45 protein-coding genes (2 of these 45 only partly in view) are annotated in these 57,671 nt (G+C 64.1%); 30 read left to right on the top strand and 15 right to left on the bottom strand.

Annotation, left to right across the window (positions count from 1 at the left end):
- Window positions 1-126, bottom strand: the 5' portion of a protein-coding gene (locus tag GWG65_RS02540; RefSeq protein ID WP_275193736.1) for a winged helix-turn-helix domain-containing tetratricopeptide repeat protein. The gene continues 1,425 nt to the left of window position 1, outside the view; only the first 126 of its 1,551 coding nucleotides appear in the window; it begins with the start codon at window positions 124-126; its stop codon lies beyond the left edge, outside the window.
- Window positions 127-258: 132 nt separating this feature from the next.
- On the opposite strand from GWG65_RS02540, the gene mddA reads away from it, so the two are divergent.
- Both mddA and GWG65_RS02550 read left to right on the top strand, forming a co-directional pair.
- Window positions 259-1,047 carry a methanethiol S-methyltransferase gene (mddA, locus tag GWG65_RS02545; protein ID WP_275193738.1) on the top strand — a complete coding sequence of 263 codons (789 nt, stop codon included), beginning with the start codon at window positions 259-261 and terminating at the stop codon, window positions 1,045-1,047.
- Between the two features lie 221 nt (window positions 1,048-1,268).
- On the top strand, window positions 1,269-1,691 hold the full coding sequence (locus GWG65_RS02550) for a GFA family protein (protein ID WP_275193740.1): 423 nt from the start codon (window positions 1,269-1,271) through the stop codon (window positions 1,689-1,691).
- Window positions 1,692-2,085: 394 nt separating this feature from the next.
- Here the strand turns inward: GWG65_RS02550 and GWG65_RS02555 are convergent, their stop codons facing one another.
- Window positions 2,086-3,657, bottom strand: coding sequence for a winged helix-turn-helix domain-containing protein (locus GWG65_RS02555; protein WP_275193742.1), 1,572 nt, complete (start codon window positions 3,655-3,657; stop codon window positions 2,086-2,088).
- Window positions 3,658-4,204: 547 nt separating this feature from the next.
- Between GWG65_RS02555 and GWG65_RS02560 the strand changes: the two genes are divergently transcribed.
- Together GWG65_RS02560 and GWG65_RS02565 are read left to right on the top strand one after the other, a co-directional pair.
- Complete coding sequence (locus GWG65_RS02560; RefSeq protein ID WP_275193743.1) at window positions 4,205-5,566, top strand: adenylosuccinate lyase family protein; 1,362 nt, start codon at window positions 4,205-4,207, stop codon at window positions 5,564-5,566.
- Between the two features lie 112 nt (window positions 5,567-5,678).
- On the top strand, window positions 5,679-6,935 hold the full coding sequence (locus GWG65_RS02565; protein ID WP_275193745.1) for an aminopeptidase: 1,257 nt from the start codon (window positions 5,679-5,681) through the stop codon (window positions 6,933-6,935).
- Window positions 6,936-7,010: 75 nt separating this feature from the next.
- On the opposite strand, the gene GWG65_RS02570 is transcribed toward GWG65_RS02565, so the two are convergent.
- Window positions 7,011-7,559, bottom strand: coding sequence for a hypothetical protein (locus GWG65_RS02570; protein WP_275193746.1), 549 nt, complete (start codon window positions 7,557-7,559; stop codon window positions 7,011-7,013).
- A 240-nt stretch (window positions 7,560-7,799) separates the two neighbouring features.
- Between GWG65_RS02570 and GWG65_RS02575 the strand changes: the two genes are divergently transcribed.
- The gene (locus tag GWG65_RS02575) at window positions 7,800-8,255 is read left to right on the top strand and encodes a cupin domain-containing protein (RefSeq protein WP_275193747.1); all 456 of its coding nucleotides are present in this window, start codon (window positions 7,800-7,802) and stop codon (window positions 8,253-8,255) included.
- Window positions 8,256-8,601: 346 nt separating this feature from the next.
- Here the strand turns inward: GWG65_RS02575 and GWG65_RS02580 are convergent, their stop codons facing one another.
- The 4 genes from GWG65_RS02580 to GWG65_RS02595 form a co-directional block, all read right to left on the bottom strand.
- Window positions 8,602-9,153 (bottom strand): hypothetical protein, encoded by a 552-nt coding sequence (locus GWG65_RS02580; protein ID WP_275193748.1) that lies wholly within the window; start codon window positions 9,151-9,153, stop codon window positions 8,602-8,604.
- A gap of 66 nt (window positions 9,154-9,219) precedes the next feature.
- Window positions 9,220-10,032 (bottom strand): MBL fold metallo-hydrolase, encoded by an 813-nt coding sequence (locus tag GWG65_RS02585; protein ID WP_275193749.1) that lies wholly within the window; start codon window positions 10,030-10,032, stop codon window positions 9,220-9,222.
- 93 nt (window positions 10,033-10,125) lie between these two features.
- Window positions 10,126-11,652, bottom strand: a complete 1,527-nt coding sequence (locus GWG65_RS02590; protein ID WP_275193751.1) for a permease — start codon at window positions 11,650-11,652, stop codon at window positions 10,126-10,128.
- On the bottom strand, window positions 11,649-12,398 hold the full coding sequence (locus GWG65_RS02595) for an ABC transporter ATP-binding protein (protein ID WP_275193753.1): 750 nt from the start codon (window positions 12,396-12,398) through the stop codon (window positions 11,649-11,651). The genes GWG65_RS02590 and GWG65_RS02595 overlap by 4 nt, the downstream gene beginning before the upstream one ends.
- A gap of 265 nt (window positions 12,399-12,663) precedes the next feature.
- Between GWG65_RS02595 and GWG65_RS02600 the strand changes: the two genes are divergently transcribed.
- From GWG65_RS02600 to GWG65_RS02625, 6 genes are all read left to right on the top strand, one after another.
- Window positions 12,664-13,539: a branched-chain amino acid ABC transporter permease gene (locus GWG65_RS02600; RefSeq protein WP_275193754.1), complete on the top strand. Its 876-nt coding sequence runs from the start codon at window positions 12,664-12,666 to the stop codon at window positions 13,537-13,539.
- A 5-nt stretch (window positions 13,540-13,544) separates the two neighbouring features.
- Complete coding sequence (locus GWG65_RS02605; protein ID WP_275193755.1) at window positions 13,545-14,696, top strand: branched-chain amino acid ABC transporter permease; 1,152 nt, start codon at window positions 13,545-13,547, stop codon at window positions 14,694-14,696.
- Entirely contained in the window at window positions 14,693-15,451 is a 759-nt protein-coding gene (locus GWG65_RS02610; RefSeq protein WP_275193756.1) for an ABC transporter ATP-binding protein, read from the top strand. The genes GWG65_RS02605 and GWG65_RS02610 overlap by 4 nt, the downstream gene beginning before the upstream one ends.
- A 4-nt stretch (window positions 15,452-15,455) precedes the next feature.
- Window positions 15,456-16,244 carry an ABC transporter ATP-binding protein gene (locus GWG65_RS02615; RefSeq protein WP_275193757.1) on the top strand — a complete coding sequence of 263 codons (789 nt, stop codon included), beginning with the start codon at window positions 15,456-15,458 and terminating at the stop codon, window positions 16,242-16,244.
- 95 nt (window positions 16,245-16,339) lie between these two features.
- Window positions 16,340-18,178, top strand: coding sequence for an AMP-dependent synthetase/ligase (locus GWG65_RS02620; protein ID WP_275193758.1), 1,839 nt, complete (start codon window positions 16,340-16,342; stop codon window positions 18,176-18,178).
- Window positions 18,179-18,257: 79 nt separating this feature from the next.
- A complete protein-coding gene (locus tag GWG65_RS02625; protein WP_275193759.1) occupies window positions 18,258-19,457 on the top strand; it encodes an ABC transporter substrate-binding protein in 1,200 nt (399 codons plus the stop codon).
- A 198-nt stretch (window positions 19,458-19,655) separates the two neighbouring features.
- On the opposite strand, the gene GWG65_RS02630 is transcribed toward GWG65_RS02625, so the two are convergent.
- Complete coding sequence (locus tag GWG65_RS02630) at window positions 19,656-20,780, bottom strand: hypothetical protein (protein ID WP_342760625.1); 1,125 nt, start codon at window positions 20,778-20,780, stop codon at window positions 19,656-19,658.
- Window positions 20,781-20,862: 82 nt separating this feature from the next.
- Window positions 20,863-21,624, bottom strand: coding sequence for a transglutaminase-like cysteine peptidase (locus tag GWG65_RS02635; RefSeq protein ID WP_275193761.1), 762 nt, complete (start codon window positions 21,622-21,624; stop codon window positions 20,863-20,865).
- A 742-nt stretch (window positions 21,625-22,366) separates the two neighbouring features.
- Between GWG65_RS02635 and GWG65_RS02640 the strand changes: the two genes are divergently transcribed.
- Window positions 22,367-32,572: an Ig-like domain-containing protein gene (locus GWG65_RS02640; RefSeq protein WP_275193762.1), complete on the top strand. Its 10,206-nt coding sequence runs from the start codon at window positions 22,367-22,369 to the stop codon at window positions 32,570-32,572.
- On the opposite strand, the gene GWG65_RS02645 is transcribed toward GWG65_RS02640, so the two are convergent.
- Entirely contained in the window at window positions 32,569-32,718 is a 150-nt protein-coding gene (locus tag GWG65_RS02645; protein ID WP_275193763.1) for a hypothetical protein, read from the bottom strand. The genes GWG65_RS02640 and GWG65_RS02645 overlap by 4 nt on opposite strands.
- Here GWG65_RS02645 and GWG65_RS02650 point away from each other — a divergent pair.
- Window positions 32,717-34,948 carry an adenylate/guanylate cyclase domain-containing protein gene (locus tag GWG65_RS02650; RefSeq protein WP_275193764.1) on the top strand — a complete coding sequence of 744 codons (2,232 nt, stop codon included), beginning with the start codon at window positions 32,717-32,719 and terminating at the stop codon, window positions 34,946-34,948. The two genes, GWG65_RS02645 and GWG65_RS02650, sit on opposite strands and share 2 nt — an antisense overlap.
- 212 nt (window positions 34,949-35,160) lie before the next feature.
- Here GWG65_RS02650 and GWG65_RS02655 read toward each other — a convergent pair whose 3' ends face one another.
- The gene (locus GWG65_RS02655) at window positions 35,161-36,756 is read right to left on the bottom strand and encodes an ABC transporter substrate-binding protein (RefSeq protein WP_275193766.1); all 1,596 of its coding nucleotides are present in this window, start codon (window positions 36,754-36,756) and stop codon (window positions 35,161-35,163) included.
- Window positions 36,757-36,969: 213 nt separating this feature from the next.
- Between GWG65_RS02655 and GWG65_RS02660 the strand changes: the two genes are divergently transcribed.
- From GWG65_RS02660 to GWG65_RS02715, 12 genes are all read left to right on the top strand, one after another.
- The gene (locus GWG65_RS02660) at window positions 36,970-38,628 is read left to right on the top strand and encodes an ABC transporter substrate-binding protein (RefSeq protein ID WP_275193767.1); all 1,659 of its coding nucleotides are present in this window, start codon (window positions 36,970-36,972) and stop codon (window positions 38,626-38,628) included.
- A gap of 243 nt (window positions 38,629-38,871) precedes the next feature.
- Complete coding sequence (locus GWG65_RS02665) at window positions 38,872-39,825, top strand: ABC transporter permease (protein WP_275193769.1); 954 nt, start codon at window positions 38,872-38,874, stop codon at window positions 39,823-39,825.
- Between the two features lie 210 nt (window positions 39,826-40,035).
- Window positions 40,036-40,938: an ABC transporter permease gene (locus GWG65_RS02670; RefSeq protein WP_275193770.1), complete on the top strand. Its 903-nt coding sequence runs from the start codon at window positions 40,036-40,038 to the stop codon at window positions 40,936-40,938.
- A 376-nt stretch (window positions 40,939-41,314) separates the two neighbouring features.
- Window positions 41,315-42,376, top strand: a complete 1,062-nt coding sequence (locus GWG65_RS02675; RefSeq protein WP_275193771.1) for an ABC transporter ATP-binding protein — start codon at window positions 41,315-41,317, stop codon at window positions 42,374-42,376.
- Window positions 42,373-42,570 carry a hypothetical protein gene (locus tag GWG65_RS02680; RefSeq protein ID WP_148738878.1) on the top strand — a complete coding sequence of 66 codons (198 nt, stop codon included), beginning with the start codon at window positions 42,373-42,375 and terminating at the stop codon, window positions 42,568-42,570. The genes GWG65_RS02675 and GWG65_RS02680 overlap by 4 nt, the downstream gene beginning before the upstream one ends.
- On the top strand, window positions 42,567-43,982 hold the full coding sequence (locus tag GWG65_RS02685) for an amidase (RefSeq protein WP_275193774.1): 1,416 nt from the start codon (window positions 42,567-42,569) through the stop codon (window positions 43,980-43,982). Before GWG65_RS02680 ends, GWG65_RS02685 begins: the two co-directional genes overlap by 4 nt.
- Window positions 43,979-44,953, top strand: coding sequence for an ABC transporter ATP-binding protein (locus GWG65_RS02690; RefSeq protein WP_275193775.1), 975 nt, complete (start codon window positions 43,979-43,981; stop codon window positions 44,951-44,953). Before GWG65_RS02685 ends, GWG65_RS02690 begins: the two co-directional genes overlap by 4 nt.
- A 73-nt stretch (window positions 44,954-45,026) precedes the next feature.
- Complete coding sequence (locus GWG65_RS02695; protein WP_275193776.1) at window positions 45,027-45,296, top strand: GlsB/YeaQ/YmgE family stress response membrane protein; 270 nt, start codon at window positions 45,027-45,029, stop codon at window positions 45,294-45,296.
- 261 nt (window positions 45,297-45,557) lie between these two features.
- The gene (locus GWG65_RS02700; RefSeq protein ID WP_275193777.1) at window positions 45,558-47,306 is read left to right on the top strand and encodes a type I secretion system permease/ATPase; all 1,749 of its coding nucleotides are present in this window, start codon (window positions 45,558-45,560) and stop codon (window positions 47,304-47,306) included.
- Entirely contained in the window at window positions 47,303-48,637 is a 1,335-nt protein-coding gene (locus GWG65_RS02705) for an HlyD family type I secretion periplasmic adaptor subunit (RefSeq protein WP_275193778.1), read from the top strand. Before GWG65_RS02700 ends, GWG65_RS02705 begins: the two co-directional genes overlap by 4 nt.
- A gap of 231 nt (window positions 48,638-48,868) precedes the next feature.
- Window positions 48,869-50,347 (top strand): AMP nucleosidase, encoded by a 1,479-nt coding sequence (locus tag GWG65_RS02710; protein ID WP_275193779.1) that lies wholly within the window; start codon window positions 48,869-48,871, stop codon window positions 50,345-50,347.
- An 82-nt stretch (window positions 50,348-50,429) separates the two neighbouring features.
- Window positions 50,430-50,705, top strand: coding sequence for a DUF1488 family protein (locus GWG65_RS02715; RefSeq protein ID WP_275193780.1), 276 nt, complete (start codon window positions 50,430-50,432; stop codon window positions 50,703-50,705).
- Window positions 50,706-50,877: 172 nt separating this feature from the next.
- Here the strand turns inward: GWG65_RS02715 and GWG65_RS02720 are convergent, their stop codons facing one another.
- Window positions 50,878-51,360: a CinA family protein gene (locus GWG65_RS02720; protein WP_275193781.1), complete on the bottom strand. Its 483-nt coding sequence runs from the start codon at window positions 51,358-51,360 to the stop codon at window positions 50,878-50,880.
- Between the two features lie 165 nt (window positions 51,361-51,525).
- Here GWG65_RS02720 and GWG65_RS02725 point away from each other — a divergent pair, with 165 nt between their 5' ends.
- From GWG65_RS02725 to GWG65_RS02735, 3 genes are read left to right on the top strand one after another with little or no spacing between them, the layout of a single operon-like run.
- A complete protein-coding gene (locus GWG65_RS02725) occupies window positions 51,526-52,584 on the top strand; it encodes an amidohydrolase family protein (RefSeq protein ID WP_275193782.1) in 1,059 nt (352 codons plus the stop codon).
- Window positions 52,585-52,609: 25 nt separating this feature from the next.
- Entirely contained in the window at window positions 52,610-53,719 is a 1,110-nt protein-coding gene (locus GWG65_RS02730; RefSeq protein WP_275193783.1) for an amidohydrolase family protein, read from the top strand.
- Complete coding sequence (locus GWG65_RS02735; protein WP_275193784.1) at window positions 53,719-54,132, top strand: Rieske (2Fe-2S) protein; 414 nt, start codon at window positions 53,719-53,721, stop codon at window positions 54,130-54,132. The genes GWG65_RS02730 and GWG65_RS02735 overlap by 1 nt, the downstream gene beginning before the upstream one ends.
- Before the next feature lie 359 nt (window positions 54,133-54,491).
- On the opposite strand, the gene GWG65_RS02740 is transcribed toward GWG65_RS02735, so the two are convergent.
- Window positions 54,492-55,391: a transcriptional regulator GcvA gene (locus GWG65_RS02740; protein ID WP_275193786.1), complete on the bottom strand. Its 900-nt coding sequence runs from the start codon at window positions 55,389-55,391 to the stop codon at window positions 54,492-54,494.
- A 110-nt stretch (window positions 55,392-55,501) separates the two neighbouring features.
- Between GWG65_RS02740 and GWG65_RS02745 the strand changes: the two genes are divergently transcribed.
- On the top strand, window positions 55,502-55,705 hold the full coding sequence (locus tag GWG65_RS02745) for a DUF1127 domain-containing protein (protein ID WP_275193787.1): 204 nt from the start codon (window positions 55,502-55,504) through the stop codon (window positions 55,703-55,705).
- Window positions 55,706-55,774: 69 nt separating this feature from the next.
- Window positions 55,775-56,389, top strand: coding sequence for a GNAT family N-acetyltransferase (locus GWG65_RS02750; RefSeq protein ID WP_275193789.1), 615 nt, complete (start codon window positions 55,775-55,777; stop codon window positions 56,387-56,389).
- A 139-nt stretch (window positions 56,390-56,528) separates the two neighbouring features.
- Here the strand turns inward: GWG65_RS02750 and GWG65_RS02755 are convergent, their stop codons facing one another.
- Both GWG65_RS02755 and GWG65_RS02760 read right to left on the bottom strand, forming a co-directional pair.
- On the bottom strand, window positions 56,529-57,359 hold the full coding sequence (locus GWG65_RS02755) for an enoyl-CoA hydratase (RefSeq protein ID WP_275193790.1): 831 nt from the start codon (window positions 57,357-57,359) through the stop codon (window positions 56,529-56,531).
- 239 nt (window positions 57,360-57,598) lie between these two features.
- Window positions 57,599-57,671: the end of an SDR family NAD(P)-dependent oxidoreductase gene (locus tag GWG65_RS02760; RefSeq protein WP_275193791.1), read on the bottom strand. The gene runs 629 nt beyond the window's last position; the window shows 73 of its 702 coding nt (coding positions 630-702); the start codon falls outside the window, past its right edge; the stop codon is at window positions 57,599-57,601.

A 57,671-nucleotide genomic window follows, 5' to 3' on the forward strand; every position in this document is an offset into this window, starting at 1 on the left:
GGTGCGCTGCGCGACCAGATAGAGCAGCAGATCGAACACTTGGGGCTGCAACGGCACGGCCGACCCGCCGCAGGTGAGCTCCCGCAGGTCGCCGTCGAGCACGTTGTTTTCAAAGCAAAATCGCACGTTTCTGTCGTCTCAAGCAAAAATCAAAGTCGTCTCAGGCGAAAATCAACCATCCGCGAAAGTCTTGGGACGTCCGAAGCGGCATGGTGCGCGACCAATGAAGTGCCGGCGTTTTGGCACACGGAGCATTCTATGACCGAAATTGATCATCAGCTTCATTCAATCGGCCCGGGGCTTGCGAGCTCACGCATTTTCAAGTTCATCGCCTTTCTGTACGGAATTGCGGCATATCTCGTATTTTTCGTCACCATTCTCTACGCCATCGGCTTCGTCATGGGGCTGGTGGTGCCGAAGACCATCGACACCGGAACCGACACGCCGACGGCCGAAGCCGTCATCATCAATCTCCTCCTGATGTCGCTATTCGCCATTCAGCACAGCGTGATGGCACGGCAGCAATTCAAGGCATGGTGGACGCAGTTCGTGCCCAAGCCGGTGGAGCGCAGCACCTATGTGCTGCTGGCGAGCCTGTCGCTGCTCCTCCTGTTCTGGCAGTGGCGTCCGCTGCCCACGGTGATATGGAACGTCGCGGACCCCGATCTCGCTGTGACGATCGTCACGCTGTCGCTCGCGGGCTGGGTGCTGGTGTTCACCTCGACCTTCATCATCAACCACTTCGAGCTGTTCGGATTGCATCAGGTGACCAATCACCTCGTCGGTAAGGAGCCGACGCCGCCGCGCTTCAAGACGCCGCTGCTCTACAAATTCGTCCGCCATCCGATCTATCTCGGCTTCATCATCGCGTTCTGGGCGGCGCCGGTCATGACCGCAGGCCATCTGCTGTTCGCCGCCGTGACCACGATTTACATCTTCGTGGGCATCGCGCTGGAGGAACGCGACCTCGTCGATCTCTTCGGCGACGAGTACCGGCAGTACAAACAACGCGTTTCGATGCTTATTCCCTGGCGCCGGTCAGTATAACCTTGGGATATTTCCGCGCGCGTCCGCCGAACGGAGGACGCGCGACGGCGCCGACGCGCGTAGCGCAGCGGGTAACAGAACTCTCCACGACTCCCGCTCTCACCGTCTCGGGATGATTCCCCACCCCGACGCTCTGCCCGCGTTCACGTTCGCCGAAAATCTCGGCGGACAGCAGCGGGGGAGAGAAACGACTTTCACTCTTCATCAACGGAGACGACCAAATGAAACATGTCGGAAACTGCTTCTGCGGCGCGGTCACGGTCGAGGTCACCGGCGCGCCGGAGGCGATGGGCTATTGCCATTGCGGTTCCTGCCGCTCGTGGTCGGGCGGACCGGTAAACGCCTTCAGCCTGTGGAAGCCGGAAGCCGTGCGCATCACCGAAGGCGCCCAGAATGTCGAGACCTTTGCCAAGACGCCGCTCAGCCAGCGCAAGTTCTGCAACAAGTGCGGCGGCCATCTCATGACCGACCATCCACCGCTCGGCCTGATCGACGTCTTCACTGCCACCATCCCCATGCTCGCATTCACGCCGGGCGTCCACGTCAACTACGCCGAGACGGTACTGCCGATGCGCGATGGCCTGCCCAAGCTGAAGGATTTTCCGGCAGAGTTCGGCGGCAGCGGCGAGATGATACAGGAGTAAGGTGCTGTTACCCTCCACTGGAGGGGGAGGATCGATCGCGCGCAGCGCGAGCGGGGTGGGGTGATCTCTCCAAGCTGGCAGTGCTCGATGTGGAGAGACCGTCACCCCACCCCGTCTCTCATCCTCGCTACGCTCAGATGCGAGCCGACCCTCCCCCTCCAGGGCAGGGCAATCGCATATGAAAAAGAAGTCGGTGTGCGGTTTGCTGTGGCCGATCCTTCGAGACGCCCGCTTTGGCGGGCTCCTCAGGATGAGGTCTTGTTTCGCGGCGAAATCTTAGACCCTCATGGTGAGGAGCCCGCCAAAGCGGGCGTCTCGAACCATGCAGGCCGAGCACTCTCATGGCCTCCCAAGTGCCATATGCGAGAGCCCTGCCCTCCAGGGTAGGGTGAACTCAGGCGCCACCTACCCTCATCCCCGCCCGCCGAAATCCCTCGAGATAGTGCTCCCGATCCTCTTCCCGCAGCATCGGCAGCTCGCTTGTGATCCAGGCGAGTGAGACGCCTGGCTGGGCGCGGTGCAGTCCGTCCAGCGCGGCAGCGGCGAGTGCGGGATCGCCGAGCATGCCGGCGGCGGCCGTCAGCACGCGGTGTGCGCCGACGAAATCGCCGCGCTGACGCATCGACTCGCGCGCCATCTGCACGGCTCCCTCATAGTTGCGGCCGATGAACTGGGCGTAGGCGGCGACGCCGCAATAGATCGCCGCCATTGGATCGCGCGGGCTCAGCCGCAGCGCGCGGCGCGCGGCGGCATCGCCGTCCTGCCACCGGCCCGTGTAGCACAGCGTCACGCCGTGAAAGGCGTGCGCCATCGCGAAATTCGGATTGAGCGCGAGCACCAGTTCGAACTCCGCCAGCGCATCGTCGAAGCGGCGGCGGAACAGATAGCTATAGGCGAGGCCGTGATGAGCCCAGGCGTCCTCGCGATCGGCTTCCACGGCCGCAAGCGCCGCGGCTTCCGCGACCGGCACGCTTGCGCCCATGTCGGCCCAGCCCATATGCGCGCCGAAAATATGGCTGGTCGCGAGCAGACCCAGCGCCTTGCCATAGGCCGGGTCGACAGCGATCGCCTGTTCGAGCAGCGCCTGCGCTGCTGCATTGTCCTCGCGCGTGATGCGCCAGTAATGCGACAGTGCGCGCATCACGAGGTCCCAGGCATCCAGGCTGCCCGGCGGCTTCTGCTGCGCGCGAAAGCTTTCGGCGGCATAGAGCTGCGGCTCGATCGCGGCGACAATTGCCTCGGTGATCTCGTCCTGCACGGCGAAGACGTCGGCGAGGTCGCGGTCGTAGCGCTCCGCCCAGAGATGGCTGCCGGTCGAAACATCGTTGAGCTGCGCCGAGATACGCAGCCGGTCTCCGCTCCGCCGCACGCTGCCCTCGACCACGTAGCGCACGCCGAGCTCGCGCGCGATCTCGTGGATGTGCACGGCGCGGCCCTTGTAGACGAAGGAGGAGTTGCGGGCGACGACGAAGAACCAGCGCAGCTTCGACAGCGCGGTGATGATGTCCTCGCTGATCCCGTCGGAGAAATAGTCCTGCTCGCGGTCGCCGCTCATGTTGGTGAAAGGCAGCACGGCGATCGCGGGCCGGTCAGGCAGCGCGAGCGTGGCCCGCGGCGTCGTCGTCCCACGGCCCGGTTCCGGCGCGGCCGCGACGCACTTGGTCTCGACGTCGCCGACGAACCGAAAGCCCTTGCGGGCGATAGTGCGGATCAGCGCCTGGCTGGCGCCGTTGTCGCCGACCGCCTTGCGCGCCGCATTGATCCGGCTGGTCAGGGTGGATTCGGAGACGCTGCGTCCGTGCCATATCTTGTCTATCAGCTCATCCTTGCTGACGACACGGTCGCGGTTTTCCATGAGGTGGACGACGAGGTCGAAAACCTGCGGCTCCACGGCAACGGGAACCTGCTCGCGGCTCAGCTCGCGCAAGTTGGTGTCGAGAAGGTGATCCCGGAACAGGAACTGCACGTCGAAACTCAGGCCTCATGACAATATCAGGCAATTACCAAAGGAAATGATTTCGACCTAATTCTGTGAGTCCACCCAGGCGCGGCTTGGTTCACCGCAATCGCAAGATGGCTGCCATGCCATTTGCGGGCGGGAATACAACCGGTGCGAGAATATGGCGGCTTGAATCAGATTATCGCTGCATCCGCGTGTTTTTCGTGGACGCGGTCGAACATGAGAGTGCCGCCGTTGGATTCTGAAGCGGATGTTGTGGTCAGTAAAACCCAACACCGTCATCCTGAGGCGCCGGAGCGTAGCGGAGGCCTCGAAGGATAGAGACGGCCCGGCTGCATCCCGGCCGTTCATCCTTCGAGACTTCGCGTGCGCCGCTTCGCACCGCACGCCTCACAGCTCGGATGACTGGCGGCGGCTTGCAGCGTAGGAGTATCGAACGGTCTTTCGTTAGGACGACATCGAAAGTGCTGCGAACGGCGAATGTCCATTGCCGAACAGCGCGGCCTGCGTAAGCTACCCTCCACGCAAAACTCCAACCACGAAGAAACGCCCCATGCCCGCCTTTCCCGCCTCGACCACCGTGCTCGACTCCATCCTGTTCCGCGACGCCTTCGGCACACCGCAGATGCGGGAGGTGTTTTCCGATATCGCGCTGGTGTCGCGCTATGCGGAGGTCGAGGTGGCGCTGGCGAAGGCGCAGGGCAAATGCGGCGTGATCCCGCGGGAAGCCGCCGACCAGATCGCTGCGCGGACGAATGTCGCCGCGCTCGATTTCGATCTGTTGCGGCAGGAGACCGACATCGTCGGCTATCCGATCCTGCCGCTGTTGCATCAGTTGGTGAAGCAATGCGGCGATGCCGGCCGCTACGTGCATTGGGGCGCAACCACGCAGGACATCATGGACACCGCCGTGGTGCTGCAACTGCGCGCAGGGCTCGAGATCATCGAACGGGACATTGCCGCGCTGCGCGGCATCCTCGCAGACCTGTCAAAGCGCCACCGCGACACGCCGATGGCGGGCCGCACCCATCTCCAGCAGGCCTTGCCGGTGACCTTTGGCTATAAGACCGCGATCTGGCTTGCGATGTTCGACCGCCACGCCGAGCGCTTGGCGCAATTGAAGCCGCGCGTCCTGGTCGGCCAGTTCGCCGGCGCGGCGGGCACGCTGGCTTCGCTGGGCGACAAGGGTTTTGAGGTGCAGGAGGCGCTCTGCGCCGAGTTGAAGCTCGGCGTTCCCGCTTCGACCTGGCACGTCGCCCGCGACGGCTTTGCCGAGGCCGTGAACTTCCTCGCCCTCGTCTCCGGCTCCCTCGGCAAGATTGCGCTCGACGTCATGATCATGGCCTCGACCGAGTTCGCCGAGGTCTACGAGCCCTTCGTCAAGGGGCGCGGCGCCTCCTCGACCATGCCGCAGAAGCGCAACCCGATCTCCTCGGAACTGATGCTCGCGGCGTCCAAGGCGGTGCGCCAGCACGCCGGCCTGATGCTGGACGCCATGGTGCAGGATTTCGAGCGCGCCACCGGTCCCTGGCACGCCGAATGGATGGCGATTCCCGAAAGTTTCGTGCTGACCGCCGGCGCCCTGCATCAGGCGAAGTTCGCGCTCGCGGGGCTCGTCGTGGACGAAGCCAAGATGAACGAAAATCTCTCCCTCAGCCGCGGCCTGATCGTCGCGGAGGCGGTGATGATGGGGCTCGCGCCGCAGCTCGGCCGTCAGGAAGCGCATGACGTGGTTTATGACGCCTGCCGCCAGGCCAATGAAACCAGTTCGAGCCTTGCAGAGGCGCTGTCCGCCGATCCGCGGATATCGAGCCGCATCGATCGCGCCACCATCGAGGCGCTCACCTCACCGAAAAATTACCTCGGCCTTGCTCCGGCCATGGTTGACCGCGTGCTGAAATCGGCAACGCGTTGAAAACCAAAATGTGTGAAACTGCGTATCTTCTACGCATCTCAAGATGCTCGCACTATTGCGCCGCGAGATGCTAGACTTAGATGAAACAGAGACTTTCGGCAGAGGACCCGGCATGACCGATCAACGCATCACCTCGACCCCCATCGATCCTGTGAAACTCGACCGGCTGGCCGAGGTGGCGGTGAAGGTGGGCCTGGGCTTGCGGCCGGGACAGGACCTTCTCCTGACGGCGCCTGCCATCGCGCTGCCGCTGGTACGACGGATCGCCGTGCACGCCTATAAGGCCGGCGTCGGCATCGTGACGCCGATCTTGTCGGACGAAGAGATGACGCTGGCACGCTACCGTCACGGCCATGACAACAGTTTCGATCGCGCCGCCGGCTGGCTCTACGAGGGCATGGCGAAAGCCTTCGCCGACAACACCGCGCGGCTCGCTATCGTCGGCGACAATCCGATGCTGCTGTCGGGTGAGGACCCCTCGAAGGTGGCGCGCGCCAGCAAGGCCAATTCCATGGCCTATCAGCCGGCACTGGAGAAAATCGTCAATTTCGACACCAACTGGAACATCATTGCCTATCCGAGCCCGTCCTGGGCCAAGCAGGTGTTCCCCAACGATTCCGAGGAGGTCGCGATCGGAAAGCTCGCCGATGCCATCTTTGCGGCGTCCCGCGTCGATCGCGAGGACGCGATGGCCAACTGGGCGAGCCACAATGCGGTGCTGCGCGAGCGCACCAACTGGCTCAACGGTCAGCGTTTCCGCGCGCTGCAATACGCCGGTCCCGGCGTCGATCTCACCATCGGGCTTGCCGACGGCCATGAGTGGGAGGGCGGCGCGTCGCTCTCCAAGAACGGCATCAGCTGCAACGCCAACATTCCGACCGAGGAAGTGTTCACGACGCCGCATTGCCGTCGGGTCTACGGCCATGTCGTGAGCTCGAAGCCGCTGTCCTACCAGGGCACGCTGATCGACAACATCGCGGTGCGTTTCGAGGACGGCAGGATCGTCGACGCCAAGGCCTCGCGTGGTGCGGAAGTTCTGAACAAGGTGCTCGACACCGACGAGGGCGCGCGCCGGCTCGGCGAGGTGGCGCTGGTGCCGCATTCCTCGCCGATCTCGCAGAGCGGGCTGTTGTTCTACAATACGCTGTTCGACGAGAACGCGGCGTCGCACATTGCGCTTGGCCAGTGCTACTCGAAATGCTTCGTCAATGGCGCGCAGCTCACGCCGCAGCAGATCGCGGCACAGGGCGGCAACCAGAGCTTGATCCATATCGACTGGATGATCGGCTCGGCCGAGACCGACATCGATGGTATCCTGGCCGACGGCAGCAAGGTCCCGGTGTTCCGCAAGGGCGAGTGGGCGAAGTAAGCTCTTCACCTCTCCCCGCTGGGGAGAGGTAAGGCTCTCGGCAACAGACTTTCCTGGACTCTAGCGCGGCTCGCCTCACGCCGCCGCGGTGCGCAGCATTGGATTGCTGTCGATGCTGAAACGGTTGAACAGCGTCGTGAACGGGCTGCCGTCGGTGGCTCGCACGATGGCGCCGGAGGCCGCGACCGCATCGTATAGCGCGCCGACCGGATCGTCGGCTTCCGGCAAATCGAGCGCGTCGCGGATGGCCTCGCGGGCCTGGTTGACGTCGCCCTCGAGTGTCGCCTCCAGCGCATCTGCAGCCCGCCGCATCTCCGCAAGGTCGCCGCCGGCCGAGAATTTGAGGACGTCCAGCCAATAGGGTCGGGCGACGACGAGCTGGACGAATGCCTCGAACGTGCCTGCGATGATCCCGGCGCGGCCTTCCGACGAGACGTAGAGCACATCCTGCGACGGCAACAGCACGAAGGCGCCGCCCGAGCCATCGCTGCCTACCTGCCGGGGCTTTTCGATGCCGTCGATGGCGAACCAGGGCTCCTCGTCCGGCGCGAACGAGACGTCGAAGATGCCGAGCCACGCGACGACCTCGCTGCTGGCTGTCAGGACCTCGGGGGTCAGGGGCATCGGCGTGGCTCCATCTTGGTGCGTTCGCGCGTTTTGTCGCACCCTGGAAGGGATGGGTTCATGTGCGCGAATTTGCAGGGAAATCGCGACGTTAACCGCTTCCCGCATGCAACTTGGGGCTGATTTTGGGGGCCTGCGTAAGAAAGAATTAAAAGCCGGCTACTAGCGTTCCCGAAATCTTTTGAAAGGATCCGGACCCAAGCCCGGGTCACACATATTAATATCCCCAGGGGGAAGAAGATGTCGCGCGCAATGATTGAAATTGGCAGTTGCAATGTGGATCTGGAGCTGCGGCCGATCGAGCCGTCCTGGATCATCGAGGGCAATCCCGTGTCGCGCTCGCACGTCCTGTCCACCAGCGCCGATGGCACGGCCCAGACCATTATCTGGGCCTGCACCGAAGGCCGCTTCAACTGGTACTACGACATCGACGAGACGATCATGATCATGGAAGGATCGATCGTGCTCGAAAGCGACGGCATGCCGCCCAAGCGCTACGGCCCCGGCGACGTCATTTTCTTCCGCGACGGCGCCCATGCCAAATGGCATGTCGAAGGGCACGTCAAGAAGATCGCCTTTTGCCGCAAGACCAATCCCGTGATGATCGGTTTCCTGATCCGCGTCGTCAACAAGCTCAAGAAGATGTTCGCCGCCACCGGCGAGCGCCGTCCGGCTTCGCTGATGGGAGCCGGCTAGAGCTCAAACGATAACATTTCAAGGACGCTTCCCAGCGGCTACGACGGAAGAGGGGGTGGGATCCACATCCGGCCCCTCTTCTCGTCATGACGAGCCTCGCACCTCGTCTCCTTACGCAGCAGCGCGGGTCGCGCAACCGCGCCCACCGGAAGCGGCTGTGGCCCCTACGCCGCAGTGTGATCGCATATGGGCTAATCTTGTTCTGGCCGATCCTTCGAGACGCCCGCCTTGGGGCGGGCCCTCAGGATGAGGATGGAGTCCGCGGTAGCCGTTTCAACGGACGCCGATGCCTTAGCCTCATCCTGAGGGACCGCGGAGCGGTCGTCTCGAAGGACGAGGCGCGCGCTCAGGCCGGCCGAAAGGCCATGTGCGATAGCCCTGCCCTAAGCCGCCTGGCCCTCACATCGACCACCAGCCGCCAATCTTGTGCGGCAGCCGGCTTGACCTCGCCAAGCCAATGGAAGGAGTCGTCGGTGATCTCGGTAAACCTCCAGCGCGTTAGGTCACCAGATTCGGTCGTGCCTTCCTGCACGATATCCGCGCCACGCGGGCGGCCGATCTGCTGGCGGAACACGCTGCGCCCGGGATCGAACCAGGCTATCCGCCACGCATCGATGGTCGGGTCGTAGACCCGCAACGTCGTGCCGTACCAGTTGCCGGCGACCGGAAATGCCGGGGTGCCGGCCGGGCGCGGGATGATCCAGACATCCTGGACGGCGCGGCCTTCCAGCACCCAGCCGAAATGGATTTCGCCGGAGGCAGTGTGCTTCGTTCCATCAGGTCCGTGGGCGGTGATCTCGGCGTCCCAGTCGCCGACGAAGCGGCCGTAAAGCTGGAGCGCTGCTTTGTGCTCCGGATTCGGTCCGGCCGCGTGCAAAAGTCTCGCGAAGTCGCTCATGTCGATCTCCTGTTTTAAAGGAGATCAGCACGAACGAACTGAAGCCGGCTTGGAGAAAATTGCGCGTCAGACGCCGTCGAGGATGATCACCGTCGGCGTCGACGGCAGCCCATCCCGCGATATCCGGAAACTGCGCTCGGTGCGCCGGTCGATCTCGAACTGCTGACCGATCCCGCGCATGAAATCGTCGAGCGGGGTAGCGAAGCGGTGCATCGGCAGCACCACCGAGGCACGCAAGCGTTTGGTGATCTCGGAGATGCCGTCCAGCGACATGGTGTAGGTGCCGTCGATCGGCACCATCACGATGTCGAGCCGTCCGATCTGGGCGAAATGGCTGTCGTCGAGCTTGTGGTGGAGATGACCGAGATGGCCGATGCAGAGGCCGGCGACCTCGAAGATGAAGATCGAATTGCCGTCGCGGATCATGTTGGCGCCGGAATCGTCGCCGAAATAGCGGCGAATATCGGTGGTGACGTTGCGGATGAAGGTGTCGCCGATCCGTTCCGAGACGATGGCGGGCTTGCCGTCCTCGCCCCAGCCATGCAGCACATGGGGAATGCGCCGGTCCGGGAATAAACTGTAATGGGTGCTGTGGGCCCGGTTCATGGTGGCGACGTCGGGCAGCCGGCCGACCTGATAGGCGCCGCCATAGTCGGTCGCGATGCGCACGCCGCCCGGCGTGTCGATGAAATAGGTGGAATGGCCGGCATAGGTGATCTCGACCTCGGCTGCACTCGCCGCCTGCCGCAAGGCCACCGGCATCGCGCGCGGTGCCGCATGCGCCATCGCCAGGCACTCGCTGCGCTGTGGCTGCTGGGCGAGGGCAGGCGTGAGGAATGCGCCGAACAGCGCCAGAGCCGCCGAAACCAGTCGCCACATGCATCCGTCCCCGATGACTTCAGGGGAAAGTCTAGCGTGCAACGCAGCGCGTGGCCAACAGCGCGGGATCAACAGCGCGTCAGTGTCGCACCCCTACTCCCGCCGCGGGCTGAACTTCCAGGTGATGGCGGTCAGGCTTACGGTGATCAGGCCGCTGATGAGGCCGGCGAGGGGCAGAGTGAGCAGCAGTGCGGCGGTCGCGGCCCAGCCGATCGAGGAGAAGGCCTCGGCGAAAGTTGCAAGCCGCGACGAAGTCTGGCGGCGGCGAAATTGGCTGCGCCGGGCCTGAACCCGGAACCAGAGCTGGATCGCGGTGGCGGAGGCCGCGCTGATGATGAGCGCGGCCGCAGTAATGGCGGCCTGGTGCGGTGAGGCGAAGGCCAGCGCCGCCACCAGCGGGCTGAAAATGACCGCGATCGCGATCAGCACCACCTCGACCTTGGCGCGGGTGACGCTGGACGGCGTCAGCGGTGCGGTCGCGACCAGATCGGGAGCGTCCTCCCCCGAAATCGTCAGCCAGGCCAGTCCGCCGGCAAGTTGTCCCGCCGCCATGACGATGACAGGCGAGATCAGCGTCAGCGCCGCGGAGCTGTCGGCAAAGCTGCGCCAGAGCAGCAGCGCCGGCGGCACCAGATAAAGCAGCTGCATCAAGGTTTGCGAGATCAGCCAGGGATCGCGCCACAGCAGCATGATTTCCTTGCGCCGGAGCGCCTGCCGCCGCGATCCGCCGCGAAAACGACGCACCTTCGCACGTCTCCGGCCGGACCTGCCGTAAGTCGCGGCATCGATTGCGGTGTCGGCAAAGCGGCCCGAGAAGATCGCCATCACGCTTCCGAGCAACACGAGCCCGAGTGCCAGGAGCAGCAGCAGCGCCTCGCTGTCGCCCATGGTCGCCCGCGCGGGCCACCACCAGATGCTGTCGACATCGGGAGCATGGTCGGCCACTGCACCGGAGGTCAGGATGGTGAAGCGCGACAGCGTGCCATAGGACATGATCGCGGCGACCTGGAGCGCGATCACGAAGCCGGCGCCGATGATCGCGGCCAGGATCTGGGCCACGAAGCGCGTCCGCGCCGGGCCGATCAGCCGGAACAGGAGAATGGTGACGGCAATCGCGATCGCCGCAGCCGACAGGCCCATGGCGACGACGACGCCGAAGGCGGTTAGCCATCGCGCGCCACCGCCGATCACCAGCACGTCGATGAACGGCGTCGAGAACAGCAGCGCCATCATCGTGATCGCCAGCGCGATCGCGGCGATGCGGACCGAGAACAGATTGGCCAGCGTCGCGGGCGACGACATGATCAGGTCGAGGTCGGCGCGCGCGTAAAACACCCGCGTCACTGATTCGATCGCCTGCGATAGCATCAGCGTCCAGGCCAGCAAGATCGTCGCCGAGATCACGATCAAGGAGGATTTGTCGAGCGGCAGTTGCAGATCGGCGAATCGGCCGATCACCGCCCAGGCCGGCACGTGCAGAAACGCGGCGAAGAACAGCAGGCCAATGACGGCGGCGCGCGTCCGCCTGCGCCGGCCGCCGGTCATCATGGCGAGCCATTCGCGCCAGGCGAGCCGGAGCTCGTGGTGGGCAAACCAGGAGAGCGCGGTCGCCGAGCTCATGCGGCGGCCTGGAGCGTCACCAGTGCAATGAAGAGATCTTCCAGGCTGGTGTCGGCATGGCCGTTCTGCTGGCGCAACTCGGCGAGCGTGCCTTCGGCGACCAGGCGCCCCGATGCGATCACGCCGATACGATCGGCCATGCGCTCGGCGACCTCCAGAATATGCGTGGTCATGATGATGGTGCAGCCGGCGCGGACGCGCTCGCTCAACAGACCCTTCACATGGCGGGCCGAGACGGCGTCCAGCCCCGTCAGCGGCTCGTCGAGGATGATGAGGCGGGGATCGTGCACCAGGGCGCCGGCCAGCGCCACCTTCTGGCGCATGCCCTTGGAAAAGCCCTCGCAGCGCTCGTGCCGGTGCGCCTCGAGCCCAAGCGAGCTCAACAGCTCCTGCGCAATCGGTTCCGAGACGGATGGCGCGATGCCCCAGAGCCCGGCGACGAATTCGAGATATTCGAGCGGCGTCAGCTTGTCGTAGATCATGGGTTCGTCGGAGACCCACGCCATCACCTGCTTGGCGGCAACCGGATTATCGAGCGCATCGATGCCGAAAATCGACACCGCGCCGGCATCGGGCCGCAATAGCCCTGCCACCATGCGCAAGGTGGTGGTCTTGCCGGCGCCGTTGGGGCCGACCAGCGCGTAGAATTCACCCGCGTGAATGGTGAGATCGAGGCCATCGACCGCCAAACGGTCAAAACGCTTCGTTAACCCTCGGACTTCGAGCGCCGAGTTGTCCGGCTTCATGACGGCCACACCATCCGGTTTTGCATTGCTTGCGACCATGACTTGAAGATGTTTCGGCACGGTGAATCGCGCTGCAGCAAATTCCGGCATTCGGCATCGACTAAAGGCAGGTCACCGTTTGTTGACAGCGCCTGGCGGTTCAGGCTGAATTGGTTTCGGACAAATGGCGCTAGCGCGGCGAAACGACCGCGTAGCGGCTGGACACACAAGATGCGACAAAGGCGGTCGCGAAGAACCGCTTGTTGTGTCGGGAGGATGCGCGGCAATGCTGGATTTCGTTCAGCAGCTGGTCAGCGGTGTTGCGCTCGGCTGCGTCTACGGCCTGATCGCGCTCGGCTTCGTGCTCGTTTACAAGGCGACCGAGGTCGTCAATTTCGCCCAGGGCGACCTGATGATGCTGGGCGGCTTCTTCGCCTTCACCTTCATCGGCATGATGGGCCTGAACTACTGGATCGGTTTTGCCGCTGCGGTGGCCGCGATGGCGCTGTTCGGCATGCTGGCCGAACGCGTGGTGGTGCGGCCGATCCTCGGCTATCCGCAATTCTCCATCATCATGGCGACGATCGGGCTCGGCTATTTCCTGCGCTCGGTCTCCGGCATGATCTGGGGCACCGACGATTTCAAGATCGATACCCCGTTCAGCCAGGGCGTGCTGCGGATCGGCTCGCTGGTGCTCGCCCATGACAAGCTCTCGGTGATATCAGCGACCGTCATTCTCTGCGCGCTGCTCTACCTCTTCTTCAACAAGACCACGCTCGGCACCGCAATGCGGGCAAGTTCGGAGAACATGCTTGCCGCCTATTACATGGGCATCCCGGTCAAGCGCGTGGTGTCGATCGTCTGGGCGATCAGCGCGGCGGTCGCGACCTGCGCCGGCGTGCTGCTGGCGCCGATCACCTTCATCCACTCCAATGTCGGTCTCGTGCTCGGACTCAAGGCGTTCCCGGCCGCCGTGCTCGGCGGCTTCGGCTCGATCCCCGGCGCGGTGGTCGGCGGCGTGCTGATCGGCGTGATCGAGAGCATGGCCGGCTTCTATCTGGCCGAGGGCTGGAAGGACGTCGCGCCATACGTCGTGCTGCTCGCCGTGCTCTTGCTCAAGCCCGAAGGTCTGTTCGGCCTTCACCTCCGCAAGAAGGTCTGAACGCGATGCGCTTCCTGTTCAAGACCGACTATGAAGACGACATCAGGCTGTTTCCGCATTCGGGCTATGTCGTCTCCTATGGGGTGCTGCTCGCGGTGCTGCTGATCGCGCCCTACGTGCTCTCCAGCTATCTGATGAGCCAGCTCGTCTTCGTCTGCATCTATGCTACCGTCGGCGTGGCGCTGCTGATCCTGACCGGCTTTACCGGGCAAGCCTCGCTCGGGCATGCCGCGTTCCTCGCAATCGGCGCTTACACCGCAGCGTATCTCCAGAAGTATAATGTGCCGTTCCCGGTCTATTTCCTGGTCGCAGGCGCCCTGACCGGCCTGATTGGCGCGATTGTCGGCTTTCCGGCGTTGCGGCTCCAGGGCATCTATCTCGTCATCGCCACCATCTCCTTCGCTTTCATCGTCGAGGAGATCCTGGCGCGCTGGGAGAGCGTCACCAACGGCAACGAGGGCATGCGCGTCAAGGCGCTGTCGCTGCTCGGCGTCACGGTCTCGCGCGACAGTCCGACCTTCTATTTCCTCTGCCTTGCCGTGCTGGTGCTGACCATCGTCGGAACGCTCAATCTGTTGCGTTCGCCGACCGGCCGCGCCTTCGTCGCGATTCGCGACAGCGAGACGGCGGCGCGCAGCATGGGCGTCAATGTCGCGCTCTACAAGGTGAAGTCCTTTGCGATCTCGGCGGCGATCACCGGCTTTGCCGGCGTGCTGTTCGCGCACAAGCTCTCCTTCATCTCGCCGGAAATGTTCACGCTGCAGCTCTCGATCGAGTTCATCATCGTGATCTTGATCGGCGGCACCTTCAGCCTTCATGGCGCGGTGCTCGGCGCGATCTTCATCGTGATGATCGATCCGTTCCTGACTTACCTGAAGGACGACCTGCCCGGCATCATCGCGGGCATCGCCGCCACGTTCGGGGCCGGCACGCAGAGCGCGGCAAACATCCACTCGAAGGTCGCTGCCTTCGCCTCGCTCAACGGCCTCAAGGGCGCGATCTACGGCCTCATCATCGTGCTGTTCGTGCTGTTCGAGCCGCTCGGGCTCTACGGCCGCTGGCTCAAGATCAAGCTCTTCTTCCAGCTGTTCCCGCTCTACAAGCGCGCCACCTTCAAGCGGCAGAAGATCTACGTGAAGTCGGAGCGCAACCGATGAGCTACTTCCGCGCCGAGAATTTGTCGCTGCATTTCGGCGGGCTGAAAGCGGTCGATGCGGTGTCATTCGCGATCGAGAAGGGCGAGATCCTTTCGATCATCGGGCCGAACGGCGCCGGCAAGAGCTCGATCTTCAACCTGATCTCTCGGATCTACCGGCCGACCTCGGGCCGCATGTTCTTCGAGGACCAGGACATCACGGAGCAGCCGCCCTACGACATCGCCAGGCTCGGCATCGCCCGCACCTTCCAGAACATCGAGCTGTTCGAAAACGCGACTGTGCTCTCCAACCTCCTGGTCGGACGCCACCGGCATTCGACCACGCAGCTGTGGCAGGAGCTGTTGTTCCTGCCGAGCGTACGGGCCAACGAGAAGGTGCATCGCCGCCGGGTCGAGCAGGTCATCGAGTTCCTCGATCTCGAACCCTACCGCGACAAGTTGATCTCGGGCCTGCCCTACGGCGTGCGCAAGGTGATCGAACTGGCACGGGCGCTGTGCTCGGAGCCGAAGCTGATCCTGCTCGACGAGCCGTCGTCGGGGCTCAACGTCGAGGAGACCGACGACATGTCGTTCTGGATCCGCGATCTGAAGAACGAGCTCGGCATCACTGTGCTGATGGTCGAGCACGACATGTCGCTGGTCAACCGCGTCTCCGATCGCGTCATCGCGCTGAACTACGGCCGGGTGCTGGCGATGGGCTCGCCCGCCGAGGTGCAGCAGCATCCCGACGTCGTCGCCGCGTATCTCGGAGCCTGACGCGATGGACGCCGCCGTGACCCCCGAGATCATCCTGAAGCTCTCCAACATCGAGAGCTATTACGGGCCGATCATGGCGATTCGTGGCATCTCGCTGGAGGTGCCGCGCGGCCGCATCGTCACGCTGCTGGGCGCCAACGGCGCCGGCAAGACCACGGTGCTGAAGACCATTTCAGGCATTCTCGACCCGCAGAAGGGGTCGATTGAGTTCATGGGCAAGCCGATCCAGCGCATGGAGGCCGATAAGATCGTGCGGCTCGGACTCAGCCACGTGCCGGAGGGACGCGAGGTATTCCCGTTCCTCTCAGTGCGCGAAAACCTGACGATGGGCGCCTATCCGCGCCGGGATCGCGACGGTGTGGCGGAAGATATGGAGCGGGTCTATGGCTATTTCCCGCGATTGAAGGAGCGCATCAACCAGCCGGCCGGCCAGCTTTCCGGCGGCGAGCAGCAGATGCTGGCGATCGGCCGCGCGCTGATGAACCGGCCGACGCTGCTGCTGCTGGACGAGCCCTCGCTCGGGCTGTCGCCGATCCTGGTGAAGGAGATTTTCACGATCATCCGCCGCGTCAACGAGGAACGGGGCATGTCGATCCTGCTGGTCGAGCAGAATGCCAAGGTGGCGCTGGAGACGGCGCATTACGGCTATGTGCTGGAGATCGGTCGTATCGTCATGAACGACGCCTGCGACCGCCTGATGCATTCAAAGGACATCCAGGAATTCTACCTTGGCGCCAAGGAACAGGGCGCGCGAGGCGAGCGGCGCTGGAAAAAGAAGAAGACTTGGCGTTAGCGCAAGAGTTGGCGTTAAATGGACTAGCCCATCCGCAAGAACAGACCGCCGGCAAGGCAGGCAGCGGAGAGGGAAGCGGCAAGGAGGGAACGCGTATGGCCCGACCGGCGGTGCTGACGGTCGCCGACACGATCGCAAGGAGCTTTTTGCGTGCCGCTGAGACGCGCGGCGATCGGCCCGCGATCCGCGAGAAGAGGTTCGGGATCTGGCAGCCGACCAGCTGGCGGGAATGGCTGGAGATCTCCAAGGAGATCGCCTACGCGCTTCATGCGACCGGCTTCATGCCCGGCGACGTCGCTTCGATCATCGCCAATGCCGTGCCGGAATGGGTCTATGCCGACATGGGCATCCTGTGCGCCGGCGGCGTCTCCTCCGGCATCTATCCGACCGACGCATCGTCCCAGGTCGAATATCTCGTCAACGATTCCCGGACAAAGGTGATCTTCGCCGAGGACGAGGAGCAGCTCGACAAGGTCCTCGCCTGCCGCGCGCGCTGTCCAAGCTTGCAGAGGATCATCGTGTTTGAAATGGAGGGCCTCAGCGGTTTCTCCGACGACATGGTGATGTCGCTCGACGAATTCCGCGCGCTCGGCGGCAACCACATGGTCGGCCGCGAGGCGCTGTGGCAGGACATGATCGACAGCCGCAGCGCCGGCGATCTCGCCGTTCTCGTCTACACGTCCGGCACGACCGGCCCGCCCAAAGGCGCCATGCACGCCAACCGCAGCGTCACGCATCAGATGCGGCACGCCAACGATTTCATTCCGGCGCGGGAGGACGACGACCGGCTGATCTTCCTGCCGCTCTGCCACGTCGCCGAACGGATCGGCGGCTACTACATCTCCGTCGCGCTCGGCTCGGTGATGAATTTCGCCGAGAGTCCCGAGACGGTGCCGGACAATCTGCGCGAAGTGCAGCCGACCGTCTTTCTCGCAGTGCCGCGGATCTGGGAGAAATTCTATTCCGCCATCACCATCGCCCTGAAGGACGCCACGCCGCTCCAGCGATGGGTCTACCGGCGCGCCATCGAGATCGGCTATCGCATGGTCGATTGCCGGATCGAGGGCAAGGCGCCGCCGCTGTCGCTGCGGCTGGCCAACCGTCTCGCCTACCAGCTCGCGTTCCGCAATATCCGCCGCATGATCGGGCTCGACCGCTGCCGGATCGCGTTCACGGGCGCGGCGCCGATCGCGCCGGACCTGATCCGCTGGTATCTTGCGCTCGGCATCGACATCCACGAGGTCTATGGCCAGACCGAGAATTGCGGGGTCGCGACCATGATGCCGGCGGAGCGGATCAAGCTCGGCTCGGTCGGCACGGCCGTGCCCTGGGGCGAGGTCGCGCTCTCTCCCGACGGCGAGATCCTGATCAGGGGGGAGTTCCTGTTCATGGGCTATCTCAACCAGCCGGAAAAGACCGCGGAGACTATCGATCCGCGCGGCTGGCTGCACACCGGCGACGTCGGCGCCATCGACAACGAAGGCTTCATCAGGATCACCGACCGGATGAAGGACATCATCATCACCTCAGGCGGCAAGAACATCACGCCCTCGGAGATCGAGAACCAGCTCAAATTCTCGCCCTATATCTCGGACGCCGTGGTGATCGGCGACAAGCGGCCGTATCTGACCTGCCTCGTCATGATCGACCAGGAGAACGTCGAGAAGTTCGCCCAGGACCACGACATCCCCTTCACCAACTATGCCAGCCTGTGCCGGGCGATGCAGATCCAGGACCTGATCTGGCGCGAGATCGAAGAGGTCAACGGCAATTTCGCCCGCGTCGAGACCATCAAGAAGTTCTATCTGATCGAGCGCCAGCTCACCCCGGAGGACGAGGAGCTGACGCCGACCATGAAGCTGAAGCGTGGTTTCGTGAACAAGCGCTACTCCACCGAGATCGAGGCGATGTATCGTGCACGGGCTGTGGCGTGATTCATCTGTTCGAAAAAAGCGAAGGAGCGATGGCCCCCCGTCCTTCGTGCAACATGGGCCTTATGGAGAGGAGACGACAATGTCGAAATCGTTGAGGACGTTCGGCCTTGCGGTAGGCGCGGTAGCGCTCACCTGTCTGCCGGCCGCAGCGCAAACCAAGGTCACCAACGAAGGCATCTCGGGATCCGAGATCGTCATCGGCACCCATCAGGATCTGTCGGGTCCAGTCAAAGGCTGGGGCGTGCCGGTCTCCAACGGCATGAAGATGGCGGTCGAAGAGGTCAACGCGGCGGGCGGCGTCAACGGCCGCAAGATTCGGCTGGTCGTCGAGGACAGCGGCTACGATCCGAAGAAGGCCGTGCTGGCTTCGCAGAAACTGATCGAGCGCGACAAGATATTCGCGATGGTGGGAGCAATGGGATCGCCGACCGTGCTCGCCGCGCAGGATATCCTGCTCGACGCCGGGGTGCTTCAGCTCTTCCCGCTGACGGCGGCCGAGTTCACCTTCAAGTTCGATCCGGCCAAGCCGCAGGAGCGGCTGAAGTTCAACAACCTGCTGCCCTATGTCGAGAGCACGCGCGCGGCCCTGAAATACATGATGGAGTGGAAGAGTTTCCAGAAGCCGTGCATCATGTACCAGGATGACGAGTACGGCAAAAACGTGCTCGACGGCTTCAACCAGCAGCTCACCGCCATGAAGGTGCAGCCGGCCTCGATCACAAGCTACAAGCGCGGCGCCTCCGACTTCAGCGCCCAGGTCGCGAAGATGAAGTCCGACAGCTGCGACCTCGTCGTGCTCGGTGCGGTCCTGCGTGAGCCCATCGGCGCCATGACCGAGGCCAGGAAGCTCGGCTGGGAAGTTACCTTCCTCGGCGCCACGCCCACCAATGTGATGGAGGTGCCGATGCTCGGCAAGGAGGCCGTGGAAGGCCTCTACGCTGCCGCCCTCTTCGAGATTCCTTACGAGGACACGGCCAAGGGCAAGGTCAAGGACTGGCTCGCGACCTACAAGAAGACGTTCGGCACGGACGCCAACACCCAGGCCATCATCGGCTACAACGCGGTCATGACCTTCGCCTTCTATGCGCAGAAGGCGGGCAAGGATCTGACCGGCCAGAAGATGCTGGACGCGCTGGAATCCGGGGACAAGTTCGTCGACATCTTCAACTCGCCTCCGACGAAGTTCTCCAAGACCGACCATCTCGCCAGCACCATCACCCAGGTGCAACAGGTCAAGGGCGGCCGCTGGGTGCTGGTGAAGGACAATCTGATGTTTTGATTGAGAGCGTTTGTGCCGCGCGCTCAGTGCACCCTCTCCCCTTGTGGGACCCCTTGTGGGAGAGGGTGGCTTCGCGAATGCGAAGCCGGGTGAGGGGTTCTCTCCGCGCGTGCCTCTCTTTCGGTAGTATTCGCTGAAGCAACCCCTCATCCGGCGCTTCGCGCCACCTTCTCCCACAAGGGGAGAAGGGAAGAATAGCTACGATCCCCCGCCCGCGGTGCCGGAATTCACGGGCGCCAGTTCGTCCTCGCGGCATCGCCAGCCGTCGGCGGCTTTCACGAAGGCGAAGGTGCGCTGGATCCTGAGCCGGCGCGTGACGTTAAAGGCCTCTGCGGAGCGCTCCCTGTTGCCGGCTCCCGGCTGCGGACGGCCGGTCCTGACGTCCCAGCAGGTGCCCGTGCAGGAGGACGCGACCTTGCTACAGGCGGCAAAGGGGGCCAACACCACCATTTCGATCTCGCCGGTGACCTGCGCCTCCCGGTCCCTCACCTGGCTGTCGATAGCGAAGACGCGGTTGATGCGGAGGAAATTGCCGCACGAATTGGCGGCATGGATTCGCGCGGCGCAGAAGTCGACGGCGTCGGTGTCGGGCAGCCGCGCCGAGACCTGCCGGCCGAATACCTTCTTCGGGTCGCCCTTGGCGCTGCGGACATCGTCAGACTTACGCTTCAGATTGTCGGCGAGACAGGCTTCTGCGAACTCAAGCTCCTGAAGCGGCACGTTGTCCTTGCCGACGAGATTGCATTCGCGGTCGCGCTCCCGGGTCCACCGGCCATATTCGGCGAAGGCAAAGCGGGCCGCAGTCGGGTCCAGCTTGCCGATCAGACCGAGCACCTGGCTGTTGAGCTCGGTCTCGACCAGGGCCAGCGACGGATCTGCGCAGATCAGCGCGCCGGCTGCGGTGTTGGCTGCAAGACAGTCGAAATCCGGATCGCGCAGGATCGCGGCGCGCTCCTCGGTGACCTTGAGAAGGCAGGCCTTGACCTGATCGACATCGTCGTAGCGGACCGCGGCCTGGCCGATGATTCCGCAACCGAGGCTGCGCTGCCTGATCCAGATCGCATTCTCCTCGATCGCCGGCAGGCGATCGGGCAGGCGGGCGAGGCGCGCCTCGATCGCCGCGCTCAGCTTCTCTGCGGCTGCGGCGAGCTCGGCATCGCCGCAGAACATTTGATTGGCGGGGTCGCGGTTCTGCTGGCAATTGTTCTTGGCGAACAGCGGCAGCTTGTCGGCGATGGAGCGCTCGGATGGGCCGGATTGCGCGGCGGCCGGTGCCGCCGGCAAGGCCAGCAGCGCAAGCACAGTCAGCACGATGAACCGCATTCCGGTCGTCCCCAGCATGGTTCTTGCCATGCTAGCGTCCCGGATCGCGCGGCGATATGAATTTGTGGGCTACGGCGGCAGTTCAGCGCGCCTCGGCGTTGGCCGCGACCATCGATACGGGCCGGCTGTCCAGGGCGGAGAACTGCACCGGTTCGTCGACATATTTCATCACGGCGGACCGATAGAGCACGAACAGCGGCTGGTAGCTCCGTGCATCGTCGTCCTCGACCATTGCCATGCGGCGGTTGTCGAGGATCAGCCAATGGCCGTCGAGCTTCGCTGCGGCGATGGCATGCTCTTCGCCGGCACGGGTATCGCGCACCACGACGATGCGGAGATCGTCGGCGGCGACGCCTGCGAGTCGCAGCGCGGCCAGCTTGGCGATGGCATAGTCCTCGCAATCGCCGGCGCCGCGCTGGAAGGTCGCAAGCGGCGAGTTCCAGACATCGTCGGCACCGTCGCTTGCCGCGCGGATCGCCAGATTGATGGCGCGGTTGGTCTCGCCGAGCCGCGCACGGCCGTCACGGGTACGGGCCTGGTCGACGATGGCGAGCAACTTCAGCGCCGCAGGCGAGGCGCAATTGTCGCGATCGCCGTCGCACAGCGCCAGCTGCACCATGTCGCCGTCGAGCTTGTCTTTCACCGCAAACCATTTCTGTTGCAGGCTGCCGGTGGAGATGGCGAAGGCGAACACGCCGAAGGGCTCGGCGGATTTGCGCACGAGAACTCCGGCGCCCGGCGACAGCAGCGTGCCGGCACGAAGGTCGGCGGCCGATCCGAACAGGATCAATCCGCACAGGACAAGGATTGCGGGCCAAGCGCGCGTGTGAGCCGCGGTCTCCATTTGACATCCCCTTCCGGCTTCGCCAGGTCCCCCTCGACCTGTACGTGCCGGGCTTTGTTGCTTGCGGGGAGATAGTGCGAGATCGGCCGTTCGGTTCTGCTTAACGCGCCCGGCAGGGGGCCCAAAACCGCGGGGCAGGCTGAAACGGGCCTCGCCGGATTGTGTAAGATTTTACGGATCTGCGGCTAGGAGGGCGCCGACTGCCGCGAAGTCGAGTCAATTGCACGCAATGATTGTACTCTTGCCGATTCTGCTTCCATGGCTAACAGCCCCTTATTTCACGGGGTTCTGTTAGCTGGATCACAGTTTTTGTTCCATATTTGCTGCAGTGTGTTGCAGGGCACTGCGAAGGACAGATGACGGAAGTATCCGCAGGTTGCTCTATACAGCGGAATACATGGGGAACAATGAAATGCGCGGGAATTAGCGAGATTTTACCTGAAATTATTGCAGTGATGACTTGTATTTCACTGGATCAGCGAGTCCAGAGGAAGTCTCCCGCGGGCTCGTCACGCTAAATCACACAAGCAATAGATGGTATCGCTAAGGACTTGGTAGTGATATGCAAGCTTAAGCGGTCGATACTTATTCATATATTAACCCTTTTCACGGTGCCCCATTGAATTACGCTGGCAAATTTGACGCCGCGCTATCCTTGGACGGCGAGGGTTCCAACTCGCCCTCCCGTGTCCATGTCGATTCCTTTACAGCCAAGCCCTTTATCGCAAAGGCTCATGGCCACGTGCCCGAAGGGGCGTTCGTTGTTCCCGATCCGAACCTGATCTTCCACGGCGACTTCAAGCGCGCCGGCGCGGATCTCGTGCTGTCCCACGATGGTCGCGAGTTCGTCGTTCACGATTATTTCAGGGGCGACAAGCGCGCGGCGATTTCGTCGCCGGATGGCGCGCACCTGACCGGCGACATCGTCAATGCGCTCACGGGGCATGTGCAATATGCCCAGGCCGCGCCCGGCGCTGCCGCCGCGCAGGTCATCGGTCACGTCACCAAGCTCTCCGGCAGCGCGACCGCGGTCCGCAACGGCGTCTCCATTGTCTTGAACAATGGCGACAACGTCGAGAAGGGCGATGTGGTCTCGACCGGCGGAGACTCGACGCTCGGCATCACCTTCATCGACGGCACCGTATTCGGTCTGTCCTCCAATGCGCGGATGGTGCTGAACGAGATGGTCTACGACCCCAACGGGTCGAGCAATTCCTCGCTGCTCAGCCTGGTCGCGGGCACCATCACCTTCGTCGCCGGCGAGACCGCAAAGCACGGCGACATGAAGATCGACACGCCGGTCGCCACCATGGGCATCCGCGGCACGGCGGTGCTGACCCAGATCAACTTCGTCGTTCCAGCCGGCGGCGGCGATCCGCAGCCGCAGGCGAGCTTCCAGGTGCTGGTCGAGCCCAACGGCACCACCGGCTCCTACATCCTGTTCGACAAGGTCACGCTGCTGCCGATCGCGACGGTCAACCAGGCCGGCCAGATGATCCAGATCAGCGGCGGCAACGTCACCATCAGCAATGCGCTGATGTCGCCGGACGTGCAGAAGCTGATCACGGACGTGTTCACGCTGAAGTTCACCGACAACAACACCAATACCAAGCTGACCTCGAACTTCACCGATTCGATCACGCAGACCAGCCAAGACCTGGTGTTCAAGTCGGGGTCGGGTGCCGTCGTGATCGCGACCTTCACGAACCTCAATCCGCAGGGATCGGAGGGGCCCAGCAATTCCACGCCGTCCGCCACCCGTATTCCCGGCCAGCCGCTGGTGCAAAGCCTCGATTCCAGCGGAAATGTGAAGACGGCGTTCGCGCTGACCGAACGCGCGGACAGGACCGGCGACACCGCGGATTCCGACACGATCTCCGGTCGGATCACCTTCGTCGATCAAAATCTGGGCGACCGGCCGACGGTGGCGGTGAGCCTCGCCGATGCGCCGAACTACGTCTACCAGAACGCCGGCCATCAGGACGTCACCGGCTCGCTCTCCGCGCTCCAGAAGCAGGACATCGCGGCGACGCAGATCCAGATCAATGTCGCCGCCGACGGCGCCAACAACAACAATGGCTCGGCGGTCTGGACCTACACTATCCCCGACAACGTCTTCGACTTCCTGGCGGCCGGCGAAACGCTGACGCTGACCTACATGGTCCGCATCGACACCAATTTCGCGGTGAGCCCCGAGAGCAAATTCATCCCGATCACCATCACGATCACCGGGACCAACGACAAGCCGGTGATCACCACCGGCGTTCCGACCATCACCTTCGAAGGCGGCACCAGCGTGCCGGGCGGCCCGCTCACCAGCCACGTCCCGACCTCGGGCACGCTGACCTTTAAGGATGTCGACCTCACCGACACGCACACGGTGTCTGTCAAGCTGACCGGCGCAACGCTGCCGGACGGCACCGTGCCGCCGGGCCCGCTGGCGGAATTCCAGAACGCGATGTCCGTTGCGATCGCGGCGGGCGCCGACAGCAAGGGCACCGGCACCGGCACCATCAACTGGTCGCTGGCCGATCTGCCCGTCTACCTCGCCGACTTCATCCCGGACGGCGAGGTCCTGACGCTGACCTACACGGTGACGGTCACGGACGCCCAAGGCGCGACCGCGCAGCAGACCATTACCGTCACCATCACGGGCACCGATGCGCCTGCGGTGGTGTGGATCGCGACCGACCATGCCGGCGCGCCCTCCGGCGGTTTCTGGAAGGACGCGGCGAACTGGGAAACCGGCACCGTCCCGACCATCGATGACGACGTCATCGTCATCACCGATCAGTTGCACGGCCTGACGCCGTCCTATCCGGTGACGATCGACGCCGCGGCCTACGCCAAGTCGATCACGATGAATGATTTCGGCGGCCCACCGCCGAAAGTGATCAACCAGAGCACGTTGACGGTTGCCGGTGCGCTCAACATGAGCGCCGATTCGATCTTTACCAACGCCGCGACCGGCACCATGTCCATCGGCGGCAAGGCCGAGATCCTGGATACGGCCGTGCTCACCAATGCCGGATATCTGACGCTCAAGGGCGGCGGTGATTTCGCCAGCGGCACCACGATCACCAATTCCGGCACGATCGAGCTGTTCGGCGGCACGCTGAAGACGCTGGCCGACATCGCCAATGCGGGTGGCACGCTGAAGGCCGATGCCGGCACCACGTTGATCGTCGATACCGCGACGGTCGATGGCGGCACTGTCACCATTCTGGGTACGCTGGAGCTCGATGGCATCAGCCTCATCGAGAACGGCACGCTGAACAATTCCGGCACGGTCAACGTCAAGGGGGCGGTGGAGTTCGCCCACGAGATCGTCGGAAACACGTCCGGCGGCGTGATCAAGATTCTGGCGAATGGTTGGCTGACGATCGACCAGGGTTCGACCGTCACCAACACCGGCAACGTCACGGTCGATGCCAACGGCAAGCTGACAGTCAATGGCGCCACGATCAGCGGCGCCGGCACGGTCACCGACAACGGCGAGATCGACCTGACCGGCAGTGCCGTGCTGAGCGGCGGCATCCTGAAGAACAACGCCGCACTCAAGGCCAGCGGCGCCGGCAATGCGCTGGACAACGAGACCGTCACTAATGCCATCACCGGCACGATCGAGGTGCAGGCGAACGGCGCGCTGACGATCGACCAGGCCTCCGTCGTCACCAATGCCGGCAACGTCACGGTCGATGCGACCGGCAAGCTGACTGTCAATGGTGCGACGATCAGCGGCGCCGGCACGGTCACCGGCAACGGCGAGATCGACCTGACCGGCAGTGCTGTGCTGAGCGGTGGCATTCTCAAGAATAATGCGGTCTTCAAGGTTAGCGGCACCGGCAATGCGCTGGACCACGAGACGGTCACGAACGCGAGCACGATTGAAGTGCTGGCGAATGGTGCGCTGACGATCGATCAGGGCTCGGCGATCGCCAACACCGGCAACATCACCGTCGATGCGACCGGCAAGCTGACGGTCAATGGCGCGACGATCAGCGGCGCCGGGACGGTCACCGACAATGGCGAGATCGACCTGACCGGCAGTGCTGTTATGAGCGGTGGCATCCTGAACAACAACGGGGCCTTCAAGGTCAGCGGCATCGGCAACGCGCTGGACGGCGAGATCGTCACCAATGCCGGCACGATCGAGGTGCTGGCGAATGGTGCGCTGACGATCGACCAGGGTTCCACCGTTGCCAACTCGATCGGCAACGTCGTTGTCGATGCCAATGCGGTGCTGACCCTCGACGGGGCCACCATCAGCGGCGGCGGCGTCAACGGCAGCGGCACCATCGATGTCACCGGCGCCAGCACGATCGACGGCGGCGCGACGCTCAGCACGAGTGCAGTCATTGCCGATGCCAAGCTGACGCTGGACGGCATCACGGTATCGGGCTCGACGATCACGGACAATGCCAGCATCGAGCTCGACAATACCGTCAAGCTCGAGGGCAACGCCAAGATCCAGGGGGCCTCTGCGGCTGCCAAGGGTGCGATCACCAACACCGGCACGCTGGAGATCGTCGGCGCGGCGACGCTGCTGAACGATGTCCTTACCAACACCGGTCACACCGTCCAGATCGACGACGGGCAGACGCTGACGCTGTCCGGCACCGAGATCACCGGCGGCACTATCGAGAATTACAGCGGCGCGTTGGGCGGCACGATCGACGTCACCAGCAACGGCACGATCGACGGCAATGCGGCCCTGAACAAGGGCAACGTGAAGGTGGAGAGCGGTGTCACGCTGACGCTCGGTGATGCGGCGCTGTCCGGGACCAAGATCACCAACGACGGCACCGTCAAGCTCGATGCGAGCCGGACGCTGACGCTGACTGGCGCCAGCTTGACTGGCGGCATGCTCGCCGTCTCCGGAACGCTCGGTTCCTCCGGCTTCACCACGATTACCGACGCCAATATCACGAACAGCTACCTGATCGAGGCGATCGGCGGCGCGCTGGCGCTGGTGGCGACGACCTCTGCGACCTCGATCACGAATGACGGCGGCACGATCCGGGCCAACAACGCCGAGCTCGATATCAACGGCGAGGCGGTCACCAACACCGGCACGCTGGCCGCGATCAATAACGGCACGCTGAAGCTGATCGCGACGACGGTCGCCAACACCGGCACCGTTTCGGTCGAATCCGGCTCGACGCTCGATCTTGCCGGCGCGACCATCAACGGCGGTACCGTCACGATCTCCGGCACACTGGAATCGACCGGCACCAGTGCCATCAACGGCGCCGATTTCACCAACAACGGCACGATCGACGTCACCAGCGGCACGCTGTCGATCGACCCGACGACCATCACCAACAATCTCCTCTTTGAAGTCAACGGCGCCGGTGCGGTGCTCGATATCTCGGGCGATCCCGTCAACAACTCCGGAACTCTGGAGGCGATCAACGGCGGCACGCTCAAGCTGACTGGCCTGGCGGTCACGAATCTGGGCGGAACCGTTCTGGTCGGCGGCGCGTCGAAGCTTTACCTCTCGTCGGTCACGATCAATGACGGACACTTGAACAACGCCGGCAATCTCTACAGCGTCTCGGGCCTCAACAAGATCACGGCCGCGGTCGACAACACCGGCGGCAGCATCGAAGTTCAGGCGGGCACGCTCGACCTCGCGGGCGGCCTGACCGGCGCCGGCTCGCTGATCATTGACGGTGGCGCGACGCTGGAGCTCGCCGGCGCGAATGCGCAGACAGTTACTTTCGCGGGAGGCACCGATACGCTGCAGCTCGACAAGGTCGCGGGCCAGAGCTTTACTGGCACCATTGCCGGCCAGTCGACAACCGGTGGCACGTTCGCGATCACGGGCGCGGGCAACATCACGACATCGAGCGGCGACGCGCTGGACTTCACGGCGTTGGGCGGCACGCCCGGCGCGCCCGCCAACATCGTTCTCACGCCCACTGGCGTACTGACCGGCGCGGCCAATGGCATCGTCGTCACCCAGAACGGCACCGGTGGCATTTCACTGACGGCGACAAAGGACATCATCGGCCTGAACGGCAATGGCATCACGTTGCGCGATAGCGCAACTGGCGTCGGCAGCATCACCGTCAACAATGTGACCGGCAAGGCGACCGGGACCGGTGCGAATTCGGAAGGCATCCTCGTCGAGAATTTGAACGCCGCCAACAGCGGTGACATCTCGATCACGCAGCTTGGCGGCGCTGTCGGCGGTGCTTACGGCATCGACGCGACCACGCAAGGCGACGGCGACATCAGCATCGACGCCGGCGGCAACATCACGGGAAGCGCAATCTACGGCATCCGGGCGCGCAGCTATGGCGCCGGCAGTGAGTCCGTCACGACCGAGGCCGGCAGCGTCATCACGTCCGGAAGCTCGGGCATCATCGCGGTCAATCGCGCGATGTCCCTGGATTCGTTGGCCGGAAGCACCATCACGGTCGAGAACTACGGCACGATCCATTCCGGCAGCAGCCTCAATCAAAGCAACAATTCGCCAGCGGGCATTCAGGCCGGCTACACCGGCGCGACGACGGGAAGCAACGCCAACACGGACGTCTACGGCACCGTCGTCGTCAACAATCACGCCAACATCACCGCCGCAGGCGGCCAAGGCATTCACGCCTACAACTACGGCATTGGCAATGTGACGGTGAACGATGGAGCCGATACCAGTGTGATCGGTGCCCAGATGGGGATCAGAGCCCTCGCGCTGAACGGCGGTACCGGAAATGTCAGTGTCTCGCTTGGCGCCAATGCGTCGGTGACGGGTACGGCAGGCTATGGCATCGACGCCTACAGCATTGATCAGGGCAACATCAGCGTCTCGCTGTCGGGTAACGACACCATCATTTCCGGCAGTTCGGGTATCCTTGCGGTTAACGAGGCCACCTACATCGCGAGCGGCGTGCACAGCACGATCGAGGTCACCGCCCACGGCGCCATCCATTCAGGTTCGACTTCGAACCTGAGCGGCTCGACGCCGGGTGGCATCGTCGCCGGCTACAATCCGAGCGGCGACGGCATCTTTTCGAACAACGTCCATGGCGACGTCACCGTCACGAGCGATGCGACGATCACCGCGGCTGCGGGCTACGGCATCGAGGCGTTCACCTGGGGCGTCGGCGACGTCACGGTCACGACCGGCGCGACGTCGTCGATCACCGCGGCGGGCACCGCGATCGGCGTGTTCGATCACGGCGGTGGTGACGTCAGCGTCACCAATGATGGTTCTGCCACCGGTGCGGTCGGCATCTCCGCCATTGCGACCGGCGCCGGCGACGTCACCATCATCAATCATGGCGGTATCACCAGCACGAGCCTCGCCGGCATCAGCGTCACGCAGAACGAGGCCGGTGCGAGCGGCTCGACCTTTATCACGAATACCGGCTCGATCGTGGCGCCGAACGCCCACGCGGCGATCTACATCCAGGAGAACTCGGCCGGCGGCTCCGTGCACGTGCACATCGACAATTCCGCCACCGGAACGATCGGACCCGCAATCGCCTCCAACGTGACGTCCACGACCTACGCCATCGTCGAAACCGGCGGCGCCATCGTGATCAACAACGCCGGCCACATCAACGGCAATATCTCGGTTGCTACCGCCACATTCAATAACCAAGCGGGTGGCACCTGGACGGTCGCCGGCACCAGCGTCTTCGGCAATGCGTCCTCGATCGTCAACCATGGTGCCATCGATCTGCACGGTGGGTCGATCTCCGGGGCCGGGCTGAGCATCGAAAACTGCAACGACATCGATAGCTGGGGTACGGCGTCGATCTCAGGCACCATCGCCAACGCCGGCACGATCGAGGTCCATGACGGGGACCTGACGCTGTTCGGCTCGCTGTCGGGCTCGGGCTCGGTCACGGTCGATGCTGGCGCGCTGTTGACGCTCGAGGGCTCGGTGTCGCAAACGATCGCGCTCGCCGGCGACGGCGCCAAGCTTCAGATCGGCACTTCGACTTTTAGCGGATCGATCGCGGAGTTGTCCGCGACCGACACGATCGACCTGTCGACCATCAAGTATGACGGCGGCACCTCCGCGACCTACGATCCCGTCACCGGCAATCTCGTCGTGAGCGATCTGTACGGCCACACGATCACGCTGAAGCTCGTCGGTGCTGACTACAGCGACGCGCATTTTGCTGGCAGCAGCGATGGTCACGGCGGCACGTTGATCACGCTCAATGCAGACGACGACGCGCCGGTCTTCAACGCGGCCCAGGTGCCGCAGAGCACCGGTTTCAGCGAACTCCTGAACACCACCGGCTCATCGACGACCGATCCGGCACCGGCGGCGACCGGTACGATCGACTTCAGCGATGTCGATCTGACGGAGCGGCCGACGGCGACGGTTGCGATCACGGCTCAAACGGTGACCTGGCTCGACGCCGACCACGCCACGCATCTGACGTTGACGCCCGGCGAGATCGCCGCGCTGGAGCAGGCCCTGACGCTCCAAACCATCGGCAAGAACAACGGCACGATCGGCTGGAGCTATTCGATCGCCGACAGCGCGCTCGATTTTCTCGGCGAGAACCAGACCGCGGAGGTGGTCTCCATCGTCACGCTCGACGACCACCAGGGTGAGACCGATACGGCGCAGGTCACCGTGACGATCGCCGGCAAGAACGATGCGCCTGCGATCACGGCCGAAACAAACGACCATTCCGGCGCGGACCTGCCCGAGACGAATGCGGGACTGGCGAAGCAGGGTACGCTGACGGTGTCGGATGCCGATGCCACCGATCACGTGACGGTCGCGGTCGACCATCTCGATATCTATCTCGACGGCGTGCTCCAGACCGACTATGTCGGCGAACCCTCGAGCGCGACGCTGTTGAACTATCTGACCGTGCTGCAGTCCGGCGACATCCTCAACGGCACCGCCACCCACGCCCAGTTCACGTGGGACTTCAATTCAGGCAGCGAGGCCTTCGACTTCCTTGCCGCCGGTCACACGCTGTCGCTGCAGTACACCATCGTGCCCGACGACAGCCACACGCCGACCGGCACCGGCAACGGCGTCATCACCTTCAACATCGCCGGCAGCAACGATGCGCCGACGCTGGGTGACGCGGCGCTGGCCTCGGTCAGTGGAGATGACACCGATCCGGGCGGGACCGCGGTCGGCGATCTCTTCGCCGGCAAATTCCACGACGCCGACGACGGCGCGAGGTTCAAGGCCATTGCGGTCAGCGCCGACAGTGCTACTTCGGATCAGGGCGTGTGGCAGTACGAAATCGCCGGCTCCGATCAATGGGTCAACATTGCCGGCGTCAGCGACACTAATGCGCTCGTGCTGAGCACCGACACCCTGGTCCGCTTCGTCCCGGCCAGCGGCTTCAGCGGCACGCCCGGCTCGCTCGACGTTCATGCCCTCGACGATACCTACACCGGCGAGATCAGTGCCGACTGTTCCCCAGTCTCGATCGATATCGCCAGCGCCGGCATCGGCCATGGCGGCACGACACCGGTCTCGGACGAGGCTGCGTCAGTCAGCATCGATGTGACGGTTCCGCCCGACGTGCTGGTCGCCAACGATGACACGCTCGGCAACGCTACGCCGCCCTCGACGGACGCCGGCTGGGTGCTCGACACGGACAACGGTCACTTCTATCGCATCGTCGCTTCGGAACTGACCTGGGATCAGGCAAGTGCCAGCGCGAACGGGGACGGCGCCTATCTTGCGACCGTCACCAGCCAGCACGAGGCAGATTTCATCGCCAATCTGCCGGGCTGGGGCGACGTCCAATGGGGGGTGTGGAGCGGCGGCCAGAGCCTCGACGCCAATCTGCAAACTTCAAGTCACTGGTCATGGGTCACCGGGCCCGAGGCGGGTTCCGATTTCACATATACTGCGTGGAGGGCTGGCGAGCCGAACGGCTGGGATGACGATACCGTCGCCTACATGGTGATCGAGGATCGCGGCGCCGACTGGAATGACGTGCCGCCTTATTTCGACAATCGCGCTTATGTCGAGGAATGGGGTGGCCAGCAGGGCCAGGTCGCGTTCAAGGGGAATGTCGCGACCACGCTGACCACGGCACAGCTGCTGGCCAACGATACCGATTCCGCGGGCAATCCCATCACCGTCACGTCGATCGGCGATCTCTTCGGTCAAAGCGCCCATGGCGGCACGGTCACGCTCAACGGCAACATCATCACCTATACGCCGGCGACCGATTATTTCGGTTCCGATAGCTTCACTTATACCATCTCCGACGGCATCAAGACTTCGACCGCGACGGTGTCCTTCGCTGTCGATCAGTCTCCGGTGATCGACACGACACATTTCGAACATGTGCACAACGCAGACGATACCGATACGATCACGGGGCTCCTGGTCTCGGGTTCGCCGGCGGAGAGCTACACCGTGAGCGCCGTGACGGCGGGCCACGACATCGGCAGCTCTGTATCTCCCTCGTTTGGAGCCGACCTAACGCTGGATCAGGTCAATTCCGAAATTGCCAGCGTCATTTACGATCCCGGTGACTCGCCTCCTGACAACGACGAGATCACCTTCACGGTGACCGACAATTTCGGTGCGCGCGATACCGTCCACTTCATCTTCAACGAGGCCGGTGACACCTGCCACGGCATCACCTTGCAAGGCACCAGCGGCAAGGACGTCATCTTCGCGACCGAGACCGGCGACACGCTCACTGGCGGCGGCGGCAAGGACCAGTTCGTGTTCGCGCCGGGTTCAGGCGAGAACGCCACGCACACTATCACCGATTTTACGATGGGCCTCGACAAGATCGACCTGCGACAGTTCTCCGACGTCGGCTCCATCGGCAATCTTGCGATCGCCCCGCAGCAGTCGGGCGATACGCTGATCACCTGGAACCAGCAGATCGCGCAGGACGAGGGTCCGATCACGGAGCAGGAAACGCTCCTCCTCAAGAGCGTGGTCGCGGCAAATCTCAAGGCCAGCGATTTCATCTTCCATGCCTAGTGACCGCTGAGGCCCCGGCGATCGCCGCGCATCTTGACCGCGGCGAAAAATCGATCGACCTTCGCCGCCAGGGAATAGCCAATCGCACGCGGACGCTTCATGATCGGAGCGCGAAGCGTGATGCAGGCGGGAAGTCCAATCGGCATGAAACGTCTCAAGATCCTGCGGCGGTGGTTTGCACGGAAGCTCGGCTTTGCGCGGCTGATGTGCCTTGCGCTGCTGGTCGTGTTCGCCGGGCTGCGCGTCTGGGATCCGCCGCCGATTCAGGAATTGCGGCTGCGCACCTTCGACATGTTTCAGCTGATCGATCCGCGCCACAAGACGGTGCGGCCGGTCACCATCGTCGACATCGACGACAAGAGTCTGGCCAGGCTCGGCCAGTGGCCCTGGCCACGCACGCGCATCGCCGACCTGATCCAGAACCTCACCACCAACGGCGCGGTGGCGATCGGGTTCGACGTGGTGTTCTCGGAGGCCGACCGACTCAACCCTGATCTGGTCGCGAGCCAGATGCGCTATCTCGACGATGCCACCCGCGCCAAGCTGCGCGAATTGCCGAGCAATGACCAGATCCTCGCCGAAGCGATCAAGCGCTCGCGCGTGGTGCTGGGCGAGACCGGGCAGCGGGCCATCTCCTCTGAGGTCGATAAGACGCTGCCTTTCACCGGCATCGCCACGGTCGGCGAGGAGGGCGCCGAACGCTTCCTGTTCGAATTCCCCGGCCTGTTGCGCAACGTGCCCGTGATCGAGACCGTCGCAGCCGGCCGCGGCCTGTTCACCATCAGGACCGAGCGTGATGGCCTGATCCGCCGCGTGCCGATGATCATGCGCGCCCAGGGCAACATCATGCCCTCGCTCAGCCTCGAGATCCTCCGCGTCGTCACGGGCACGCCGACGCTGCTGGTCCGGACCGACAAGACCGGCATCAGGGCCGTGCGCCTCAAGGGCGTCGAGATCCCGACCGACAAGAACGGTCAGCTCTGGGTGCACTATGCCCGCCAGGACCCGTCGATCTACGTCTCGGCCGTCGACGTGCTCGACAACACCGTGCCGCCCGGCAAAATCGCCGGCAAGCTGGTGCTGGTCGGCACCTCCGCGGTCGGGCTCAACGACATCAAGACCACGCCGGTGTCCTCGACCATGCCGGGCGTCGAGATCCATGCCCAGGTGCTCGAAAGCATTCTGAGCGCCGCGGTGATCTCCCAGCCGAACTATGCGCTCGGCGTCGAGCTGCTCGCGGCCCTCGTCATCGGCCTTCTCGTCATCATCTTCACGCCGAATCTCGGGCCGGTGCGCCTGGTGCTCGCCGGCGCGATGTTTGCCGCCATCCTGGTCGGGGTGTCCTGGTTCTTCTACGCGCAGTACCGCTACCTGATCGATTTCACCTATCCGCTGCTGTCGACCACAGCGATCTACCTGACGCTGATCTTCGCCAGCTTCGTGCGCGAGCAGCGGCAGCGTGTGCAGATCCGCGGCATGTTCGCGCAATACATGTCGCCGGTGCTGGTCGAGCAGCTGGCGCAGTCGCCGGAAAAGCTGGTGCTCGGCGGCGAGGAGCGCGAGATGACGATCATGTTCTCCGACGTGCGCGGCTTCACCACCATCTCGGAGACCTACAAGCACGATCCGCAGGGCCTGATCGCGCTGATGAACCGCTTCCTGACGCCGCTGACCGACGTGATCATCGATCAGAAGGGCTATATCGACAAATACATGGGCGATGCCATTATGGCGTTCTGGAACGCGCCGCTCGACGACGCCGAGCATGAGCTCAACGCTTGCGAGGCCGCCATCCAGATGCTCGAGCGGATCGACGCGGTCAACAAGGAGCGCGAGCAGGAAGCCGTCGACGGCGGCCATGTGTACATCCCGCTCAATGTCGGCATCGGCCTCAACACCGGCATCGGCGTGGTCGGCAACATGGGCTCCGACCTGAAGAAGAACTATTCGGTGCTCGGCGACAGCGTCAACCTGGCCTCGCGCCTGGAAGGGCAGTCGAAGGAATACGGCTTTCCAATCATCGTCGGCTCCAGGACCGCGCTCGCCGCCAAGGACAAGTTCGCGATCCTCGAGCTCGACTTCATCATGGTCAAGGGCAAGACCGAGCCGGAGGTGATCTACGCCATCGCCGGCCGCGCCGACGTGATGCGTTCGGGCGCATTCCAGCGTCTGCGCAACGTCACCATCGAGATGCTCGGCTGCTACCGCAACCGCGACTGGCAGGGCGCACTCGATGCGATCGAGCGCGGCCGTCGCAGCGAAGATGCCGACACGCTGGAAAAGCTGTTCAAGCTCTACGAAGTGCGCATCAAGGAATTCCAGGTTGATCCCCCGCCCGAGGGCTGGACCGGGGCTTATGCGCTGCTGACGAAGTAGGGCTGCGAGTGTGTGGGCTCCGCCGTTGCCCACACTCCGTCATTGCGAGCAGAGCGAAGCAATCCAGAGTGTCTCCGCGGATGCATTTCTGGATTGCTTCGCTCCGCTCGCAATGACGAGTCTGTTGAGGCGTTTGTAGGCAATAGCTCGCGGCGGTCGTCCCGGCGAAGGCCGCGACGACCGCGTCCATTGAGGCGGGCGCGCAGCCTGCCTCACTCCACCCCGATCGTCGTCAGATCCTGGAACCAGTGCTGCGCCTGGACGAACCGCTTGACCTTCGGCGACAGCGCGTGCGGGTTGGTGTCGTGCACGACCCACACCAGCGCGGCGTCGTCGACGATCAATGCATGCGCCTGGGCCAGCAGTTCGTCCTGCTTGGTGGCATCGAAGGTCTGCTTGGCCTCGTCGATCAGCGCGTCGACCTTCGGGTTCTTGTAGCCGCCCCAGTTGACGCCGACCGGTGCGATCTGGCCGGAATGGAAGAAACGGACGATGGCATAGAGCGGGTCCGAGGTGACATAGGCGATGTTGTTGGCGCTGATGCCGGCGTTGATCTCGTCGGCCGCGCCCTTGCGCCAATGCGTATAGAGTGTCTCGAGCTCGACCACCTTGAAGTCGATCTCGATGCCGATCTCCTTGAAGCTCTGCTGCAAAAATTCGTTCATCGGCAGCGACAGCATCTGGCCGGTGCCGCCTTGCGCGATGATGAAGGTGGCCTTGAGCGGCTTCGCCTTGGAGTAGCCGGCTTCCTCGACCAGCTTCTTCGCCGCTGCGACATCGTATTTCAATTCGAAGCTCGGCTTGCCGAACCACGGGCTCGACGGGTCGACTTGGCCCTTGGCGGGCTTTGCCAGTCCATTCATCAGGCCCACCACCGCCTCGCGGTCGATCGCGAGGTTGAGCGCCTTGCGCAGCCGGATGTCGGTCCAGGGCGAGCCCGGCAGCACGCTGAGGTGATAATTCCAGACATGTGGCGTGACGTTGTCGACGAGCTTGATGCCGGCCGCCTTGAGTTGCGGCACGGCGTCCGGCGCCGGCGTCTCAATCAGATCAACCTGGCCCGCGAGCAGCGCGTTGGTGCGCGTCAGCGCTTCCGGCATCGGCACCAGCACCAGCTTGTCGACCTTGGGAATCCGCTTCTTGTTCCAGTAGTCCGGATTCTTGCTGAGCTCGGCGAGCTCGCGCGGCACCAGCTTGGTCAGCTTGAACGGGCCGGTGCCGGAGGGCTGGCTCGCGAACTTGTCCCAATCCTTACCCAGCTTCTCGTATTGCGTCGGGCTCGACACCAGGAACCACAGCATCTGATAGGGAAAGAAGGAGTCGACCGTCTTGGTGGTGATCTCCACCGTGGAGTCGTCGATCTTGGCGTAGCTCGCCACCGAAGGCAGGCGGGTCTTCACCTGCGCGCTCTGCCGCTTGTCGAATTGCGGCGCCTTGTCGTTGAGCACCTTGTCCAGATTCCAGATCACCGCATCGGCGTTGAACTCGCTGCCGTCGTGAAACGTCACGCCCTTGCGCAGGGTGAAGCGCCATTTTGTCTTGTCTTTATCGTCGACCTTCCATTCGGTGGCGAGGCCCGGCACCAGCTTGCCGGGCCGGTCGGCGACGTCCATCTCCCAGGCGACCAGGGGATCGTAGATCGTGTAGGCCGTGAACTGATAGGCGCCGGCGCCGCGATCGGGCTGCCCGGTCGTCAGCGGTATGTCCGCCATCGAGATGCCGTAGCGCACCACCGTTTCGGCGCTCCCCGGGATTGCGGATAGCGCCAGCGCAAGCACGGCGAGACAGGTCGACAGTCGGATACGCATGGCCCAGAGCTCCAAGGGAGAATTCAAGCGGAAATCGGGGCTAAACTTGCAATCTTGATGCCAGAATAGGCAGCAGGGCGCCTTGGCCGACCTCTCATCACAAGGACTTGTCGTCGCAGGGGCATTTTGCAGAATAAGTTTCCCCCCTTGGCATAGCCATTGCATACGATTGCATCAAAATTAGTCATTGAAAGCCGGAAGAGGACTGAGACGATGCTGATCAAGAAAAACAAGACCCGCGCGGCGCTGATCGCGTTGCTGGCGCTCGGCAGCGCGGCCGCATGGCCGCGCGTGGCCAGCGCCGAAACGGTGCTGCGCGTCGGCATGACCGCTGCCGATATTCCGCGCACGCTGGGCCAGCCCGACCAGGGTTTTGAGGGCAACCGCTTCACCGGCCTCACCATGTATGACGCACTGACCGGATGGGACCTGTCCTCGGCCGACAAGGCCAGCGTGGTGAGTCCTGGCCTTGCGACCGAGTGGAAGGTCGACGATGCCGACAAGACCAAATGGACCTTCAAGCTGCGCCCCGGCGTCACTTTTCATGACGGCTCGCCGTTCAACGCCGATGCCGTGGTGTGGAACGTCGAGAAGGTGCTGAAGCAGGACGCGCCGCAGTTCGACGCCAGCCAGGTCGGCGTCACGGCTTCGCGCATGCCGACGCTCGCCTCCGCCAGGAAGATAGACGACATGACGGTCGAGCTCACCACCAAGGAGCCCGACAGCTTCCTGCCGATCAACCTCACCAACCTCTTCATGGCGAGCCCGGCGAAGTGGCAGCACTTCTATGACAAGGCGGAAGGCGCCGACGCCAAAGCGAAGTCGCAGGCGGCCTGGACCGCGTTCGCCAAGGACGCCGCGGGCACCGGCCCGTGGAAGATGGCGGCCTTCACCCCGCGCGAGCGGCTCGAGTTGGTCAAGAACGCCAGCTATTGGGACAAGGCGCGCGTGCCCAAGGTCGACAAGATGGTGCTGCTGCCGATGCCGGAGGCGAATGCGCGCACCGCGGCGCTGCTCTCCGGACAGGTCGATTGGGTCGAAGCGCCGGCGCCGGACGCGCTGCCCGAGCTCAAGCAGCGCGGCTTCAAGCTCTACGCCAACGAGCAGCCGCATGTCTGGCCGTGGCAGTTCTCGCGCGTCGAGGGCTCGCCCTGGAACGACATCCGCGTGCGCAAGGCCGCAAACCTCTGCGTCGACCGCGAAGGTCTCAAGGACGGCCTGCTCGCCGGCCTGATGGTGCCGGCGACCGGAACTTTCGAGCCCGGCCATCCCTGGCGCGGCAAGCCGACCTTCGAGATCAAGTATGACAAGGCGGCGGCGCAAAAGCTGATGCAGGAGGCTGGCTTCGGTCCAAACAAGAAGCTGACGGTAAAGACCCAGACCTCGGCGTCGGGGTCGGGTCAGATGCAGCCGCTGCCGATGAACGAATATCTGCAGCAGGCACTGGCCGAATGCTATTTCGACGTGCAGCTCGACGTCATCGAGTGGAATACGCTGTTCACCAACTGGCGCCGCGGCGCCAAGGATGCCTCTGCCAACGGCGCGAACGCGACCAACGTCACCTATGCGGCGATGGACCCGTTCTTCGCGCTGGTGCGCTTCCTGCAATCGGGCATGGCGCCGCCGGTCTCGAACAATTGGGGCTTTATCAGCAACCCCAAGTTCGATGATCTCGTGAAGAAGGCGCGGCAGACGTTCGATCCCGCCGCGCGCGATGCGGCGCTTGCCGAACTGCACGCGGCCTCCGTCGACGACGCAGCCTTCCTCTACGTCGCCCACGACGTCGGCCCCCGCGCCATGAGTCCGAAGGTGACCGGCGTGGTGCAGCCGAAGAGCTGGTTCATCGACTTCTCGCTGGTGTCGATGCAGTAATCGATCGGCTTGCTCAGTGCACCCTCTCCCCCTGTGGGAGAGGGTGGCTTCGCGTTAGCGAAGCCGGGTGAGGGGTTCTCTCCGCGAACTCCTCTCGCGCGTTCGATGACACTGTACCCGCGGATCGAACCCCTCATCCGGCGCCGTAGCCGAAGCTTCGCTTCGGCGTCATCTTAAGAACGGCCGCCGGAGGCGGCCTATGCCACCTTCTCCCACAAGGGGAGAAGGAAGAAAGAACGGCAAGTGCTCGCCTATATCGCCAGACGCATCGTCTACGTCATTCCGATCGTCATCAGCGTCGCGCTGGTGTGCTTTCTGCTCGTGCACATCACGCCGGGCGATCCGCTCGTCGCCGTGCTGCCGGCCGATGCGTCGCAGGAGCTCGCGGCGCAGCTGCGCGCCGCCTACGGCTTCGACCGGCCGCTGCCGGTGCAGTTCGGGCTTTGGCTGCTCCGTGCACTTCATGGCGATCTCGGCAATTCCATCGCGACCGGACGCCCCGTGCTCGCCGAGGTCATGCGCGCGGTCAGCAACACCGTCACGCTCGCCATCGCTGCCGCCATCATCGGCTTCACGATGGGCATCCTGCTCGGCCTGATCGCCGGCTATTTCCGCGAGACCTGGATCGACAAGGTCGCAACGTCCTTTGCCATCGCCGGCGTCTCGGTGCCGCATTACTGGCTCGGCATGGTGCTCGTCATCATCTTCTCGGTCGAGCTGAACTGGCTGCCTGCGGTCGGCGCCGGTCCCGGCGGCTCCGGCGCCTGGGCCTGGGATTGGGCGCATCTGCGCTATCTCGTGCTGCCGGCGATCACGACGTCGGTGATCCCGATGGGCATCGTCACCCGCACGGTGCGCGCGCTGACCGGCGACATTCTCAGCCAGGACTTCGTCGAGGCGCTGCGTGCCAAGGGCCTGCACGAGCGAGGGGTGTTTCGCCACGTCATCAAGAACGCGGCGCCGACTGCGCTCGCGGTAATGGGGCTTCAATTGGGGTACATGCTCGGCGGCTCGATCCTGATCGAGACCGTGTTCTCCTGGCCGGGCTCAGGCTTCTTGCTCAATTCGGCGATCTTCCAGCGCGACCTGCCGCTGTTGCAGGGCACGATCCTGGTGCTGGCGCTGTTCTTCGTCTTCCTCAATCTGCTGGTCGACATCGCGCAAGCCGCGATCGATCCGCGCATCAAGCGGGGTTAGCGAGATGAGCCCAGCTGTAACCACGCAAACGGTGCGCTCCCTCCCCCGCCTGCGGGGGAGGGGTGGGGAGAGGGTGCTTCCACAATCGAGAACCCCAGTGTTGAGAAAACCCTCACCCGGCGCTTCGCGCCGACCTCTCCCGCAAGCGGGAGAGGTTAAGCGAGCCCGCGGCTTGCATCGAGCCAACCAACTTTCGTCCGGCATCAGGCAATGACCGAGCTCCCACTCCAGGCCACCAGCGATGCCGCGCTTCAGGCTGCGCCCGCGACCAAGGCGCGCGGCTATTGGGTGACCGTCGGCCGCCGCATCGCCCGCGACAAGGTCAGCATGGCCTGCGCGTTCGTGCTGCTCTTGATTTTCGTGTCCGCGATCCTCGCGCCCTGGCTCGGGCTGGAGGATCCCTACAAGGGTTCGATGATCCGCCGCCTCCGCCATATCGGCACAGCAGGCTACCCGCTCGGTACCGACGAGCTCGGCCGCGACATGCTGGCACGGCTGATCTATGGCGGGCGGCTGTCACTGCTCATTGGCATCTTGCCCGTGATCCTCGCCTTCTGCATCGGAACCTCGCTCGGCCTCGTCGCCGGCTATGTCGGCGGCAAGCTCAACACCGCGATCATGCGTACCATCGACGTGTTCTACGCCTTTCCGTCCGTGCTGCTGGCGATCGCGATCTCCGGCGCGCTGGGGGCGGGCATTCTCAACTCCATCGTGTCGTTGACCGTCGTGTTCGTGCCGCAGATCACCCGCGTCGCCGAAAGCGTCACCACGGGCGTGCGCAACATAGATTTCGTCGAGGCCGCGCGCGCCTCCGGCGCGGGTTCCTTCACCATCATGCGTGTGCATATCCTCGGCAATGTGCTCGGTTCGATCTTCGTCTACGCGACCAGCCTGATCTCGGTCTCGATGATCCTCGCCGCCGGCCTCTCTTTCCTTGGCCTCGGCACCAAGCCGCCGGAGCCGGAATGGGGCCTGATGCTGAACACGCTGCGCACCGCGATCTACGTCAATCCCTGGGTTGCGGCCCTGCCGGGCGCGATGATCTTCGCAGTGTCGATCTGCTTCAACCTGCTCTCGGACGGCCTGCGCAGCGCCATGGACATCAGGAACTAACGATGGTGACTCGAATGCGAACTGTCGCGGCGTCCCCCGTACACCTCTCCCGAAGGGAGAGGTCGGACCGCATCGCAAGATGCGGTTCGGGTGAGGGGTTACGTTTCACCGGGCAAGCCGCTCCCCCTCACCCGGCGCTTTGCGCCGACCTCTCCCCGCTGGGGAGAGGTGAGGGACAGCAACCAAGAGCAAGACCAACACGTCCGTCGCAACGTTGGAGCCTGTCCTACACCTCTCCCGAAGGGAGAGGTCGGATCGCATCGCAAGATGCGATCCGGGTGAGGGGTTACGGTGCACCGAGGATGCCGCTCCCCCTCACCCGGCGCTGCGCGCCGACCTCTCCCCGATGGGGAGAGGTGTTGCACGCGGGCCGGTCATGACTCAAACAACCGAATCCGTCGCAATGCTGGAGCCCGTCGAAGACCGCGGCGGCGTCGCGCAGCCGCTGCTTCAGGTCAACGGCCTGACCAAGCATTTCCCGGTGCGTGGCGGGCTGTTCGCCGCAAAGCGCACCGTGCGCGCTGTCGACAACGTCTCGTTCTCCGTTGCCAAGGGCGAGACCGTCGGCATCGTCGGCGAGTCCGGCTGCGGCAAGTCGACCACCGCGCGGCTTCTGATGCACCTGATGCCGCGCGATACCGGCGATATCATCTATGACGGCATGAGCGTCGGCCAGTCCTTGTCGCTGCGCGAATTGCGCCGCGGCATGCAGATGGTGTTTCAGGATTCCTACGCCTCGCTCAATCCGCGCCTCACAATCGAGGAATCGATCGCTTTCGGCCCGAAGGTTCACGGCATGGCTGATGGTGCCGCGCGCGCCCTGGCGCGCGAGCTGCTCGGCAAGGTAGGCTTGGTACCTGCAAACTTCGCCAACCGCTACCCGCACGAGATTTCCGGCGGCCAGCGCCAGCGCGTCAACATCGCGCGGGCGCTGGCGCTGTCGCCGCGGCTGGTGATCCTCGACGAAGCGGTCTCCGCGCTCGACAAATCGGTCGAGGCGCAGGTGCTCAATCTGCTCGCCGATCTCAAGCGCGAGTTCGGCCTGACCTATCTCTTCATCAGCCACGACCTTAACGTCGTGCGCTACATTTCGGATCGCGTGCTGGTGATGTATCTCGGCGAGGTGGTCGAGCTCGGCCCGGTCGACCAGGTCTGGGACCAGCCGGCGCATCCCTACACGCGTGCGCTGCTTGCGGCGATGCCATCCTCCGACCCCGACAGGCGTACCGAGACGCCGCCGATCACAGGCGATCCGCCCAATCCGATCGATCCGCCGCCGGGTTGCCGCTTCCACACCCGTTGCCCGTTTGCGGAGCCGCTCTGCGCAAATGCCACACCAAAACTCACCGCGCTCGATACAATGGGCCACGAGGCCGCGTGCTACATGGCGATCCCAGGTTCGGGCCACAGCCGCGCGCCGAGAGGGGAAACCGCATGACGAGACCGACGACAAAAGAGATCAAGGCGACGGCGCAGGTCGCCGGTGTTCCCGTCGACGACGAGATCGCGACGCGCATCTCCAATTCCATCGGGCCCGCTTTCGAGGGCTTTGCGGCCATCGCCGGCACGCTGCCGTTCGATCTCGAGCCGGCTTCTTACGTGCTCGCGCAGACCGAGAAGGTGTCGAAATGAGCACCGAACCCGCCTTGATGACGCTGACCGAAGTCGCGCGTGCGATCGCGATGAAGCAGGTGTCCTCGCATGAGGTGACGCGCGCGCTGCTGCACCGCATCGCGCAGTGGCAGCCGCATCTCAACGCCTTCATGTCGATCGAAACCGATGCCGCGTTGAAGGCGGCCGATGCCGCCGACGCCGAGCTCGCCAAAGGCGCGGTGCGCGGTCCGCTGCACGGCGTGCCGCTCGCACACAAGGACATGTATTACGACGCCGGAAAAATCGCGACCTGCGGCTCACTGATCCGCCGTGATTTCGTGGCGACGACAACCTCGACCGCCTTGCAGCGCTTGAAGGACGCCGGCCAGGTCAGGCTTGGCACGTTACATCTGGCCGAATTCGCCTACGGCCCGACCGGGCACAACGCCCATTACGGCCCGGTGCGCAATCCCTGGAACGTCGCGCACATCACCGGCGGCTCGTCGTCCGGCTCCGGCTCCTCGGTTGCGGCGCGACTGACTTATGCGGCGCTCGGCTCCGACACCGGCGGCTCGATCCGTATGCCCGCGCATTTCTGCGGCGTCACGGGGCTGAAGACGACCTGGAGCCGTGTCAGCCGCGCCGGCGCGATGCCGCTGTCGCAATCGCTCGACACGGTCGGCCCGCTCGCCCGCACCGCCGAAGATTGTGCGCTGCTGCTGGCGCTGATGGCCGGCCCCGATCCGGAGGACTCCACCGCAAGCCACGCGCCGCTGTCGGACTATGTCGGTGCGACCAAGGGCTCGCTGAAGGGCCTGAAGATTGGCGTGCCTGCGTCCTTCTACGTCGACGATCTCGATGCCGAGGTCGCGCGCGTGCTGGACGAGACCATCGCCGTGCTCAAGCGCGAAGGCGCCGACATCGTCACGGTCGAATTGCCCGACCAGCGCCAATTGTCGTCGGCGAGCCAGCTCGTGCTCGCGGCGGAAGCTGCCGCCTTTCACAAGCGCTGGATGATCGAACGCCCGCAGGATTATAGCCCGCAGGTGCTGATGCGGCTTCAGAACGGCCTTGCCGTTCCCGCCATCACCTATCTCGAGGCAATGCGCTGGCGCGGTCCGGCGCTCGCCGCGCATAATGCGGCCACCGCCGGCGTCGACGCGGTGATCGCTCCGGCATCTCCGGTGCCGGCGCCGACGATCGAGGAAAGCGATGTCGGCGGTGGGCCGAACGCGCCGTTGCTGTTGCAGCGGCTGACGCTGTTCACCCGTCCCGTCAACTATCTCGGCCTGCCGTCGCTCACCGTGCCGTCCGGCTTCACCAGGAGCGGCCTGCCGATCGGCATGCAGCTGATCGGCCGCTCCTTTGACGAGGCGACCTTGCTCACCATCGGCGCCGCGTTCCAGCGCGCCACCGATTATCACGACCGGATACCGAAACTGCCGTCATGACAAAGCTCGTCGATATCTCAGGCCTCAACATCCGCTTCACCGGTGAGCGCACGGTCTATGCCGTGAACGATCTCAGCCTCTCGCTCGGCGATGGCGAGGTACTGGGCCTGCTCGGCGAATCCGGTTCGGGCAAGAGCGTGACGCTGCGCGCGCTGATGCGGCTATTGCCGAAGAAGCGCACGCAGATCTCCGGCCGCGTCAATGTTCTGGGCCGCGACGTGCTCGCCATGAATGACGAGGAGCTCTCGGCGTTCCGCGGCCAGACGGTGTCGATGATCTTTCAGGAGCCCGCACTCGCGCTCGATCCGGTCTACACCATCGGCGCGCAGATCGCCGAAAGCGTGGTTCGCCACGAAGGCAAGAGTTTTGCGGAAGCGCGCGCGCGGGCGTTGGAGATGCTCGAGGTCGTGCGCATTCCGTCCGCCAAGCGCCGGCTCGATGCTTATCCGCACGAGATGTCGGGCGGCATGCGCCAGCGTGCGATGATCGCGCTGGCGCTTGCCTGCCGGCCCAAGATCCTGCTCGCGGACGAACCGACCACCGCGCTCGACGCCACCGTGCAGATCCAGATCCTCTTGCTCTTGCGCGAATTGCAGCGCGAGTTCGGCATGTCCGTCATCTTCGTCACCCACGACATCGGCGTCGCCATCGAGATCTGCGACCGCGTGGCGGTGATGTATGCCGGGCAGATCGTGGAGCAGGGCACGCTCCGCGATATCGTCCGTTCGCCGGTGCACCCCTACGCCAAGGGCCTGCTCGCCTCCACCATCCACGGCGCCAAGCGGGGGCAGCGGCTCGAAACCATCCCAGGCACCCCGCCGTCACTGGCCGAGAAGCCGCACAACTGCTCCTTCGCCCCGCGCTGCACCGTCGCGCAGCCGCGCTGCCTGGAGCAGTTGCCGCCGAATGTGGAGGTCGGACCGGGACGGGCGGCGCGGTGCGTGAACGCGGAGGCGATGGCGACCTCGTAATCGGGGAGCATTCAGACCCCATTCATCCCGGTTCCGGTTCCATGGGGCCCGTTCACGGAGAGGGACCTCACTTATGTACATTTCCAACGAAGGCCTGCTTGTCATCCTGTTCGTCGGCCTGGTGGCCGGTTGGTTGGCCGGCAAGGTGGTGCGCGGAACCGGGTTCGGGATCATCGGCGACATCGTGGTCGGCATCGCCGGCGCGCTGGTCGCGAGCTTTTTGTTCCCGAAGCTCGGCATTCGCATCGGCACCGGTCTCGTGTCCGAGATTGTCTATTCCGCCATCGGTGCGGTCATCCTGCTGCTGGTGGTGCGGCTGGTGCGCGGCGGCGGCCGGTTCTAGCGGCACCCCGGGGTCAGTTGATCCAATTTTCGACCTCTCCTCGCCCGGGGAGAGGTGACATGTCTGCAAGAAAAAGCCGCAAGACTGTGAGAATCCGGATTTGCGTGCGAGGCAGGTCGGGGTAGATGTGGCCATAGAGGTCCCGGATTATTCGACTGCGTTGGGCGACGAGCGCAAACGCGATATTAATCCGGGTCGATTACCTCTGAATTCGCCTTTGAAATCAGGGGCTTTGGCCCCCACCCGAAAGAGACCAGACTGATGGCAGCCGTTCCCGGCCTCCGCCGTTCAGAGCTCGGTGACGCGCTGCGCGCTTGTCGCACGGCGTTCATCGGCGTCGGCTTGATGAGCTGCATGATCAACCTGCTCTATTTGACCGGGTCGATCTTCATGCTGGAGGTCTATGACCGGGTGCTGCCCAGCCGCAGCATCCCGACGCTGGTCGGCCTGATCATTCTGGCCAGCTTCCTCTATATGGCGCAGGGCGTGCTCGACATGATCCGCGGGCGCATCCTGGGACGGGTCGGAACCACGCTCGACGAAGCCCTGAACAAGCGCGTGTTCGACACCATCGTGCGCCTGCCGCTGCTGATCGGCAGCCGCAATGAAGGTCTTCAGCCGCTGCGCGATCTCGACAATGTCCGCTCCTTCCTCGGCGGCATGGGACCGAGCGCGTTCTTCGATCTGCCCTGGCTGCCGCTCTATCTCGCCATCTGCTTCGCCTTCCACGTCATGATCGGCGTCACGGCGCTGGTCGGCGCCATCATCCTGGTCGGACTGACCCTGGTCACCGAATTCATGTCCCGCCAGCCGGCGCGCGAAGCCATGGGGCTCGCTGCGCAGCGCAACGACATTGCCCAATCCAGCCGCCGCAACGCCGAAGTATTGGTATCGATGGGCATGGCCGGCCGGCTGAACGAGCGCTGGAGCGAGGCCAACGAAAAATATCTCGCTGGCAATCAGCACGCCAGCGACGTCGCCGGCGGTCTCGGCGCGGTCGCCAAAGTGCTGCGCATGATGCTGCAATCGGCCGTGCTCGCAGTCGGCGCCTATCTCGTCATCCACCAGGAGGCGACTGCCGGCATCATCATCGCGGGATCGATCCTCTCGGCGCGCGCGCTGGCGCCGGTCGATCTTGCGATCGCGCATTGGAAATCCTTCGTCGCGGCACGCCAGAGCTGGCAGCGCCTCAGCCGTCTTCTTGAACAGATGCCGGCGCAGGCGATGCCGACCCAGTTGCAGGCGCCCACCAGCCGCCTCTCGGTCGAAGGCGTCGCCATGGTGCCGCCCGGCGATCAGCGCCTCATTGTTCAGGACGTCACCTTTGCGCTTGAAGCCGGCAATGGCCTCGGCGTGATCGGGCCGAGCGGCTCCGGCAAATCGTCGCTGATCCGCGCGCTGGTCGGCGTCTGGCAGCCGGTGCGCGGCAAGGTGAGGCTCGACGGCGCGGCGCTCGACCAATGGTCGCCCGACATGCTCGGGCGTCACATCGGCTACCTGCCGCAGGACGTCGAATTGTTCGGCGGCAGCATCGCGCAGAACATCAGCCGCTTCGATCCCGAAGCCAGCTCCGACGCCATCATTGCCGCGGCCAAGGAGGCCGGCGTGCACGAGATGATCATCAAGATGCGCGAGGGCTACAACACGCAGGTCGGCGAGCAGGGCACCTCGCTCTCCGCAGGCCAGGCGCAGCGCGTGGCGCTGGCGCGCGCGCTCTACGGCAATCCGTTCCTGATCGTGCTCGACGAGCCCAACTCCAATCTCGACACCGAAGGCGACGAGGCGCTGACCCGCGCCATCCGCTCTTCACGTGAGCGCGGCGCCATCGTCGTCGTGGTGGCGCACCGGCCGATCGGCGTTGAGGCGGTCGACCAGATCCTGGTGCTGCGCGACGGCCGCATGCAGGCCTTCGGGCCAAAGGAGCAGATCCTCGCCCAGGTGCTCCAGCCGCGCGTGACGCCACCGGCACCGATCAAGATCGTCAGCGAAGGCGGAGTGGCCAAGTCATGAGCACGATGGCGATTGGCGGCGGCAAGCCCGCCGCGAAAAGAAGCGTCCGAGAGTCGATCCGGTTTCACCTGATCCTCGGCCTCGCGATCGTGCTCGTCCTGGCCGTCGGTCTCGGCGGCTGGTCCTCCACCGTGCTGATCTCCGGCGCGCTGATCGCGCCGGGCCAGATCGTGGTCGAATCCAACGTCAAGAAGGTGCAGCATCCGACCGGCGGCGTGGTCGGCGAATTGCGCGCCCGCGACGGCGACGTGGTCAAGGCCGGCGATATCGTGGTGCGGCTCGACGACACCGTCACCAAGGCCAACCTAGCCATCGTCACCAAGAATCTCGACGCGGCGCAGGTGCGCGCGGCGCGACTCCAGGCCGAGCAGCGCGGGATCGACAAGATCGACTTCCCGCAATCGCTGCTCGACCGCAGCAACGATCCCGAAGTCAAGACACTGCTCTCCGCCGAAACCAAGCTGTTCGACGTCCGCGTCAACGGCCGCGCCGGCCAGAAGGCGCAGCTTCGCGAGCGCATACAGCAGCTCAACGAGGAGATCGAGGGTCTCTCCGCGCAGGAGCGAGCCAAGGACAAGGAAATCTCGCTGGTGCAGCAGGAGCTCATCGGTGTGCGCGATCTCTATGAGAAGCACCTGGTGCAGATATCGCGCCTGACTACGCTCGAGCGCGATAGCGCCCGCCTCAACGGCGAGCGTGCGCAGTACATCGCCTCGCGGGCGCAGGCCAAGGGCAAGATCACCGAGACCGAGCTCCAGATCATCCAGGTCGACAAGGACATGGTCAGCGAGGTCTCCAAGGACCTGCGCGAAACCAACGACAAGATCGGCGAATTGATCGAGCGCAAGGTCGCTGCCGAGGATCAGCTCCGCCGCGTCGATATCCGCGCGCCGCAGGACGGCATGGTGCTGCAATCGACCGTGCATACCGTTGGCGGTGTCGTTACCGCCGGCGACGCTCTCATGCTGATCGTGCCGCAGGCCGACGACCTCCAGGTCGAAGCCAAGGTCAATCCGGCCGATATCGACAAGCTCCAGATCGGCCAGAAGACGCTGTTGCGCCTCTCCGCCTTCAACCAGCGCACCACGCCCGAGCTCAGCGGCGTCGTCAGCCGTGTCTCGCCCGACGTCACCACCGACCAGCGCACGGGCCAGAGCTACTACACCATCCGCGTCTCGATGCCGGCGGAGGAGCTCGCCCGCCTCGGCGACTCCAGAATGATCCCCGGCATGCCGGTGGAAGCCTTCGTCCAGACCGGCGACCGCACCATGCTGTCCTATTTGATGAAGCCGCTGCACGACCAGTTCATGCGGGCATTCCGCGAGAAGTGACGCGCGAAAGCGCGTCATCTTAGAGGTGCTCGTTGTCATCGCCCGGCTTGACCGGGCGATCCAGTATTCCAGAGGCGGCTGTGATTGAGCCGGGACGCCGCGGCGTACTGGATGCCCCGGTCAGGCCGGAGCATGACGGCGGTGTGCGTGATGCGCAGGCCGCCTTTCACTGACGAACTGCTCTCGTTCTTGCTATAGTTCGGCCCAGCCCCAGCAACCCGGCGTCGAACAATGCAGTCCATCCACTCCCCACCGCCCATCGCGACCGAAGCCTTCACCGATGCGACCGCGGCCGTCGCCCGCCTCGAAGAGATCTACGAGCGCAACACGAAATTCCTGCGCGACCGGTTCGAGGCCTATGTCAATGGTGAAGCGATCGCGGCGCGCGCGCGGGCCTACTATCCCTTCGTCCGTGTCACAACGGCGACGTATGCGCGGCTGGACTCGCGTCTGTCCTATGGCTTCGTCGCCCGGCCGGGCGTGCATGAAACCAGCGTGACACGGCCGGACCTGTTCCGGACTTATCTCACCGAGCAGATCGGGTTGTTGATCCAGAACCACGGCGTGCCGGTCGAGGTCGGCGAGTCCGGCGAGCCGGTTCCCGTCCACTTCGCCTATCGCCGCGACATCAACATCGAAGCTGCCATCACCACCAGCGAGAACTCGCCCGTCACGCGATCGCTGCGTGACGCGTTCGACGTGCCCGATCTCGCCACCATGGACGATGCGATCGCCGACGGCACCTTCGAGCTGCAGCCGGGCGCGCCCGAACCGCTGTCCTTGTTTCGCGCTGCCCGCGTCGATTACTCGCTGCGCCGGCTCTATCACTACACCGGCACCGATCCCGAGCATTTCCAGAATTTCGTGATCTTCACCAACTACCAGTTCTATGTCGATGCCTTCGCTCAGCTTTGCCAGCAGCGCCTCCAGTCGGGCGAGGCCGGCCTCGAAGCCTTCGTCGCGCCCGGTAACGTCAGCACGCGCTCCGGCGGCGCAACGACGGGCGTTGCGCCTGCGCGCGCGCCACAGATGCCGGCCTTCCATCTGGTCGCGCCCGGCTATCGCGGCATCAGCCTGATCAATATCGGCACCGGCCCGTCAAACGCGAGGAACGTCACCGACCACGTCGCCGTGCTGCGGCCGCATGCCTGGCTGATGCTCGGGCACTGCGCGGGCTTGCGCAATACGCAGCGCCTCGGTGATTACGTGCTGGCGCATGGCTATGTGCGCGAGGACCACGTGCTAGATCGCGAGCTGCCGCTGTGGGTGCCGATTCCGGCGCTTGCGGAGATGCAGGTCGCGCTCGAGGAGGCGGTCGAGGATGTCACCGGGCTGGAAGGTTTCGAGCTCAAGCGTCTGATGCGCACCGGCACCGTCGCCAGCGTCGACAACCGCAACTGGGAGATCAGCGGACCCGAGGTCATTCGCCGCTTGTCGCAATCGCGCGCGGTTGCGCTCGACATGGAATCGGCCGCGATCGCGGCCAACGGCTATCGCTTCCGCGTTCCCTATGGCACGCTACTGTGTGTCTCCGACAAGCCGCTGCACGGCGAGATCAAGCTCGCAGGCATGGCCAGCGAATTCTACCGCCGCCGCGTCGGCCAGCATCTCGAGATCGGCCTCAAGGCGCTGGAGCGGCTCAAGCAGCAGGAGTCGGAGCGGCTGCATTCGCGTAAGCTCCGCAGTTTCGCCGAAGTGGCGTTTCAGTAGAGGTGGCGCTCCTGTCGCTTTGCTGCTGACAGGAGCGGAGATTTTCAGCATTGTCGGCGCGGGGCCGACCGGACCGCTTTGGATGCCGCTGACGCGCGACAGGATTATTGGCCATGACCTCGAACGGCTGGCTTTCCGCTTCACCATGCTGGACGATGGCGATGTCGTGCATTGCCAGATCAGCGATGCCGCGATGGACGAGCTCGCGGGCATGCAGGGCACCGAAAGCAGCGCGCGGCAGGCGCAGTTCATGTCCTTGCGCGAGACCATCGAGCGTATCGCCTCAGATCTCTACGACGAGGCGCCGCGGTTCAAAGGCTACGTGGTGCGGATTTTCATGCGGCATTTGGGGAGGTAGCTGTAGCTCCACTCTCCGCTGTCATGCCCCGGCTTGACCGGGGCATCCAGTACGCCGCGGCCCATCGATTCAACTACAACTGTCTCGGAGTACTGGATCGCCCGGTCAAGCCGGGCGATGACGGCAGTGTTGGTGGCGATACTGCTCCCACTTACTTGAGCTGTGATGCATCTCACCCCTCCAGCTTGTTCAGCAGCAGCTTCAGCGCCGTCGCCGCGAACGTCTGCATGTTCGCGAACCTGTCGTTGCTACCCGTCTCCAGCGTCATCACCTCCGCGGCGGGACCGGTGACCGCCATGCAGCTGTGGCCGGCCGCATCGCCGTAGCGGTTGCCGGTGGGGCCGGCGGCGCCGGTTTCGGACAGTCCCCAGTCGCAGCCGAAACGGCCCCGCACCTGTTCGGCCAGCAGGTTGGCATAAGGCTCCGACGACGAGCGAAAGCCCTTCATGCCGTCATCCGAAATATCCATCAGCACGCGCCGTGCATCGCGGGTGTAGACTACGGCGCCGCCGAGAAAGTAGGCCGACGCGCCGGGCACCGCGAGCAGGCTGGCCGAGATCAGGCCACCGGTCGAGGATTCCGCGACCGCGATGGTCTGCTTGCGCGCGATCAGTTTTGCCGCGACCTGTTCCGCAATGCCGACGAGCTCTTTCATGTCCTGTACCCCTGATCCTTGCAACCGAGCTGTGCCTTCCTAGCATATGACAGCGTCATGGGCCGAGTTGCGGGCGGCGGGTGGGCCTGATTGAATGGCGCGACGCAAGACGGTGCGGCGAAGCGCGGCGCAGAAGACAAGAGGAAACGTGAAAAGGGAGACGTCATGGCGTCCCTGATCGCCGGCGGGGTGGATTGCGACGTGCATCCGGCCGTGCCGCATCTGACCAGCCTGCTGCCGTACCTGAGCGACTATTGGCGCGACCAGGTGACGACGCGCGGCATGGTCGATCTCGTCTCGCAATCCTATCCGGAGAACTCGCCGATCACGGCGCGCCCCGACTGGCGCCCCGCCAGCGGCAAGCCGGGCGAAAGCCTGGAGGACATGCAGCGCCACGTGCTCGATCCCTTCCAGGTCTCTCGCGCCATCTGCAATCCGATCTACGGCGTGCAGATGGTATTTTCCGAGGATTTGCAAGCCGCGTTCTGCCGCGCGCTTAACGACTGGCTCGCCAAGGAATGGCTCGACCGCGACCCGCGGCTGCGCGGCTCGATCGTGATCCCGACGCAAAGTGTCGAGAAGTCCGTTGCCGAGATCGAGCGCTGTGCGACGGATCGCCGTTTCGTGCAGGTGCTGATGCTTGTGATGGGCGACACGCCGCTCGGCAAGCGCGCGCTGTGGCCGATCTATGAGGCTGCGGAACGTCTGGAACTCGCGGTGGGCATCCACGCCGGTTCCGCCTATCACAATCCGCCGACCGCAGTGGGCTGGGGCTCCTACCACATCGAGGACTATGTCGGTCAGGCCCAGGCGTTCCAGACTCAGCTCACCAGCCTGATCGTCGAGGGCGTGTTTGTCCGCCACCCGCGGCTGAAGATGGTGATGCTGGAATCCGGCGTCTCCTGGATCTCCCCTTATCTCTGGCGCCTGCACAAGTTCTGGCGCGGGGTGCGGATGGAGACGCCGTGGGTCGACCGCGCTCCGCTGGAGATTGTGCGCAGCAACATCCGCTTCTCATTACAGCCATTTGACGCGCCGCCGGACGAGGCGACATTAATTCGCCTGTTTGATCATATGCAGTCGGACGAATTGGTCCTATTCTCCACGGACTATCCGCACTGGCAGTTCGACGGCCAGGACGCGCTGCCCGAAGGTCTCACCGCCGATCTCGTGCGCAAGATCATGATCGATAATCCGCATGCAACCTATCCCCGCCTGACGTGAGCCCACTGCCAAAGGAGGCAAGGCGATGAATATCCAGTTCCGCGAGAGCCAAGAAGCCGCTTCCCCCCTGACCGACAAAACCGCAATCGCGGACTGCGACATCCACCCGGCACGCGCCACCCGCACCGAGCTCTATCCCTATCTCGCCAAACGCTGGCAGCATCATCTCGAAGTCTACGGCGTCCATGCCTATCAGGGCATGATGGAGGGGCCACCCTATCCGAAGGCCCAGCCCAACGCCTCGCGCCGCGATGCCTATCCGCCGGAGGGCGGTCCGCAGGGCTCCTCGCTCTCCTTCATGCAGCAACAGCTGCTCGATCCCAACAACGTGCAACTCGGCGTACTCAATCCGCTCAACACGGGGCAGGGGATCCGAAATCACGAGCTATCGGCCGCGCTGTGCTCTGCGATCAACGACTGGCAGATCGACAAATGGACCAGCAAGGACAAGCGGCTGAAGGCCTCGATCGTCGTCGGCAATGAGGATGCGCTGGCGGCCGCCGCCGAAATCCGCGAGCGCGCCGGCGACAAGAATTTCGTGCAGGTGCTCTTGCTCAGCCGCAACGTCGAGCCGCTTGGCCAGCGCCGCTATTGGCCGATCTATCAGGCCGCGGAAGAAGCGGGCCTGCCGGTCGGAGTCCACGCCTTCGGTTTCGGCGGCAACCCGATCACGCCGTCGGGCTGGCCGAGCTACTACATCGAGGAGATGGTGGGCCATTCGCAGTGCCAGCAATCGGCACTCGCGAGCCTCGTGCTCGAAGGCGTATTCGAACGCTTTCCGAAACTGAAGATGGTGATGATCGAGGCCGGCTTCGGCTGGGCGCCGTCGCTGGCCTGGCGTCTCGACAAGGTCTGGCAGCGGCTGCGCAGCGAGGTGCCGCATGTGAAGCGTCCGCCGTCGGAATATATCCGCGAGCAGGTGTGGTGGACCACGCAGCCGATGGAGGATCCGGAGCGACGCGAGGATCTGTTCGACGTCATCAAGTGGATCGGCTGGGACCGGCTGCTATTTGCGACCGACTATCCGCATTGGGATTACGACGAGCCGTCGCGCATACTGCCGGCCGGCGTCAGCGAGGCCAATCGCGAGGCGTTTTATCTGGGCAATGCCAAGAAGCTCTACGGCATTTCCTAATGGCAAGGCACGTGATTGCGCCGGTCGACGAGCTGCCGCCGGGGACGCGCAAATTCCTGGAGATCGAGGGGCGGCCGATCGCGGTCTTCAACATCAAGGGCGAGTATTTCGGCCTGATGAACCGCTGCCCGCATCAGGGCGCGGCGCTGTGCGAGGGCCCCCTGATCGGTCTCGCGCAATCCAGCGACCCCGGTGAGATCGAATATACGAAACTCGGCGAGATCATCCGCTGCCCCTGGCATGGCTGGGAGTTCGACGTCCGCACCGGCCAATCCTATTGCGATCCACGCCGTTTCCGCGTGAAGGCGTATCCGGCTCATGTCGAGCCGGGCGCGAGCGTGGTGAAGGGACCGTATGTCGCCGAGACAATTCCGGTGCAGGTCGAGAGCGACTACGTGGTGGTGGAGCTGTAGGGGTCTCGTCATTCCGGGGCGATGCGGCGGGACCGCGCAAAGCGCGGCCCGATAGCATCGAGCTTTGATGCGCAATTGCGCATCAGAGAATCCGTCGTGCCCCGGGAGTGCTCGGAGAAATGGATTCCGGGTTCGTGCTACGCGCGCCCCGGAATGACGATGGGGCTAATGACCCGCCACAGCATCATAAAGTCGGCGCCGTCTTGCCGCCGCTGCGATAGACGACCCAGGCTGCGATGATGCCGAGCAGCGACGCGAACATCAGCCAGAAGTCGGGGGAAGCCATCATCGCCAGCGTGACGATCAGGCTTCTCGCGCGAGGCGCGGCAACCGATTTCCCCGCGGAAGCTGATGAGTTCTCAGGCTTTATTTTGCGCTGCAGCGACCACCCATTGGCGGAACGCGGCCAGCTTCGGCGCTTCGCGCCGACCATCTGGGGCGACCACGTAGAAGCCGGCGTCGGCCGGCAGTGCGATCTTGAAGGGGACCACGAGTCGGCCCTTGGCGATGTCGTCCTGGACGTAGGAGGTCCGGCCCATCGCCACGCCTATGCCATCGATCGCGGCCTGTATGGTCATGAAGATCATATCGAAGGTGATGCCGGGCTGCTTGGCAAGGTCGGCCGGCAGGCCCGCCGCCGTCAGCCATAGCCGCCAGTCGTCGCTGTTGGCGTTCGACGTGTGCAGCAGCGGATGGTTTTTCAGATCCTCCGGCCGACGCAGCGGGTTGTCGCCGCGCAAGAGCGACGGGCTGCACACCGGGAACAGCTCGTCCGCCATCAGCCAGTCCGCGCGCAGGCCCGGCCACTGGCCACGGCCGTAGCGGATCGCGGCATCGACATTGTCGCGCTGGAAGTCGACCAGGCTGGTCGAAGTGGTGATGCGGACGTCGATGCCGGGGTGCTGCTCCTGGAAATCCGTCAGCCGCGGCAGCAGCCATTTGGCGGCGAGCGAGGCCAGGGTCGAGACCGTCAGCACCTTGTCGTCGTCCTTGCGCAGCAGCCGGTCGGTCGCAAGCCGGAGGTCGTTGAAGGCGGCGCGGACGCCCGGCAAATAGTCGCGCGCCTCCGGCGTCAGCGCCAGCGCGCGGTTCTGCCGGATGAACAGGCGGAGGCCGAGCTCCTCCTCGAGCCTGCGGATCTGATGGCTGATCGCAGTCTGCGTCACGTTGAGCTCGGCGGCGGCCAGCGTGAAGCTGAGATGGCGCGCCGCTGCCTCGAACGCCCGCAATCCATTCAGAGACGGCAATCTGGCAGTCATTTGGCAGCAGGATATATGAGTTTAATTCATGCGAATGAGTACAAATTGTCGTTTGTCGGAGGGCGTAGCTGAGCAGATATTAGCTGTCAACTTAGCTCCAGGAGCTGAAAATGTCTACGTTGACCGACAATTCGATGACAAATCATCATGCATCAGGGCTGCTCACCCAGATCGGCGAGACGCTTCACATCTGGCATGAGCGCTACCGCACCCGGCGCGAGCTGACCCACTGGACCGCCCGCGATCTCCAGGACGTGGGCCTGTCCTGGACCGACATCGCCTATGAGGCCGACAAACCCTTCTGGCGGGCCTGATTGGCCGCCAGGCCGGCGCCGCCTGATCACAGGGGCGCCGGCGGTCCCTTTTTTCTTAAGGCGCTTGTCATGAGCCTCCTGCGGCTGGAAGACCTGAAGCAATATTCGGACACGTTGCGCACCCGGCAAGGCGAGGCGCTGAACGTCCGCTTCATCGAGCCGCGCGACACCGACGAGCTCCAGCACTATTTCCGTTCGCTCTCGACCCGCTCCCGCTACAACCGCTTCTTCGGCGCGATCAGCGAGTTGCCAAACGGGCTATTGCACGACTTCCTCCAGGTCGGCGAGCGCGAACGCTTCACGGTCGTCGCAACGATGATGGTGGACGGCTTCGAGACCATCGTCGCCGAAGCGCGCTATGCTCTTCATGAGGAGAGCGCGACACTCGAATTCGGCCTGTCGGTTGGCGACCGTTGGCAGGGCCGCGGCATCGCGACCGCGCTGCTTGGGAATCTCGTATGCCGCGCCGCCGCGCTTGGCGCCGAGCACATGTTTGGCGATACGCTGCGCGCCAACGAGATTATGATCTCGCTCGCGCGCAAATCCGGCTTCGCTTTCGTCAATCATCCGGACGATTGGAAGCTGGTACGCTTCGACAAAGAGATCACGGTCGCGCCCAAGGACATTCCCTGCGCCAGCTGGCGTCTTTCCCGTCAGGCCGACAGCCCCTCAGCCTCGGCCTGACGCCACTGCAAGCCCGGCCCTGATGAACCAGAGCCGGGCTTTTTTTGTAGCCTGGATGGAGCGTAAGCGTAATCCAGGATTCGCGCGGCATTCGCAGGCGTCCCGGATTTCGCTTCGCTGCATCCGGGCCACTGGCCTGCTACTTCCCCGCGAACACCGCTTTCCGCTTTTCGATGAAGGCCTGCACGGCCTCCTTGTGATCGGCCGTATTGGTCAGGCGCATCAGCCGTTCGGCTTCGTGGTCTCGGGCGGTCTCGAAATCGAATTGCAGGGCTTCGTCGAGATTGTCCTTCATGTAGCGCAGCGCGAGGCGCGGGCCCTCGGCCAGCGACTTTGCCAGCGCGAAGGCTTCGGCCTGCAATTTGTCGTCGGGCACGACGCGGTTGACGAGGCCGATCGCCTCGCAGCGCGCCGCGTCGACCTTGTCGCCGGTGAACATCAATTCGCGCGCCCGTGCGGTGCCGACCAGCCGCGTCAACAGCCAGGCGATGCCATAGTCGCCGCTCAGCGCGATGCGGGCATAGCCGGTGGCGACGAAGGCCGATTGCGCGGCGATGCGGATGTCGCAGGCCATGGCGATGGCAAGGCCGGCGCCCGCCGCGGGCCCCGGCAGTGCGGCGATCGTCGGCTTGCGGACCGAGACCAGCGCGCCGGTGAGTAGCCGCTGCCGCTCCTGCAGATCGGCGACGCGGTCTTCAAGCGACATCACCAGCTTCTTCGGATCGCGATGTGCGCCCATGCCCTTGACGTCGCCCCCGGCACAGAACGCTGGGCCCGCGCCGGTGATCAGCAGCGCGCCGACGCCTGGATCTTCGCCACAGGTTCGGATCATCATACGCAGCGCCGGCGTCAGCTGGTCGGACAACGAGTTGCGCGCCTCCGGCCGGTTCAGCGTGATCACCGCGACGCGGTCGCGGATGACGCAGAGCAGTTCGTTGGTGCCGGTGTCTATGGTGGTTTCGGTGGTCATGTCGTTCCCTCTCTTTCGCAATTGCGAGCGAAGCGAAGCAATCCAGCCCTTTCGCTCCTCCTCATCCTGAGGAGCGCGCTCTTGCGCGCGTCTCGAAGGATGAAGGCCCCGCCGGTGGCCTCGCCCTTCGACACGCCGCGCGAAGAGCGCGGCTCCTCAGGGTGAGGGTTAAACTTCTGGATTGCTTCGCTTCGCTCGCAATGACGGTTGTTGTGACGTTATCGCTTCAAAACATCGCCTCAAAATTTCTCCACCCAGGGCCGCAGCTCCAGCTCCCAGCTCCAGGCGCTGCGCGGCTGCTGCAGCACGTTC

The sequence above is a fragment of the Bradyrhizobium sp. CSA207 genome (assembly GCF_029051685.1).
GTDB lineage: Bacteria > Pseudomonadota > Alphaproteobacteria > Rhizobiales > Xanthobacteraceae > Bradyrhizobium.

What these genes read in the sequence shown, in the direction of transcription:
- mddA (WP_275193738.1), top strand. Translation starts at nt 259, where the DNA reads ATGACCGAAATTGATCATCAGCTTCATTCAATCGGCCCGGGGCTTGCG.
- GWG65_RS02550 (WP_275193740.1), top strand. Translation starts at nt 1,269, where the DNA reads ATGAAACATGTCGGAAACTGCTTCTGCGGCGCGGTCACGGTCGAGGTC.
- GWG65_RS02560 (WP_275193743.1), top strand. Translation starts at nt 4,205, where the DNA reads ATGCCCGCCTTTCCCGCCTCGACCACCGTGCTCGACTCCATCCTGTTC.
- GWG65_RS02565 (WP_275193745.1), top strand. Translation starts at nt 5,679, where the DNA reads ATGACCGATCAACGCATCACCTCGACCCCCATCGATCCTGTGAAACTC.
- GWG65_RS02570 (WP_275193746.1), bottom strand. Translation starts at nt 7,559, where the DNA reads ATGCCCCTGACCCCCGAGGTCCTGACAGCCAGCAGCGAGGTCGTCGCG.
- GWG65_RS02575 (WP_275193747.1), top strand. Translation starts at nt 7,800, where the DNA reads ATGTCGCGCGCAATGATTGAAATTGGCAGTTGCAATGTGGATCTGGAG.
- GWG65_RS02580 (WP_275193748.1), bottom strand. Translation starts at nt 9,153, where the DNA reads ATGAGCGACTTCGCGAGACTTTTGCACGCGGCCGGACCGAATCCGGAG.
- GWG65_RS02585 (WP_275193749.1), bottom strand. Translation starts at nt 10,032, where the DNA reads ATGTGGCGACTGGTTTCGGCGGCTCTGGCGCTGTTCGGCGCATTCCTC.
- GWG65_RS02590 (WP_275193751.1), bottom strand. Translation starts at nt 11,652, where the DNA reads ATGAGCTCGGCGACCGCGCTCTCCTGGTTTGCCCACCACGAGCTCCGG.
- GWG65_RS02595 (WP_275193753.1), bottom strand. Translation starts at nt 12,398, where the DNA reads ATGAAGCCGGACAACTCGGCGCTCGAAGTCCGAGGGTTAACGAAGCGT.
- GWG65_RS02600 (WP_275193754.1), top strand. Translation starts at nt 12,664, where the DNA reads ATGCTGGATTTCGTTCAGCAGCTGGTCAGCGGTGTTGCGCTCGGCTGC.
- GWG65_RS02605 (WP_275193755.1), top strand. Translation starts at nt 13,545, where the DNA reads ATGCGCTTCCTGTTCAAGACCGACTATGAAGACGACATCAGGCTGTTT.
- GWG65_RS02610 (WP_275193756.1), top strand. Translation starts at nt 14,693, where the DNA reads ATGAGCTACTTCCGCGCCGAGAATTTGTCGCTGCATTTCGGCGGGCTG.
- GWG65_RS02615 (WP_275193757.1), top strand. Translation starts at nt 15,456, where the DNA reads ATGGACGCCGCCGTGACCCCCGAGATCATCCTGAAGCTCTCCAACATC.
- GWG65_RS02620 (WP_275193758.1), top strand. Translation starts at nt 16,340, where the DNA reads ATGGCCCGACCGGCGGTGCTGACGGTCGCCGACACGATCGCAAGGAGC.
- GWG65_RS02625 (WP_275193759.1), top strand. Translation starts at nt 18,258, where the DNA reads ATGTCGAAATCGTTGAGGACGTTCGGCCTTGCGGTAGGCGCGGTAGCG.
- GWG65_RS02630 (WP_342760625.1), bottom strand. Translation starts at nt 20,780, where the DNA reads ATGCGGTTCATCGTGCTGACTGTGCTTGCGCTGCTGGCCTTGCCGGCG.
- GWG65_RS02635 (WP_275193761.1), bottom strand. Translation starts at nt 21,624, where the DNA reads ATGGAGACCGCGGCTCACACGCGCGCTTGGCCCGCAATCCTTGTCCTG.
- GWG65_RS02650 (WP_275193764.1), top strand. Translation starts at nt 32,717, where the DNA reads ATGAAACGTCTCAAGATCCTGCGGCGGTGGTTTGCACGGAAGCTCGGC.
- GWG65_RS02645 (WP_275193763.1), bottom strand. Translation starts at nt 32,718, where the DNA reads ATGCCGATTGGACTTCCCGCCTGCATCACGCTTCGCGCTCCGATCATG.
- GWG65_RS02655 (WP_275193766.1), bottom strand. Translation starts at nt 36,756, where the DNA reads ATGCGTATCCGACTGTCGACCTGTCTCGCCGTGCTTGCGCTGGCGCTA.
- GWG65_RS02660 (WP_275193767.1), top strand. Translation starts at nt 36,970, where the DNA reads ATGCTGATCAAGAAAAACAAGACCCGCGCGGCGCTGATCGCGTTGCTG.
- GWG65_RS02670 (WP_275193770.1), top strand. Translation starts at nt 40,036, where the DNA reads ATGACCGAGCTCCCACTCCAGGCCACCAGCGATGCCGCGCTTCAGGCT.
- GWG65_RS02675 (WP_275193771.1), top strand. Translation starts at nt 41,315, where the DNA reads ATGACTCAAACAACCGAATCCGTCGCAATGCTGGAGCCCGTCGAAGAC.
- GWG65_RS02680 (WP_148738878.1), top strand. Translation starts at nt 42,373, where the DNA reads ATGACGAGACCGACGACAAAAGAGATCAAGGCGACGGCGCAGGTCGCC.
- GWG65_RS02685 (WP_275193774.1), top strand. Translation starts at nt 42,567, where the DNA reads ATGAGCACCGAACCCGCCTTGATGACGCTGACCGAAGTCGCGCGTGCG.
- GWG65_RS02690 (WP_275193775.1), top strand. Translation starts at nt 43,979, where the DNA reads ATGACAAAGCTCGTCGATATCTCAGGCCTCAACATCCGCTTCACCGGT.
- GWG65_RS02695 (WP_275193776.1), top strand. Translation starts at nt 45,027, where the DNA reads ATGTACATTTCCAACGAAGGCCTGCTTGTCATCCTGTTCGTCGGCCTG.
- GWG65_RS02700 (WP_275193777.1), top strand. Translation starts at nt 45,558, where the DNA reads ATGGCAGCCGTTCCCGGCCTCCGCCGTTCAGAGCTCGGTGACGCGCTG.
- GWG65_RS02705 (WP_275193778.1), top strand. Translation starts at nt 47,303, where the DNA reads ATGAGCACGATGGCGATTGGCGGCGGCAAGCCCGCCGCGAAAAGAAGC.
- GWG65_RS02710 (WP_275193779.1), top strand. Translation starts at nt 48,869, where the DNA reads ATGCAGTCCATCCACTCCCCACCGCCCATCGCGACCGAAGCCTTCACC.
- GWG65_RS02715 (WP_275193780.1), top strand. Translation starts at nt 50,430, where the DNA reads ATGCCGCTGACGCGCGACAGGATTATTGGCCATGACCTCGAACGGCTG.
- GWG65_RS02720 (WP_275193781.1), bottom strand. Translation starts at nt 51,360, where the DNA reads ATGAAAGAGCTCGTCGGCATTGCGGAACAGGTCGCGGCAAAACTGATC.
- GWG65_RS02725 (WP_275193782.1), top strand. Translation starts at nt 51,526, where the DNA reads ATGGCGTCCCTGATCGCCGGCGGGGTGGATTGCGACGTGCATCCGGCC.
- GWG65_RS02730 (WP_275193783.1), top strand. Translation starts at nt 52,610, where the DNA reads ATGAATATCCAGTTCCGCGAGAGCCAAGAAGCCGCTTCCCCCCTGACC.
- GWG65_RS02735 (WP_275193784.1), top strand. Translation starts at nt 53,719, where the DNA reads ATGGCAAGGCACGTGATTGCGCCGGTCGACGAGCTGCCGCCGGGGACG.
- GWG65_RS02740 (WP_275193786.1), bottom strand. Translation starts at nt 55,391, where the DNA reads ATGACTGCCAGATTGCCGTCTCTGAATGGATTGCGGGCGTTCGAGGCA.
- GWG65_RS02745 (WP_275193787.1), top strand. Translation starts at nt 55,502, where the DNA reads ATGTCTACGTTGACCGACAATTCGATGACAAATCATCATGCATCAGGG.
- GWG65_RS02750 (WP_275193789.1), top strand. Translation starts at nt 55,775, where the DNA reads ATGAGCCTCCTGCGGCTGGAAGACCTGAAGCAATATTCGGACACGTTG.
- GWG65_RS02755 (WP_275193790.1), bottom strand. Translation starts at nt 57,359, where the DNA reads ATGACCACCGAAACCACCATAGACACCGGCACCAACGAACTGCTCTGC.